This window comes from Ensifer sp. ENS11, from assembly GCF_014851895.1.
Taxonomy (GTDB): domain Bacteria; phylum Pseudomonadota; class Alphaproteobacteria; order Rhizobiales; family Rhizobiaceae; genus Ensifer; species Ensifer canadensis.
In genome coordinates this window covers 115344-173014 of sequence record NZ_JACVAN010000013.1, presented here as the reverse complement: position 1 = coordinate 173014, position 57671 = coordinate 115344, and the positions used below count along the sequence as shown (strand labels likewise).

51 protein-coding genes and 4 pseudogenes (2 of these 55 cut by a window edge) are annotated in these 57671 nt (G+C 58.2%); 16 read left to right on the top strand and 39 right to left on the bottom strand.

The window, feature by feature from the left end:
• The 4 genes and pseudogenes from IB264_RS22950 to IB264_RS22935 form a co-directional block, all read right to left on the bottom strand.
• Positions 1–1085, bottom strand: a pseudogene (locus IB264_RS22950) (IS66 family transposase); it reaches 513 nt to the left of the window's first position.
• 74 nt (positions 1086–1159) lie between these two features.
• Entirely contained in the window at positions 1160–1504 is a 345-nt protein-coding gene (gene tnpB, locus IB264_RS22945; protein ID WP_037098231.1) for an IS66 family insertion sequence element accessory protein TnpB, read from the bottom strand.
• The gene (locus IB264_RS22940) at positions 1501–1887 is read right to left on the bottom strand and encodes a transposase (protein WP_025428956.1); all 387 of its coding nucleotides are present in this window, start codon (positions 1885–1887) and stop codon (positions 1501–1503) included. Before IB264_RS22940 ends, tnpB begins: the two co-directional genes overlap by 4 nt.
• A 630-nt stretch (positions 1888–2517) precedes the next feature.
• Complete coding sequence (locus IB264_RS22935; RefSeq protein WP_025431359.1) at positions 2518–3285, bottom strand: metallophosphoesterase; 768 nt, start codon at positions 3283–3285, stop codon at positions 2518–2520.
• A gap of 201 nt (positions 3286–3486) precedes the next feature.
• Between IB264_RS22935 and IB264_RS35635 the strand changes: the two genes are divergently transcribed.
• Positions 3487–3909: an Lrp/AsnC family transcriptional regulator gene (locus IB264_RS35635; protein WP_128090434.1), complete on the top strand. Its 423-nt coding sequence runs from the start codon at positions 3487–3489 to the stop codon at positions 3907–3909.
• Positions 3910–4297: 388 nt separating this feature from the next.
• Here the strand turns inward: IB264_RS35635 and IB264_RS22925 are convergent, their stop codons facing one another.
• The 12 genes from IB264_RS22925 to IB264_RS22870 all read right to left on the bottom strand — a co-directional run bounded on the left by IB264_RS22925 (position 4298) and on the right by IB264_RS22870 (position 17135).
• Positions 4298–5110, bottom strand: a complete 813-nt coding sequence (locus IB264_RS22925) for a TIM barrel protein (protein ID WP_309141668.1) — start codon at positions 5108–5110, stop codon at positions 4298–4300.
• Positions 5107–5916 (bottom strand): 5-deoxy-glucuronate isomerase, encoded by an 810-nt coding sequence (gene iolB, locus IB264_RS22920; RefSeq protein WP_025431357.1) that lies wholly within the window; start codon positions 5914–5916, stop codon positions 5107–5109. The genes IB264_RS22925 and iolB overlap by 4 nt, the downstream gene beginning before the upstream one ends.
• 11 nt (positions 5917–5927) lie before the next feature.
• Positions 5928–7766 carry a 3D-(3,5/4)-trihydroxycyclohexane-1,2-dione acylhydrolase (decyclizing) gene (iolD, locus tag IB264_RS22915; RefSeq protein WP_192434201.1) on the bottom strand — a complete coding sequence of 613 codons (1839 nt, stop codon included), beginning with the start codon at positions 7764–7766 and terminating at the stop codon, positions 5928–5930.
• The gene (iolC, locus tag IB264_RS22910) at positions 7763–9685 is read right to left on the bottom strand and encodes a 5-dehydro-2-deoxygluconokinase (RefSeq protein WP_192434199.1); all 1923 of its coding nucleotides are present in this window, start codon (positions 9683–9685) and stop codon (positions 7763–7765) included. The genes iolD and iolC overlap by 4 nt, the downstream gene beginning before the upstream one ends.
• A gap of 15 nt (positions 9686–9700) precedes the next feature.
• Positions 9701–10630 (bottom strand): TIM barrel protein, encoded by a 930-nt coding sequence (locus tag IB264_RS22905; protein WP_192434197.1) that lies wholly within the window; start codon positions 10628–10630, stop codon positions 9701–9703.
• Entirely contained in the window at positions 10630–10923 is a 294-nt protein-coding gene (locus IB264_RS22900; protein WP_025431353.1) for a putative quinol monooxygenase, read from the bottom strand. Before IB264_RS22900 ends, IB264_RS22905 begins: the two co-directional genes overlap by 1 nt.
• The gene (locus IB264_RS22895; protein WP_025431352.1) at positions 10920–11861 is read right to left on the bottom strand and encodes a sugar phosphate isomerase/epimerase; all 942 of its coding nucleotides are present in this window, start codon (positions 11859–11861) and stop codon (positions 10920–10922) included. The genes IB264_RS22900 and IB264_RS22895 overlap by 4 nt, the downstream gene beginning before the upstream one ends.
• A gap of 75 nt (positions 11862–11936) precedes the next feature.
• Entirely contained in the window at positions 11937–13109 is a 1173-nt protein-coding gene (locus tag IB264_RS22890) for a Gfo/Idh/MocA family protein (protein WP_192434194.1), read from the bottom strand.
• A gap of 171 nt (positions 13110–13280) precedes the next feature.
• Positions 13281–14183 (bottom strand): sugar phosphate isomerase/epimerase family protein, encoded by a 903-nt coding sequence (locus IB264_RS22885; RefSeq protein ID WP_192434192.1) that lies wholly within the window; start codon positions 14181–14183, stop codon positions 13281–13283.
• Positions 14184–14203: 20 nt separating this feature from the next.
• Positions 14204–15025 (bottom strand): ATP-binding cassette domain-containing protein, encoded by an 822-nt coding sequence (locus tag IB264_RS22880; RefSeq protein ID WP_192434190.1) that lies wholly within the window; start codon positions 15023–15025, stop codon positions 14204–14206.
• Entirely contained in the window at positions 15022–16041 is a 1020-nt protein-coding gene (locus IB264_RS22875) for an ABC transporter permease (protein WP_192434188.1), read from the bottom strand. Before IB264_RS22875 ends, IB264_RS22880 begins: the two co-directional genes overlap by 4 nt.
• Positions 16042–16160: 119 nt before the next feature.
• Positions 16161–17135, bottom strand: coding sequence for a substrate-binding domain-containing protein (locus tag IB264_RS22870; RefSeq protein WP_025431347.1), 975 nt, complete (start codon positions 17133–17135; stop codon positions 16161–16163).
• 148 nt (positions 17136–17283) lie between these two features.
• On the opposite strand from IB264_RS22870, the gene IB264_RS22865 reads away from it, so the two are divergent.
• From IB264_RS22865 to IB264_RS22845, 5 genes and pseudogenes are all read left to right on the top strand, one after another.
• Positions 17284–18324, top strand: a complete 1041-nt coding sequence (locus IB264_RS22865; protein ID WP_025431346.1) for a LacI family DNA-binding transcriptional regulator — start codon at positions 17284–17286, stop codon at positions 18322–18324.
• 135 nt (positions 18325–18459) lie between these two features.
• Positions 18460–18567: pseudogene (locus IB264_RS22860) on the top strand (adenosine-specific kinase); the annotation flags it as partial.
• Positions 18555–18771 (top strand): annotated as a pseudogene (locus tag IB264_RS22855) (L-idonate 5-dehydrogenase); the annotation flags it as partial. The pseudogenes IB264_RS22860 and IB264_RS22855, both read left to right, overlap by 13 nt.
• Positions 18772–18804: 33 nt before the next feature.
• A complete protein-coding gene (locus tag IB264_RS22850; RefSeq protein ID WP_025431345.1) occupies positions 18805–19560 on the top strand; it encodes an SDR family oxidoreductase in 756 nt (251 codons plus the stop codon).
• A 272-nt stretch (positions 19561–19832) separates the two neighbouring features.
• Positions 19833–20783, top strand: a complete 951-nt coding sequence (locus IB264_RS22845; protein WP_025431344.1) for an alpha/beta hydrolase — start codon at positions 19833–19835, stop codon at positions 20781–20783.
• Between the two features lie 213 nt (positions 20784–20996).
• Here the strand turns inward: IB264_RS22845 and IB264_RS22840 are convergent, their stop codons facing one another.
• The 5 genes from IB264_RS22840 to IB264_RS22820 form a co-directional block, all read right to left on the bottom strand.
• On the bottom strand, positions 20997–22139 hold the full coding sequence (locus tag IB264_RS22840) for a glycosyltransferase family 4 protein (protein WP_084814587.1): 1143 nt from the start codon (positions 22137–22139) through the stop codon (positions 20997–20999).
• 379 nt (positions 22140–22518) lie between these two features.
• Entirely contained in the window at positions 22519–23679 is a 1161-nt protein-coding gene (locus tag IB264_RS22835) for a DegT/DnrJ/EryC1/StrS family aminotransferase (protein ID WP_084814588.1), read from the bottom strand.
• Positions 23680–23703: 24 nt separating this feature from the next.
• Entirely contained in the window at positions 23704–24438 is a 735-nt protein-coding gene (locus IB264_RS22830) for a PIG-L deacetylase family protein (RefSeq protein ID WP_192434186.1), read from the bottom strand.
• Positions 24435–25127, bottom strand: coding sequence for a sugar transferase (locus IB264_RS22825; protein ID WP_246811812.1), 693 nt, complete (start codon positions 25125–25127; stop codon positions 24435–24437). Before IB264_RS22825 ends, IB264_RS22830 begins: the two co-directional genes overlap by 4 nt.
• A 55-nt stretch (positions 25128–25182) precedes the next feature.
• Positions 25183–26430, bottom strand: coding sequence for a polysaccharide biosynthesis/export family protein (locus IB264_RS22820; protein ID WP_192434184.1), 1248 nt, complete (start codon positions 26428–26430; stop codon positions 25183–25185).
• A 246-nt stretch (positions 26431–26676) separates the two neighbouring features.
• Between IB264_RS22820 and IB264_RS22815 the strand changes: the two genes are divergently transcribed.
• The gene (locus tag IB264_RS22815) at positions 26677–28017 is read left to right on the top strand and encodes a lipopolysaccharide biosynthesis protein (protein ID WP_375154982.1); all 1341 of its coding nucleotides are present in this window, start codon (positions 26677–26679) and stop codon (positions 28015–28017) included.
• Between the two features lie 10 nt (positions 28018–28027).
• Here IB264_RS22815 and IB264_RS22810 read toward each other — a convergent pair whose 3' ends face one another.
• Positions 28028–29446: a polysaccharide lyase family 1 protein gene (locus tag IB264_RS22810; protein ID WP_025431338.1), complete on the bottom strand. Its 1419-nt coding sequence runs from the start codon at positions 29444–29446 to the stop codon at positions 28028–28030.
• Positions 29447–29636: 190 nt separating this feature from the next.
• Here IB264_RS22810 and IB264_RS22805 point away from each other — a divergent pair.
• Positions 29637–29780 (top strand): annotated as a pseudogene (locus IB264_RS22805) (transposase); the annotation flags it as partial.
• 72 nt (positions 29781–29852) lie between these two features.
• Here IB264_RS22805 and IB264_RS22800 read toward each other — a convergent pair.
• Both IB264_RS22800 and IB264_RS22795 read right to left on the bottom strand, forming a co-directional pair.
• The gene (locus IB264_RS22800) at positions 29853–30827 is read right to left on the bottom strand and encodes a sulfotransferase (protein ID WP_192434182.1); all 975 of its coding nucleotides are present in this window, start codon (positions 30825–30827) and stop codon (positions 29853–29855) included.
• Positions 30805–31950: a glycosyltransferase family 4 protein gene (locus IB264_RS22795; RefSeq protein ID WP_084814591.1), complete on the bottom strand. Its 1146-nt coding sequence runs from the start codon at positions 31948–31950 to the stop codon at positions 30805–30807. Before IB264_RS22795 ends, IB264_RS22800 begins: the two co-directional genes overlap by 23 nt.
• A gap of 48 nt (positions 31951–31998) precedes the next feature.
• Between IB264_RS22795 and IB264_RS22790 the strand changes: the two genes are divergently transcribed.
• The gene (locus IB264_RS22790; protein ID WP_158071701.1) at positions 31999–32163 is read left to right on the top strand and encodes a hypothetical protein; all 165 of its coding nucleotides are present in this window, start codon (positions 31999–32001) and stop codon (positions 32161–32163) included.
• A 104-nt stretch (positions 32164–32267) separates the two neighbouring features.
• On the opposite strand, the gene IB264_RS22785 is transcribed toward IB264_RS22790, so the two are convergent.
• The 8 genes from IB264_RS22785 to IB264_RS22750 form a co-directional block, all read right to left on the bottom strand.
• The gene (locus tag IB264_RS22785) at positions 32268–34100 is read right to left on the bottom strand and encodes a carbamoyltransferase (RefSeq protein ID WP_084814592.1); all 1833 of its coding nucleotides are present in this window, start codon (positions 34098–34100) and stop codon (positions 32268–32270) included.
• A gap of 14 nt (positions 34101–34114) precedes the next feature.
• Positions 34115–34264: a DUF5989 family protein gene (locus tag IB264_RS22780; RefSeq protein ID WP_107027808.1), complete on the bottom strand. Its 150-nt coding sequence runs from the start codon at positions 34262–34264 to the stop codon at positions 34115–34117.
• A gap of 47 nt (positions 34265–34311) precedes the next feature.
• Positions 34312–34743 carry a hypothetical protein gene (locus IB264_RS22775; RefSeq protein WP_084814593.1) on the bottom strand — a complete coding sequence of 144 codons (432 nt, stop codon included), beginning with the start codon at positions 34741–34743 and terminating at the stop codon, positions 34312–34314.
• A gap of 158 nt (positions 34744–34901) precedes the next feature.
• Positions 34902–36233: a GDSL-type esterase/lipase family protein gene (locus tag IB264_RS22770; RefSeq protein ID WP_084814594.1), complete on the bottom strand. Its 1332-nt coding sequence runs from the start codon at positions 36231–36233 to the stop codon at positions 34902–34904.
• 67 nt (positions 36234–36300) lie between these two features.
• Positions 36301–36990, bottom strand: a complete 690-nt coding sequence (locus IB264_RS22765; protein ID WP_246811810.1) for a response regulator transcription factor — start codon at positions 36988–36990, stop codon at positions 36301–36303.
• On the bottom strand, positions 36951–38735 hold the full coding sequence (locus tag IB264_RS22760; protein WP_309141667.1) for a sensor histidine kinase: 1785 nt from the start codon (positions 38733–38735) through the stop codon (positions 36951–36953). The genes IB264_RS22765 and IB264_RS22760 overlap by 40 nt, the downstream gene beginning before the upstream one ends.
• Positions 38736–39073: 338 nt before the next feature.
• On the bottom strand, positions 39074–39499 hold the full coding sequence (locus IB264_RS22755; protein ID WP_192434180.1) for a hypothetical protein: 426 nt from the start codon (positions 39497–39499) through the stop codon (positions 39074–39076).
• Positions 39500–39830: 331 nt separating this feature from the next.
• A complete protein-coding gene (locus tag IB264_RS22750) occupies positions 39831–40127 on the bottom strand; it encodes a hypothetical protein (protein ID WP_128090437.1) in 297 nt (98 codons plus the stop codon).
• A gap of 207 nt (positions 40128–40334) precedes the next feature.
• On the opposite strand from IB264_RS22750, the gene IB264_RS22745 reads away from it, so the two are divergent.
• On the top strand, positions 40335–41207 hold the full coding sequence (locus IB264_RS22745) for a glycosyltransferase family 4 protein (RefSeq protein WP_192434178.1): 873 nt from the start codon (positions 40335–40337) through the stop codon (positions 41205–41207).
• 22 nt (positions 41208–41229) lie between these two features.
• Positions 41230–42084, top strand: a complete 855-nt coding sequence (locus tag IB264_RS22740) for a sulfotransferase (protein WP_192434175.1) — start codon at positions 41230–41232, stop codon at positions 42082–42084.
• Between the two features lie 79 nt (positions 42085–42163).
• Here the strand turns inward: IB264_RS22740 and IB264_RS22735 are convergent, their stop codons facing one another.
• Positions 42164–44437 (bottom strand): exopolysaccharide transport family protein, encoded by a 2274-nt coding sequence (locus IB264_RS22735; protein ID WP_192434173.1) that lies wholly within the window; start codon positions 44435–44437, stop codon positions 42164–42166.
• A gap of 208 nt (positions 44438–44645) precedes the next feature.
• Between IB264_RS22735 and IB264_RS22730 the strand changes: the two genes are divergently transcribed.
• The 5 genes from IB264_RS22730 (at position 44646) to cysQ (ending at position 50793) form a co-directional block, all read left to right on the top strand.
• Positions 44646–45977 carry an O-antigen ligase family protein gene (locus tag IB264_RS22730; protein ID WP_192434171.1) on the top strand — a complete coding sequence of 444 codons (1332 nt, stop codon included), beginning with the start codon at positions 44646–44648 and terminating at the stop codon, positions 45975–45977.
• An 85-nt stretch (positions 45978–46062) separates the two neighbouring features.
• Positions 46063–47025, top strand: a complete 963-nt coding sequence (locus tag IB264_RS22725) for a class I SAM-dependent methyltransferase (protein ID WP_192434169.1) — start codon at positions 46063–46065, stop codon at positions 47023–47025.
• Positions 47026–47198: 173 nt separating this feature from the next.
• Positions 47199–48098: a sulfate adenylyltransferase subunit CysD gene (cysD, locus tag IB264_RS22720; protein ID WP_192434167.1), complete on the top strand. Its 900-nt coding sequence runs from the start codon at positions 47199–47201 to the stop codon at positions 48096–48098.
• The gene (gene cysN / locus IB264_RS22715) at positions 48098–49993 is read left to right on the top strand and encodes a sulfate adenylyltransferase subunit CysN (protein WP_192434165.1); all 1896 of its coding nucleotides are present in this window, start codon (positions 48098–48100) and stop codon (positions 49991–49993) included. Before cysD ends, cysN begins: the two co-directional genes overlap by 1 nt.
• Entirely contained in the window at positions 49990–50793 is an 804-nt protein-coding gene (gene cysQ, locus IB264_RS22710) for a 3'(2'),5'-bisphosphate nucleotidase CysQ (RefSeq protein WP_084814603.1), read from the top strand. The genes cysN and cysQ overlap by 4 nt, the downstream gene beginning before the upstream one ends.
• On the opposite strand, the gene IB264_RS22705 is transcribed toward cysQ, so the two are convergent.
• The 6 genes from IB264_RS22705 to IB264_RS22680 all read right to left on the bottom strand — a co-directional run.
• Positions 50748–51995 (bottom strand): glycosyltransferase family 4 protein, encoded by a 1248-nt coding sequence (locus IB264_RS22705; RefSeq protein ID WP_025431321.1) that lies wholly within the window; start codon positions 51993–51995, stop codon positions 50748–50750. The two genes, cysQ and IB264_RS22705, sit on opposite strands and share 46 nt — an antisense overlap.
• A gap of 5 nt (positions 51996–52000) precedes the next feature.
• Positions 52001–53200 carry a glycosyltransferase gene (locus IB264_RS22700; RefSeq protein ID WP_051509359.1) on the bottom strand — a complete coding sequence of 400 codons (1200 nt, stop codon included), beginning with the start codon at positions 53198–53200 and terminating at the stop codon, positions 52001–52003.
• A 32-nt stretch (positions 53201–53232) separates the two neighbouring features.
• On the bottom strand, positions 53233–55425 hold the full coding sequence (locus tag IB264_RS22695; protein ID WP_192434164.1) for a nucleoside-diphosphate sugar epimerase/dehydratase: 2193 nt from the start codon (positions 55423–55425) through the stop codon (positions 53233–53235).
• A gap of 349 nt (positions 55426–55774) precedes the next feature.
• Positions 55775–56461: an HAD family hydrolase gene (locus tag IB264_RS22690; protein WP_041693174.1), complete on the bottom strand. Its 687-nt coding sequence runs from the start codon at positions 56459–56461 to the stop codon at positions 55775–55777.
• A 4-nt stretch (positions 56462–56465) separates the two neighbouring features.
• Positions 56466–57437 carry an ATP-grasp domain-containing protein gene (locus IB264_RS22685; protein WP_025431317.1) on the bottom strand — a complete coding sequence of 324 codons (972 nt, stop codon included), beginning with the start codon at positions 57435–57437 and terminating at the stop codon, positions 56466–56468.
• Between the two features lie 49 nt (positions 57438–57486).
• A protein-coding gene (locus IB264_RS22680; protein WP_025431316.1) for a methionyl-tRNA formyltransferase crosses the window boundary here: on the bottom strand, positions 57487–57671 show its 3' portion. 727 nt of this gene lie beyond the right edge of the window; only the last 185 of its 912 coding nucleotides appear in the window; its start codon lies off the right edge, out of view — the gene reads right to left on this strand; it ends in the stop codon at positions 57487–57489.

The following is a 57671-nucleotide window of genomic DNA, read 5'->3' as shown; positions in this document are numbered from 1 at the left end:
ACCGATATGCAGTTCGTAGAATTTGCGCCTGACATGCGCCCAGCACCCGGCCAACGTGATGGTTTCGTTGCTGCCGGCCTTGACCTGCTCTTTGACCATGCTCGTATAGGCGCCGTGCCCATCAACCTGGAGAATGCCGTTGAAGCCGCTCAGGTGACGGGCCACACAGCGCCCACCTCTGCTGTCTTCAAATCTATAGGCGACCATTGGTGGCCCTGATCCCCCGAACGGCCGATCATCACGTGCATAGGCCCACAGCCATGCCGTCATTGTTTTTCCCGAACCAGGCACCAGGGTCGGCAATGTCGTTTCGTCGGCAAAGACCCTTTCACCTGCCTTGATTTTCTCCAGGATGTAATCGGCCAGGATCTTGAGCTCGAAGCCGAGATGTCCCATCCATTGAGCCATCAAGGAGCGGCTCAGCGTCACGCTATCGCGCAGGTAGATTGTTTCCTGACGGTAGAGCGGAAGGCCGTCGGCATATTTGGACACGGCGATGTAAGCCAGGAGCCGTTCGCTCGGCAGCCCGGCTTCGATGAATGGCCAGGCGCTAGAGCCTGCAGCACACCGTCACGCCCTCTGAATGCGTATTTCGGCCGGCGGGTAACGATGACCCTAAACTTCGGTGGGATGACATCGAGCCGCTCGGATCGGTCTTCGCCAATCAAAACCTTTTCCAGACCTCGGCATTCTTCGGGGATTTCAGGCTCGATGACCTCCTCGATGCGCTCGAGATGGGCGGCAAAGCCCTTGCGCGGGCGTGCTTCCCGCTTCTGCTTGTCTTTCCGTGACTGGTCGAGCTCGCTGTCGATCGCTGCCAGGCCGGTCTCGACTTCCTCGAACGCAAAGTCGATCTGATCGTCGTTGATCCCCAGTCGCAGCCGTTCCGAGCGCGTGCCTTTCTGAGCCCGCTCAAGCACTTTCACAATCGCAGTGAGAGTGGCTATCCGCTCGTCCGTATCCTTCTTGAGCGCCTCAAGCCGGGTGATCTCCGCTCGGGCAGCGGCGCCTTCTGCGCTCATGGCGACGATCATCGCCTTGAGTGCATCAACGTCGTCAGGAAGGTCCGAAGCAGAGAACGTCATTGCAGGAAGTAGATCACAAATAATGATCTTTTCCTAGCGTTTACAGTAACATGCGTGGGATTTCTTGGAGGGGTTCAGCCCGTCGAAAGCGGCCTCCTGATTGTCGCCGGGCGGATCTTTTTCCAATCCATTCCGGCCAGTAGGGCCATGAGCTGGGCATGATCCAGACGGATGCGCGCCGCCGTCGCTGCCGGCCAGCAAAAGCCGTTTCCTTCGATAACTTTCGAATAGAGACAGACCCCGCTGCCATCCCACCACACGATCCGGACACGGTCCTTCCGCTTGGAACGGAACACGTAAAGGGCGCTATTGAAAGGATCGAGACCGCCATCCCTGACCAAAGCCATCAACGAGGCCGCCCCCTTGCGAAAGTCGACCGGCTGGCAGGAGACGTAAACGACAACGCCAGACGCAATCATGCCTTGCGCACCGCCCGTAGGATCTTGGCAAGATGATCCGGCTCGATATCTCCGGCCACGCGCACCACGACGTCACCCATGACGATCTCCACCGGTGAACTTGCAACAGCTTCGACGCGCGCGAAACTAACCCTTTCATTAGCCTCTTTCGAAAGGGGCACCACCGATCCCGAGGCCAATGCCTTGCGACGCCAGCCGTAAAGCTGCGAGGGATCTAGCCCCTCAGCGCGGGCGATCGCTGATACATTCGCCCCCGGCAGCATTGTCTCCGCAATCAGCCGTGCCTTCTCAGCATCCGGCCAATCTCGTGGCGTGCGCCTCGTCCGTATTGGTGTCGCCGTCAGAACCTCAAAGGCACGAGCCTGATTCACACTGTCGCTCATAGGTTTCTCCGCATGATTCATGCCGAAAATGAGCGATCTTTCGATACCGCGCTACGTGGGATGGCCTACCCGCTTACCAACAAACGGGGCGAAATGCGATGCGCAACACCTCTGATTGACCGTCCCTGCCCGCGAACCCATGCCAAGCATAGAATGTTGGTCACTCACTCACTCAGCTACAAAGCCGAAACCGCACTCTTTGGAACTTTTCTGAATCGCGATCCGAAACTGAGCAGATGTAAAACGAACTCCAACTTTTCCCAGACGGACCGATAGTATCCGCAACGAGAACCCTGGTTCTTCCGCAACTCGCGAAATCGGGAGTTTTCAACGCTTTGGGGCCTGCTTTTATGGCGGATTATTTTAAGGCGGCATTGGCTCTGGCTTCGCTGTAAAGCCCGACTTAGTGCACCTGATGGAAGACGTTGGGACCCGGACGCTGGCTGACTGCCGCCGGCACGAGCGCTAAGCCGGATCATAAAGCGCATGGGAACGGTTCATTTAGGACGTCTGAAAAAGCTCGATGCGGCCGCTGAGCGGACGTCTCCCGTCCTTATCGCCGCCATGCGAACCTTGGAAAAGGATAATAATACCAAATCTGTCATGAATGTCGCGATAAAGCACCAAGCCTTAAATCTCCAAAGTGAAGGCCGGATCGAAGTTCGTCCCCTCGCCCGGATATCCTCGCGGGTTCGAGACGACCTGGCAGCGTCCGATGGCATAGTCGTTCCGGTGATGGACATGACCATGAATCCACAGCGCCGGCTCCACGCCAACAATGAGCTTCTCGAGATCAGACGCATAGCAGGGAGAGAGCGGGTCGTTCCGAAACTCCGGTGAGATAGAGAGCGCCGATGGAGCATGATGCGTGACGACCACGGTCTTTCCTATCCGCGCACTCTCCATTTCGGACGCGAGAAACGCTCGCGTTTCCATATGTTTCCGGTAGGCGTGGATCGGCTTGAATCTTTGGAATGGGACCTTCGCGAACTTGACCTTTCGAAAATCGTTCATGCCGGACTGGGCTGCCGTCATTGCAATTTGCGGATCGCCGCCGAGGATACGGAAGTCGGTCCACAAGGTGCCGCCGATGAACCGAACGCCCGAGATATCGACCGCGTCATTTTCGAGAAAGTGAAGGTTGGGATGGCGGCTGGCGACTTCGCGAGCATCCCTGAGACCTTCGTGGATCGAAGCTCCGTAAAACTCGTGATTGCCGGCGACAAAGACAATTGGAAGCGAAGGATCGATATTATGGGCCAGCCATTCGATGCTCGGGACAACGCCGCGCGTCAGTAAGTCGCCGGGACAAACCAGCACATCGGCGTCGAGATCAGCCGGTTGTGCGAAGCGGGCTCCGAACTCGAGATGCAGGTCGGAGATGACCCAAATCTTCATGCTTAGTACTCCGTCTACAATTGCGGCTCGTTTTTGGACCTGAGACCTGCACGCAGGCCTCGCGGACTTCTTCCGCGCTGAGTTCGAGGTTTTGCGATAAACGGGCGGCTAGGAGTTTCAACGCGCGCCTGCTTTTCAGCAGAATTACTGTGGCGCGTTTATATTCGGTATCCAGCAGTTGGCGAACCGCTTTCCTGAGCAATGGGTCATTTAGGCGCAGACTTTCCATTGCCCGGCTCCCCGTTCCCATGTCCGTCAGCAACCCATCTCCAAAACCAAAGCTTCGGTCGCGAAGCCGGTTGCGACTACGAGATCGGCCGACGCGTCGTTATCCGAGGCTACAGGGTGCAAGTGGATACCGTCGCCGTCGGTCTGAACTTCTCAGCTATCGTCTTCGCAACTCTCCGGGCTGGGGACCGAGAGACTGTTTTGGCGTTTGAGGCTGCTACGCGTCTGATACCGGAGGTTGTTCAAGCCCAAAGGCTGTTTGGAGAGCCAGATTACATGCTCCACGTTGTAACCTATGACCTGGTAACGTTCCAAAAGCTCTACGACGACCGACTGTCGGGCATGCCAGGTGTCCAGCGTCTTGCATCGACGCTCGTAATAAGGACGTGGTGCTAAATCGTCCACTTCCACTGTTGTAACCTTGGCCCAGAGCAGCCTCGCGTATGACATTCGTTCAGGCAATTTACCTGAGTCGTGCGGTCGTCTGTTGGTAATTTCCATGCCCTTCAAGGCTGCGTATTTTCGAGTCCAATATTTACTGACAAGGTGCGAGCGGCGCACCGCTTACACGTCTAATGAGCATGGTGGCAACAAGAGTCGCCAAGTTTTGCGCGGGATATCGAGCCCGGTGTCGAGGGCGCTTATGCTGATATTTCGATACTATCTGGTAGCGGTCGCCCTGTGGCACGCCACTGGACGATCGCATCATGGGCAGCGTCCAGCAGCAGAGCAACTTCATCGGCCGAACGCCCTATGGAGCTAGTCAGGTATCCGGCGATTTCCTCTAGGTGGAAGCGAAGGAGGCCTCGATAAATTCGAACGATCGCCGTATGTCGTCTTCGAGGGTTGCGCTCTCTTGAACCCTCGGACTGGTGCATTCGAATGAAAATGGCCCCTGATACCCTGCCTCCAGAAAGGCGGAGATCTGATCGAGGGTTCCGCAGCGGTCGCCGCGATCAACAAGGATGCGGTGCGCGTCAAGCGTCTCGTCTAGTTTGCGCTGCGGATCGGATATTCCCGAAATGTGAACCGTCGCGGTATATTCAGGATAAATCCGTCCGCCACCAGCGATTACATGCTGGAAGGTGTCGTGCACGAGCTTGAACTTCGTTAGCCCGCCCACAGCTTCAATGGCTTCAACGAGTTCCACCTTTTCCTTTAGTGACGAGGATGCAAAGCCAATCGGCTCGATCAGAGCCAACAGGTTATGGCCGTCGAGCATCGGGAGAATCTCGCGCATGACTCTGCACAGAACTTTTTGCCGCGCACCGTCTTCAGTGTATTTTCCGTCGACACGCGGGATCAAGCTGAAGGTCTCCGCACCGCTTTCGGCGGCGGCATCGATAAGCGCTTCTATGGCATGCGCTCTTTCCGCCGACCAATCGTTGAAGGGATAGACCTCGCTGAGCCCCAAAAGCCTCAGGCCTCTCTCCCGGGCCATAGCTCCGGCTTCAGGAGGAGAAATCCCGTCGAAGAGGCCTCGACCAAGATCGTTGCGAGGTTCCACACCCACACAACCAAGCGTCTTGGCCAAGTCAAGGAACGCTTCATAAGACAGGTGCGGTGCAGTTTTCTGATTGAGCGCTCTTTTGATCACTTCGCATCGCGCTCCATGATCCACTCGACCTCTGGAGCGGGAACGAAGCGCCATTTGCGCAGCGGTCCGGCCATAACGTTGAGATAATACATTTCGAAGCCGTAGGGCGCGCCGCAAGGATGATGGCCGCGCGGAACGAGGACGACGTCGCCGTCCTTGACCGCCATCGTCTCGTCGAGCCGGCCGTCATCGGTGTAAACGCGCTGTATTCCGAACCCGGACGCGGGGTTGAGGCGGTGATAATAGGTTTCTTCGAGATAGGTGATCCGCGGAAAGTCGTCCTCATCGTGGCGGTGGCTTGGATAGGACGACCAGTGCCCGGCTGGCGTGAAGACTTCCGTCACGAGGAGGCTGTCGCAATAGTCCTCGTTCTCCATGGCGATGTTGTTTATGTGGCGGGTATTCGTGCCCTTGCCGCGCGCAGTCAGCGAGATTCCGTCCGGACCGATCCGGCGCGCGGAGTGGCCGCCTATGCCAGGTGCTGAACATATGGCGATGATACAATCGGTCTCAGCCGCGGCCTTCCACTCATTGCCGTTCGGCACATAAAGGCAATGCGGCGGCGTCTTCTCGAAGACGTTCATGCGGTCGCCGAGGAGACCCCAATCCTGCCCCGCCGCGGATAGCTTGGCTTTCCCTTCAACCATTACCAGGATGACCTCCCGGTCTGCCGTCTTACCGTCCGCTACCTCGCCCTGTCGCAGACGATAGAGCGAGAAACCGACGTATCGCCAACCTGCGGACTGCGGCGTGATCTCGTGGACCTTGCCATGGGTGCCGAATGGCTTTCGCAGAAGGTCAACCATGCCGGTGCTCCTTAGTTGAACGTCCGCTGATCGCGCGCATTCTGGTTATAGTGCTCACGCGCACGCTCAAGGCGTTCAGGACCGCCGGCCTGGGGCACCGCGACATCCCACCAGTGACCACCCGCCCCTGTGCCAGGAACGGCATCTGTATCGATCACAATCACCGTCGGTTTCGTACGCGAACGCGCTTCGACGATTTTCCTCTCGAGGTCGGCAATGTCTGCTGCCTTTTCTGCGTGGGCACCCATCGAGCGGGCATGGCCGACGAAGTCCAGCTCAGGCATGTCTTCGATATTGCTGTCCTTGTACATGTTGTTGAATTCGGCTCCACCGCACTCGATCTGTAGGCGATTGATGCAGCCGTAACCACGATTGTCGGTCAGGACCACCGTGAACGGGACACGACGCATGACGGCCGTGGCCAGTTCCGAATTCGCCATCATGTAGGAACCGTCGCCAACGAAGCAGATAACCTCCTTGTTCGGAGCAGCCAGCTTGATACCCATGGCGCCGGCCACCTCGTAGCCCATGCAGGAATAGCCGTATTCCATATGGTAGCCGTCCTTCGCGGACTGCCAGAGAACCTGCAGGGCACCAGGCATCGTGCCGGCAGCGCACATGACCACGGTTTCGTCGGTAGCAACCCTTTGGACGGCGCCGATCACCTGCGCATCGGTTGGAAGATGGTTCGTTCCACCGGTTGCGGGCGCCGCCGTGACGGTCTTGACAGATTCATGCCAACGGCTGCGAGAGCCGGCGTCGAACTCCCGCGCTCTGTGATCTCCAAGAAGAGCGGAGAGTTTCTCCAGCGTGACGCGCGCATCACCGACGACAGGAGCCGCACTGTGCTTCGTCGCATCGTAACCGTGAAGGTTGATCGAGATGAGCTTTCGTCCGTTGTTCTTGAAAAGCGCCCAGGATCCGGTGGTGAAATCCTGAAAGCGCGTGCCAACACCAATCACGAGATCCGCGTTTCCGCATAGACGGTTGGCGCATTCCGAGCCGGTAACCCCCGGAGATCCGAAGTTGAACTCATCGGTCCAGGCGTTACCGCCCTTCCCCGCTTGCGTTTCGACGAAAGGAATATTGTGCTGTCTGGCGAAGGCCGCCAGCGTATCGTCTGCATCCGAATAAAGAACGCCGCCACCAGAGATGATCACCGGGTTCTTGGCGGCACGGATTAAGGTTGCGACGTCCTCAACCTCGCGCGGATCGGGCTCGGGACGGCGGATGCGCCAGACCTTCGGCTCGAAGAAATTTTCCGGATAGTCGAAGGCATCTGCCTGTACGTCCTGGCAGAACGCGAGGCAAACGGGACCGCAGTTTGCAGGATCGGTCATGACAGAAAGCGCCCGTGGAAGCGCAGTCAGAAGATGTTCCGGTCGAGCAATACGATCGAAATATCTGACGACGGGCTTGAAGGCATCGTTAGCGCTGATCGTGCCGTCGTCGAAGTCCTCGATCTGCTGGAGGACAGGGTCCGGCCGGCGATTTGCAAAGACATCACCGGGAATGAACAACACCGGCAGACGGTTGACATGCGCAAGCGCGGCCGCCGTCACCAGGTTGGTGGCTCCCGGTCCGATGGACGAGGTCACAGCATGGGCGCGCTTTCGCCGCTTGGTCTTGGCGTAAGCGATGGCAGCATGCGCCATTGTCTGCTCGTTCTGGCCACGCCATGTCGGCAGGGCATCCCCAATGCCATGCAGGGCTTCGCCGAGACCTGCCACGTTTCCGTGGCCGAAGATTGCCCAAACGCCTTCAATGAAGCGCTCGCCGTCTTCTGTCATCTGCACCGAAAGCCACTTTACGAGCGCCTGTGCTGCCGTAAGCTTGATTGTCTTTGTCATGCTGCCTTCTCCCGCGCGGCTAACCGCGCCTTATCCCAGATCGACGCCAGGCGCCCATAACGCTTCGCCATCTCCTCGACGGCGGCCGCGTCTTCGATCTCGTCCTTCATCCAGGCGCGCGCGACATCGCCAAAGATGGTTCGCCCGACGGCAAATCCACGCACAAGCTCGAAACTCGCCGCCACCTCAAAACTCGCAACGAGCTCCGCCTCTGGAGCATCAAGGCCAAGCACGACAATTCCGCGGGTGTATCGGTCATTCTGTTCGATTGCGGCTATCGTATTTGACCATGCCGCAGACGTTGTCATCGGCTCAAGTTTCCACCAGTCAGGGAAAACGCCGATGTCGTAGAACTGCTGGATGAGTATAGCGGTCGTCTCGTCGTTGACCGGCCCGACCTTTGACGGGATAATTTCCAGCAGGAACTCCAAATTGTTGCGCCGTGAGGCCTCGAACAATCGTTTGACGGTTGCTTCCTGGTCGGCGCGCGTCTGGGCATCGTCATCAGGATGGCAGAAGCACAATACCTTCACAACATTGTCGCGTGCCCATTCGCTTAAGCCGCCGTAATCGCTGCCGAGCTCGGGCTCCAGCGTCAGTGGGCGGGACCCAGGCCATTCACAGGGCCGCCCAATCCAAAGGCCGCTTCCCGAGGCCGCGTGCAGGGCCTTTTTGCCGATGCGGTTATCGCAAAGGATGCCATAGCCGAGCCGGCCAGCCTGGACTTGAAGCGCGGCCTGAAGGCAGAGCTCCTTGAAGGCGCCGCCTCGTTCCAATGTGTAGCCTGGGATTTGCTCGAGCTGGATTCGATGGTCGAAGGCGAATACCCGGTAGTCCCGCCAGTCTTCGCCGTGATTGCGATGGCGATTGGTGGACCAATGGATTTGCTCGACGGTCGTATCGTTGCGCAGATCTGCTCGCCGGATACCTCGTTGCAGGAAAAACTCCAGCTCCGTCAATGACGGATAGGCGGGTGTGCAGCCGTGCCGCGAGACAGCAAACGCGCCGCATGCATTGGCGTATTTGAGAGAAGTCGACCAGCCTTCCCCATCGAGCCAGCCCTTCAATAGGCCGGAGAAGAAGCCGTCGCCAGCGCCAAGGACGTTGAAGACCTCGATCGGGAAACCTTCCCCCGAGATTCCATCGTCCAGACTGTTAGGGATGTCGCCCTCAAAAGCGACAGCCCCTTTGGCGCCTCGCTTCAGGACAAGTGTGGCAGACGCCACCGCACGGACTGCCCTCAGGGCCGCGACAGTGTCGGTCGCCCCACCCGCGATATGGAATTCCTCTTCGGTACCAACAATCAAATCGAAGAAATGCAATGTCGACTGAAGTTTTTCGGTGACCTCACGGCTGGCGACAAAACGACTTTCACCGTCACCATGACCCGCCACGCCCCACAGATTGGGCCGGTAGTCGATATCGAGCGCGGTCTTGGCACCGCTATCTCGCGCGAAGCCGAGCGCCTTGAGAACAGCAGCCTCGGTGCGAGGATTCGACAAATGCGTACCTGTTACGACGACAGCGCGTGCCGAGGCTATGTAGTCCTGCCGGATGTCGCTTTCGCAAAGCGCCATGTCCGCGCAATTTTCGCGGTAGAAGATCAGGGGAAACGTGTCTTCGTCGCGTATGCCGAGCAAGACGAGTGCGGTCAAACACTCCGGATCGGTGACGACGCCAGCAACATCCACACCTTCACGTACCAATTGTTCACGGATGAAGCGACCCATGTGCTCGTTGCCGACACGCGTGATCAACCCGGATTTCAGGCCGAGCCTGGCTGCTCCGCAGGCAATGTTCGTGGGGGAGCCGCCGATGTATTTATTGAACGAGCCCATGTCTTCCAGTCGGCCACCCACCTGGAGACCGTAAAGATCGACAGAGGAACGGCCAATCGTAATAACGTCGAGTGGTTTCATTTCGGATCTCCCTCCTCAGAATCCGGCGCGCGCCAGGAAGGCCCGGCTGGCTGCCAGATCATCGAGAATGCTGGCCATATTGCGCGGATCGCGCTCTTGTTCGATGGTGATGTAGCCGCCGTAACCGAGTTCGGTCAGAAGCGCGCGGACGGACTGGTAGTCGATCGATCCGCGACCTATCGGGCACATGACGCCCTTGGCACAGGCATCGAAGAAGCGGATGTGCTCTTTCATAACCTCCGCATAGACCTTGGTGTGGATGTCCTTGAAATGGATGTAATCGACGCGATCCCAGTAGTGCCGAAGCGTGGTGACAGGATCCATGTCGGAATAGGCCATATGGCCGGTGTCCAGGCAGAGTCCTGCGAGATCGGCAGGGATGTCGTCTACAACTCGCCGCAGCTCATCGGCGAACTCAATATATCCACCCGCATGAGGATGGATGGTTGCACGCACGCCGTATTTGTCCCGCGCGAGCGTCGCGACGGCACGGATATTGTCGATCATGCCCTGCCATGCGCCTTCGCCGAGACGGGGTGCCCGATCAGAATGGCCCGCCGCATAGTCGCGCTCATCATGCCCCCAATCCATCACGGTGAGATAGGGCGCCGCATAGCGTTGACCGGAATGCGTTTCAGGCTTCGGTAACTGGGTGATCAGCGCGCAGATTTCGTCCGTCTGGCGCAGAAGATTGTCTCGGTTCGACGGGGAGACAAGGTCGTCGAAAATTGTACCGGCGACGATCTTTAAGTCGCGTTTGTCGAGCGCTTTGGAAACCTGCCCGAGATCCAACGGCAAGTAACCATAGGGTCCGAGCTCCAACCCGCCGAAACCGGCCGCCTTCGCCTCGTCGAGCACCTTTTCCCAGGCAGGAAGATGCGGATTATTGACATCATCGACCCCCCAGCAGCAGGGCGCAGTTGTTATAGTGATAGAATTGCGCATCAGGTGTTCGCCATGATTGTCTCGAAGGTAAATGAACGGTGGAATGGTTCGTAAGACTCGAGGAAGCGCTGCGTATGCTCCCTTAGCAGGTGTTCCGCATAAGCCTGCTCATCTCTCCAGCACTCGATAAAGACCAGCCGGTTCGGATTGTCCGTGCAGGTAAAGCAGTCAAAGGAAAGACAACCGTTTTCAGCTCTCGTCGCTGATTGTGCCGCCGGGGCGCGGGCGAGAATTTCATCCCGCGTCCCCGGAGCAAGCTCGATCGTGACGATGAACTTGTACGGTCCTGTCATCGGCTGATCGTGGCCTGAAGCGCGTCGATGGACGATTGGATGCCGGCATCCGTCGACATGGTGAAATCTTCCATTTCGAGGCTTACCCACCCGTTGTAGCCAACCATGCGAACAACGGAGAAGAATTCCTTCCACCATTGCAGATCATGTCCGGCTCCGACGGCGACATAGTTCCACGTGCGGTTGGCCACGTCCGTGACATCCTTGAGTTCCAAGAGGCCGTTGACGTCGGCAAGCCCGCGCTCGATGCGCGTGTCCTTGCCGTGGCAATGATGGATCGCGCTTCCGAGCGCGCGCGCCGAGACGATCGGGTCGGCGCCCTTCCAGAAGAGATGGCTGGGATCGAGATTCATGCCGACGGTAGGGCCGACCTCGTTGCGCAGACGGAACAGCGTCTCCGGATTCCAGACGAGCATCGCCGAGAAATTCTCCAGGGCGTACTTTTCCACGCCGACTTCCTTGGCGAGCTTCACAAGGTCGTGCCAGAGCGGAAAGGCACGGTCTTCCCACTGGTAGCGATCGCGCTCTGGCATCTCATCGGGCCAGCTCTTAGTATAAACCAGCCAGTTCGGAACCATGTCGCCAGGAGCGGCTTCCGGCAGGCCGGACATTGTGACGATGGTCTTGACGCCGATCTCACCAGCAAGTCGGATCGTCTGCTCCATCTCCTTGCGGTGACGCTTACCCATATCGCCGGGGTCCAGCGGATTCGCCGAGCAATTCAGCGCGGCAATCTCAAGGCCGCGTGCCTCGATTTCCTTCAGCTTGGACTTGAGCAGGCCCTCGTCGGCGAGCAGCTCGTCGGCGCGGAAATGGGGCGCGCGAGACCAGCCGCCGCCGGTCATTTCGATGCCTTCAACGCCAAGCTTTACGCATTTGTCGAGCATGTCTGTAAAGGACAGGTCGCCCATCACGTCGGTGCATATAGAAAGTTTCATGATTTCTGGCCTTCGAGTGTTCAAGAAAATTGGGGACGCGTCCGGGAGGAAGTGCGACGCGCCCCCGAGGTGGAACTATTTGAAGTCGACCCAGGCGGCGCCGGCATCCGCCGAGCGGACGCAATTTTCCAGCCAGCGCACGCCTTCGGTTCCGGCCTTGATGCCCGGGTAGCGATGGGCCTTCAGGAAAGCCTCGTCGCCGCGGTTCTTCGCGTCGATGGCCTGAGCGATCCAGAGATAGATGTTCGACCAGCTGTCCCCGAGACCCTCCGTATGCAAGGCGCCCATACGGTCGGCTGCGAGGCTCTCAGCTTCGAGATAGGGCATGCCGTGATGCAGGATGCGGTTGGGCTCACCCTGAATGTCATAGAGCAGCTGGTCAGGATGTGAGTCGGACCATTCGATCGAGGCCTTGGAGCCGACGAACCGGTAACGTTGCGACCCCATGTTGCCGGCATTGACGGATGACACCCAAAGACGTCCGCGTGCACCATTGTCGTAGTGCATCAGAACCGTCGCATGATCTTCCAGCGGTGCCCGGCTTGGGATGAAGGCCTTGCGATCGCAAAGTAGCTTCTCGATCTTGAGATCCGGCAGCACGACTTCGGAAAGATAGTAGAGATGCGTTCCGATATCGCCGAGAACAAAGGTCGGGCCGGCCGTCTTGGGATTGGTTCGCCACTTCACGGCTTCCGGTGCGCCGACGTCGTCACCCGCATTGAAGCCATGCGTATATTGAAGATCGACGATGCGGATGTCGCCCAGCATGCCCTTGGCGACCATCGCCGCCATCTGATGCACCAGCGGATGTCCCGTGAAGCCGTAGGTCACGCCAACGATCAAGCCTCTCTCGTTGGCCAGCTTCTCGATTTGCTCGCATTCAGCGACCGTAAAGAACAACGGCTTTTCGCAAATGACGTGGATGCCGGCTTCGAGGCAAGCCTTGGTGATTTCGTAATGCGTGAAGTTCGGGGTCGCTATTGAAACGACCTCGACGCCATCTTCGCGTGCCGTCTCCTTCGCTATCAGTTCCTTGTAGTCAGCGTAGCACCGGTCCGCCTTTACGCCTAGGTTGACGCCAAAATCACGGCCCCGAGCGGCTTCGAGGTCAAAAGCGCCGGCTACCAGTCGATAGGTGCCGTCACGCAGTGCGCCGGTGCGGTGTTTGTAGCCCACTTGTCCGGTACGGCCGCCACCGACCATACCCCAGCGCAACGGCCGTTCAGTCTTCTTTTCACCATTGATCATTTCATATCTCCTCGGCCCGATGCCGGTTTTCATGGCACAGCTTCGCCGTCCGGCGGTTGGGAGCCGGCACTGCTGCAAATCTCTCGTCAAATTGTGTGCGCTTTCGCGCGTTTGCTATTTGGCTGAGCACCCGCTTTCGAAGAAGTGAGGGTGCAGACCTTTTAGCTCCGACTACGGCTTCCGATATTTCTCAACGTAGTTCTGCATCTCGTTGCACATGAACCGTCCGGATTCATCCGCCCTGTCCTCCCACGCGAACACACAGGAGGTCATGATGCCGTCGAAGCCGATTTCCGCGAGCGTGCCGAAGAAATCGTCCCAAGGCACCTCGCCCTGGCCGATGTTGAGATGCTGGTGCACCCGCGCCTGGGTGCCGGGCGGATTGAGGATGTAGCGAAGGCCCGAGCTTGCCTTGTGATTGAAGGTGTCGCCGACATGCACATGCGCAAGCACATCCTTCGCTTCCCTCAGCATCGCCTTGGTATCGTCACCGAAATAGAAGGTGTGCGGTGCGCAGTAGAGGAACTTGACGTTCTTCGAGTTGACCGTGCGGATGATATCAAGCGCCGGCTGAAGCGTCTCGCACCAGTCTTCCGGATGCGGCTCGACATTGAGCTGGATGCCTTCGCGTTCGAAGATCGGCACCAGTTCTTCCATGGAACGCCACCATGCGTCCTCGCAGGCTTCGATCATCGAACCGGTGTGGCAGCAGTAGCATGACCCCTTGTCGGGATGCGGTCCGCGACCGAATTCGGAATTCATGGTGTCGACTTCCATCTCCACCGCGATCTCGATAGCGCGCTTCCAGTGTTTGACGGCGGCCTGCCGCTCGTTCTCATCGTTGGAAGCCCAGCGATACATCGGCAGGATTGACGCAATCCCGACATCAGCATCCTTCAATGCCTTCTTGAAGGACTTTATCCGTTCAGGAAACACGCGCGGCGCCTTGAACCATTCAAGGAAATCTGCTCGTGGAGATAGCTCTATCCACTCGTATCCAAGCTCACGAACTTTCGCCGGCAAGTCCTCCAGCGACAGATGTCGATGCATGAAAGGGTCAAGTGCAATTTTCATGGGTCTTCCTCCCTGTTTGATCAGTTGGCCGTCACCGGTGGAGGATGACCCTCATGTGCCGCCATATAGTTTTCGACTTCGGCACCCAGGTTCGCCAGCGCCTCGCCACCTGCCATGAGGTCGGTGATCTCTTCGCGCGTCTTCTCTCCCTTTTGGAAGTTCGCCGCGACCGCTCCACGGATGAGGACAGCAAAGTGGTCACCGACGGCCATGGCATGCGTCACCTGGTGTGTGATGAAAATCACGGCAATGCCGCGCTTTTTCGCTTCCAGGACGATACGCAGGACGTGGGAAGCCTGCTTGACGCCGAGGGCTGCTGTCGGTTCGTCCAGGATCAAGACGCGCGCGCCGAAGTGGACTGCGCGGGCGATGGCCAGCGACTGACGCTCCCCGCCAGACAATCCGCCGATCAGCCGATCGCCGTCATCGATGCGCGTTATGCCGAATTCCTGTACAGCCTTAACCGCAATTGCGTTGGCCTTTTTACGATCGTATATTTTGAAGGGCCAGAAGCCCTTTGTGGGCTCTGCTCCGATGAAAAAAGAGCGACCAATGCTCATCAGGGGAAAGGTTCCGCCGAACTGGTGGACAGTCGAGATGCCCATCTGTTGGGCGTCACGCGGCCCTTGGAAGTCGACCGGCTTTCCATCCATCAGAACCTCGCCGGTATTGGGTTTGTAAACACCTGCCAGCGTCTTGATGAGGGTGGATTTGCCAGCACCGTTGTCGCCAAGGAGGCATAGAACCTCACCTGCATGGACCTTAAGCGAGATGTCATGGAGGACGTCGATTGGACCAAAAGACTTGTTGACGTTCCTGAGCTCAAGAATTGGAATGCTCATTGTTGGCCTCCCTTCTTCTTCTTCGGTGAATAGGTCAGTGCCATGATGCGGAACGTGTTGTTCATCAACACGGCCAGCAGCAGCATGACGCCGATAATCAAGCTCGACCAATTACGATCAAAAGTCGTGAAATAGATCCCCTGGTTGACGATCGCGAATGTGACCGTGCCGAGGAAAATCCCGACGATCGAACCAAAGCCACCCGTTAGCAGAACTCCGCCAACCACAACCGCGATGATGGAATTGAAGATAAAGGTCATGCCCGCAGATACCTGCGCAACATTGAAGAGGATGGCCTGACACATTCCGATGAAGGCTGCGCTTACCGATGAAAGCACAAAAAGTGTCACTGTAAGCTTGTCCGTCGGAATACCGGCGTTCCGTGCGCTGACGCGGTCGCCGCCCATGGCGAAAACCCAGTTCCCGAAAGGCGAAAAGTGGACGTAGAAGATGTAAAATGCCGTCAGCGCGATCCACCAGAAAATAGTCACCTGGAAGCTGCCGCCGACAAAGGAGCCGAAGATCGATTTTGCGATTGCGCCGGACTCAGCTGGACCGAGTGCTACGCTTGTTGTCCCCGTCAGCAGCACGGAAAAGCCCAAAATCAAGCCCTGTACGGCAAACAGTGTGCCTAATGTCACGATGAGCGATGGCACAGCAGTCCGAATGACGAGAAAGCCGTTGATCAGGCCAATCACCAAGCCGAGGCTCAACGCCCCCACAATGCCCAGCCAGATCGGCATGTCGTAGTGACCGGAGATAATCGCCACCGTGAGCGCGCCCGCAGGGATCATCGCACCGATGGAAATATCAAGTTCGCCGGAAATCATCAGCAACCCGACAGGGAATGCAATGATACCAAGGTTAGCCGCAACATTGAGCCAGCTTGCAGCACCGGCAGGCTTCAGGAACTCGATGCTTCCGAAGACTACGAAGAAGATGAGCACGAAAACCAGGCCGAGAACGGCGCCGGATTCGGGGCGTCGTATAAGATCGCCCAAGAACAAGTTTTTCACGTAATTCACTCCCAGAGTTGGCGGCAGGCTGAACGAGCTGATCGAGACCAGCGCTAGCGAATGCACCCGCCGATCCGCCGACAACGCGTCAGGGATCGACGTGAAACATTAATTCGCGGTCAGCGCGCGCCTTTCGAGACGCCGGTCAACGTTGCGTCGATGTTGGACTTATCGACGATGCTCGGACCGGTGAGCACTGGGGACGTCGGAAGATCAGTTCCGAAGTCTATTGCAGAAGCCAAGAGCGTTACGGCTAGGAGCGACTGGAGGTAGGGCTGTTGGTCGATTGCGAAACCTTGCGTACCGCCCTTGATGCGATCGAGGCCCGACTGGTTAAGATCGAAGGTTCCGAGAAGCGCGGTTTCGGTCTTTCCGGCTTGTTGAATACCGATCGCGGCCGAGTCGGCGTCGCCAGCCGAGATCGTGATGACGCTGTCGATCGTGGCGTCTTGAAGGAGCGTCGCCTTGATGGCTTCGGCCACAGCGGTGGCGTCGCCGAAGCTCGTTGCCGGCAATGGCAGTTGCTTGCCGACACCGCCTGCTTTGGTAATACCGTCGATGACGCCCTTGCAGCGCGCCTCGAGATTGGCGGCTCCCGGTACCGTGTTCACGCAGAGCACGTTCTTTTTGCCATTCTTGAAGAAGTATTCGCCGCCAGCGACGCCCGCGAGATATTCATCGGAGCCGACATAGTTGATGGCACCGAGTTCCTTGGCCTTGTCGATCCCACCGGCATTCATCAAGATGACCTTGATGCCGGCCGCGACCGCTTCCTTGATTGCCGGATCCTCGCCCTCGGGAACCCAGTTCGGAATGACCAGACCATCGGCCTTCTGGCTGATTGCCGTCTGAATGAGCTGCACGACGTCAGGAGCGAAGTTGTCGTAAGTCTGAAGACGCAGGTAGTTTACCTTGCCGCCGTTGGCCTCGACGACCAGCCGCGCATCATCAACGCCCTTCTTGATGAGATTCCAGAATGCGTCGTCGTTCTTGCCGCCAACCACGGCAATATTGGCTGCCATAGCCGATGGCACAGTGAATGCAACGACCGCGGTTGCGAGCAACCCTGCGCAAAATCGCTTAATTCCCTTCATAACTTCTCCTCCCGTTTCCCGTCGTCCCGAAGGACTGAATGCGTTTGATCTATAGCCCGCGAGATGCCAAAATGAAATTGCATTGACATGTCGAAGTATATAATGTTCCAAAACATTCCATTCACGGATGACACATGCGAGGACGCAGATGAACAGACCGACAATATCTGATCTGGCGAATACCGCCGGTGTCAGCCTTTCAACGGTCAATAGGCTTCTGCACGGAACAGGGACCGTGCGGGATGATACGGTCGACCGAATCCTCCAGGCCGCGGACAAGATTGGATTTTACGGCTTAGGCGCGTTGCGACAGCGCAAACAAGATAACCTGCCTCATCGCCGGTTCAGTTTTCTCATGCAGCAGTCGCACAGACCGCTTTATCAGTTATGGGCCGAGGGGCTTAAAGCGGCAGCCCAGAGAAGGATCGACGCCGTCATCGAACCGGAGGTCATATTTGAAGACGATTTATCTCCGGAAGCGGTCTCTGCGAACCTGCTGCAGATTGGTCAGACTGCAGATGCCGTCGCAATCATAACAGCGGATCACCCCCTGGTAAGCCAGGCAATTGACGAGTTGCGTGGCAAGGGTGTTCCCGTGGTTGCATATGTTACCGATTTGTCGGCCGCGAGCCGCGCTGGCTTTGTCGGCACCGACAATTGGAAAAGAGGAAGGACAGCTGCCTGGTTTATCAGCCAGACGGCCGATGAGCCCGGAAAGGTGTTTCCTCTGGTTGGTAGCAACCGCTACCAGTGCCAGGACATCGCTGATGCCAGTTTTCGGTCATATATGCGAGAGAACGCTCCGGCTTTTCAGGTCAGCGACACGCTTCTTACACACGAGGTGCCTGAAAACGCCTATGAGATCGTACGGGGTTTGATTGCGCAGGAACCTGAGATCAAGGGCATTTTCGTCAACGGCGGCGGTATTTCGGGCGTGTTGCGCGCCATGCGCGAGCTCCCGCCAGAGCGGCAGGGCAAGATTCGCATCGTCTGCAGCGACGTGGGACCCGAAACACGCAAAGGGTTGAGCGAAGGCCTGATCACAGCGTCGTTGTGCCATCCCCTCGACAAGATGCCGGGGGAACTCATCGATGTCATGCTGCGATTGATCGAGCGCCGGGACACGCCCTCCATCGAACAGCGCATCGTCCCGTTCGACATCCTTACGCCGGAGAGCATATGGACGTAGTCAACGAATGCCATTCACAAGCGTGAACAGCCCGCACCAGCGTGACTCGATACTGGCCTGCTTCGAGCTCCATCCGAACCGAGATCGAAGCCGGAATGACCTCGACGCAGAAGCTCAGCCTCATTGGTCTCACCGCAGGTGATCGTCGCGCAAACTGAGCTGGGCCGCGGCGTGCTCGGCGTGGTGGATGGAGGCTCCACACCGCTGGGTGTCGAAACCGACGCAGACATAGCATTCCGATGATGACGATCACGGCGAAGGAACTGGACCTGTGGGGCTCCTTCCGGTTCCGAGGAATTCGCCGTTGCCGTGAAGCTGATGCAGGGTGGCCTGATTGACGTCAAGTCGTTGATCACCCACACACTGGCGCTGTCGGATGCACTCAAGGCCTTCGAGATTGCCTCCGACAAGGGGCAATCGATGAAAGCGCAGATCGAGTTTAGCTGATATGCGAAGCGACAGACCGCTTCGGGAGGAAACATGAGCATCCAACTCTTCGACCTGTCAGGCAAACGCGCCCTCGTCACGGGCTCCTCGCAGGGCATCGGCTTTGCGCTTGCGCGGGGCCTGGCCGAGGCAGGCGCCGAGGTCATCCTCAATGGGCGCGACGAGGAAAAGCTGAAGGCGGCCGCCAAAAGCCTCGGGGCAAGGCATACACTTGCCTTCGACGCCACGGATCATGATGCGGTGCGGGTGGCCATTGACACCTTCGAGGCGGAAGTCGGCGCAATCGACATCCTCGTCAACAATGCCGGAATGCAGCACCGCACGCCGCTGGAAGACTTTCCGGCTGATGCCTTCGAGCGGCTCTTGAAGACCAATGTTTCGACCGTCTTCAACGTCGGTCAGGCGGTTGCCCGCCACATGATAAAGCGCGGTTCCGGCAAGATCATCAACATCGCCAGCGTGCAGACAGCGCTCGCTCGCCCTGGCATTGCACCCTATACGGCCACCAAGGGCGCGGTCGGTAACCTGACCAAAGGCATGGCGACCGACTGGGCGAAGTACGGTCTGCAATGCAACGCGATCGCACCGGGCTATTTCGACACGCCGCTGAACGCCGCACTCGTCGCTGATCCGACCTTTTCCGCCTGGCTGGAAAAGCGCACGCCCGCCGGCCGCTGGGGTAAGGTCGAAGAACTCGTCGGCGCCTGCATCTTCTTGTCTTCGGACGCCTCCTCCTTTGTCAACGGACACGTGCTCTATGTCGACGGCGGTATCACGGCTTCACTCTGAGGCGCGCCGCCGCTTCCTTCTCATTTGTCATCTCGAAGCTTACGTCTGAGACGGCGGTTTGGGGTTCCTGTTGCCTTGCATATGTCCACGGCAGCCGCGTAACTCCGGTGTACCGCTGTTTTGGTGCCTCTTTTTTGATCGGTCCGATTTATCGAGCGCATGAAGCCCCGTGGATTGAGTTTTCAAAGAGTTCAAATATTCTATGGCGCGCCCGACAAGAAAAAGTGTTTCAAAATTAGAAGTATACTGCGTCCAACTTAGGGATTGACTGCATGCTCATCTATTCCGACGAGAATATTGAAGTACTTCACCGCGCGGGATCATCGCCTTATCTTCTTGTCACCTTTAATGAGATGGACATGCAGGCCAACGGCAGTCGGTTCTGGGCGCAACGGTTTTGCGAAAAAGCCGACATTGCCGCGCTCGGCTTCATCAGCCGGCGGCCTAATTGGTTTCCGGCAGCGAGCATCGTTAAGGCGGTCGACGCGGCGCAACCCATTTTGCGTGCCGCGCCGGAGCGTGTCCTCTACGGTCATTCACAGGGCGGCTATGCGGCGCTGCGTTATCGTCGGCGCTTCGATGCGACCGTCGCCATCGCCTTCTGCCCGCAAGCCTCGATTGACCCGAATGCAGTACCGTTCGATCGCCGGTTCACGCGACATTTCTCGCCCAAGCTCCACACCAATATGGGGATCGCCCCCGACCAAGCGGCCGGCCGGGGCTATGTCTTTTTCGATCCGTTCCATTCGGTCGATCGCCGGCACGCGGAGCAGATCGCGGCGCTCCAAGCAGAGACGCGGCTCGTTCCGGTCCATATGACCGGACATGGCACCGTCCGTGCCTTCATTGGAACAGCGCGGGCTCTTTCGCTCATCGACGCTTGCCGAGCGGACAACGTCACGGGCCTACGGGAACTTGCCCGCGTGGTTCGTGTCGCCGCACCCATGAGGCCCTACCAAATCGCGGTCTCGGCAATCGCTCGCCATCCCGCTTGCGCCGACCGGTTGCAGGCTCGCTTTGGCGAGGGTTTCTCGCCCGTGGAGCGCGTTAATTTCCTTTATCATCGGGCCAACCGTCACATCCGCGACAGTAAACTCGCTACCGCGCGGGAAATGCTTGCCGAGGCCGTGGCACTTCAGCCGGCCAATCTCGGTTTTGTTCGCCGGCTCGAGGAGCTTGATAGCCGTATAGCCCGAGCTCGCGACGTGGCAATTTCTGGATGAGGTGCATTTATGAGTTCATCCTTACAAAAGATCGGCATCGCCTATGACGATGGCGACAAGGAAGCCGCAAAGACTGGCCGTTGCCGAACCAAATAGGCTTGAAGCGGCCGTGCTTGCAGCGTTTTGTCGCTAGTCAGTTCATTGCCGCCTTCGGGCGGCTATTCCTTTGGAGAGATCCTGCTGCGGCTGAACTTTTGATCGAATTTGGCGGCGTTAGACCACCACACGTGCCGCGGCGGCCACCGCGTCCCACTCCGCCAGAACCCGTTCCTGGGTGAACCGGCGCGCGCTTTGTTCCGCGCTGCGTCCAAGGTGGTATCGCAGCAGCGGATCCCGCAGGATCCTTCCAAGGGCCGTCGCCAGGGCGTCGATATCTTCCCGTGCGACCAGGATTCCATCTTCGCCATCGCGGATCATTTCCTCGGGCCCCCATTGGCACCGAAACGACACGGTGGGAATTCCGGCGGCCATCGCCTCCAGCAGCACGATCCCCCATCCCTCATAGCGAGACGAGAGCACGAACACGTCGGCCGTCTCCACCCATTCTCCTGGCCGCTTCGTGACGCCAGGCATGCTCACCCGGTCGGCAAGACCAAGCCGGTTCCTTTGCGCCTCAAGGTTTGCCCGCTCCTCCCCTTCCCCCCAAATGCGCAAATGCCATTCCGGCAAATCCGGCGCGATTTTGGCGAATGCCTCGAGCAGCAGGTCGAAGCCTTTTTGGTGGGTCAGGCGTCCGACGGCAGTCAACGTGTTATCCTGTCGTCTCCTGTTCCAACCCGGCGGCAGATCGGATGCATTAGGAACGACCCAGCCACGCTTGCGCATGATGGGTGGAAAGGTTTCGAGCGCCCCGCGCGTCATCGTGACCAAGCCGAAGGCGCGCGGGTAGAGCCATCGCTGCAATCGCTTCCAGCCGCGTCCAACGGGCTGCAGTTCGGGATTGTTGCGCTCGGAAACGATGATCGGCACACCAAGCCGCCAGCCCGCGAGCAGTGTGAGAACGTTTGTTCGCGTGAGGAAACTGAGGATGAAGGTCGGGCGGGACGCTCGAAGCGCGGCTGTAAGCTTTCGCATCCTGCGAAACGCCATCAGACCGGAATGAAGGTTCGATCGAGGCCGCCCGGCCCCGCCGAGCCGCCAGATATCGATATGCGGATCGATCGGATAATATGCCTCCGAAGTCGGGGCCTCGAAAGTAATGATGGTTACCTCATGCCCTTGCCGTGACCAGTGATTTGCCACCAGGCTAACGACATGCTCGGTACCGCCGGCGCCGAGTGCCGGCACGACGATCGTGGTTCTGGTCGTTTTCCTGTCTGGATGGTCGTGCGCGCCACAATACGGGCTCGTTGCCATTCGTTGATGTTCCCCGTCGCGTTCCACACGTCCTCGGTCAAATAGATGATGGTTGGTACATTCCTGATCGCTGTTTCAGTATATTATGTTTTAACCGCTGCCGCGACGGCTTCAGCGCGCCGTCAGGGGATGCCGATGAGCAGTATTTTGCAGCGTGTCACGGGCGCATACGAAGCGTGTCCGGCTGACCTCTCATGCTGCGTTGGCGGACGCGTTACTCGTTTCCTCGCCGAAAATCCGGCAGAACCTGGTTTCGGTTCATTCTGTCCCGAGCAACAGCTACACCGTATCCTCGCACTTGCCGATCGCAGCTCTCGGCAAGTGCGAAGGAGCTGCTGGTCCATACAGGCCCCGACTTGCGCTCCAGCTGACCACGCGGTCACTTCGTAGCGCCCGCGACGACGTTCCTGACAACGTCGGCGATCGTCCTCATTGCCTGCGCGTCGAAACTGGGGTCCACCAGAAAGGCCAAGCTTGTTTCTCCGAGAGACCTGGCGACCGACAGTCGGTGCGCCGGCACCATGCCTAGGTTGATGAATGCCTGTTCCCGATAGATTTCCGAGCAACTGCCACTAAAACACGGCACGCCGCGGCCATTGATCTCCGTCACAAGCCGATCCCGGTTCCATCCGTCGCGCAGCATTTCTGGCTTCACGAAACTGTAGAAGCGATACCACGCATGGACGAACTCCGGCGGCGGCATGGGGGTGCGAAGCGCCGACAGGTCCTTGATGGCGTCGTGAAGGATCGCTGCGTTCACAGCACGGATATCGTGAGTGTCGGCAAGCGTGGCAAGCTGCGCCGTCCCGAGCACTGCCTGTATCGACGTCATGCGCCAGTTGGTGCCGATCGTCTCATGCAGCCAGCGGAACCCCGGGGGATGCTCCGTCTTGAACACGGCATCGTAGCTCTTGCCGTGGTCCTTGCGGCTCCAGGCGCGTTTCCACATGGCCTCGTCGTTTAAGGCGATCAGGCCACCTTCGCCGCCCGTCGTAATGATCTTGTCCTGGCAAAACGAAAATGCGGCGATCTCGCCGAACGTTCCGACGGGGTGGCCTGCTATGGAGGCTCCGTGCGCCTGGGCGCAGTCCTCGACGACCCAGAGATCGTTTTCGGCCGCCAGCGCCATGATTGCCGGCATGTCGCAGGGCCAGCCGGCGAGATGAACCGCTATGATGCCTCTGGTCTTTTTCGACAGGCAGCGGCCGATCGTCTCTACCGTGATGTTCTGGCTCTCCTCGTCGACATCGGCGAACACCGCCCTACCCCCGGCCATGACCACGCAGGATGCGGAAGCTATGAAGCTCCTGGGCGTAACGACGACCTCGTCGCCGGGCTGCAGGTCGAGTGCATGAAGTGCCAGGTCAAGCGCGACCGTTCCGTTTGCAAGCGCGATCGCATGTCGCATGTCCAGATAATGTTCATAGGCCGCTTCGAAGGCGCGAACGTGAGGTCCGGTCCAGGCGTTGACCTCGCCGGTTCGCAGCACGTTGCAGACGTCTGCGATCTGCTGTTCATCGTAGATGGGCCATCGATGCATCTGTCTCCCCCGAAATCCACCTTGTCATGAGCGCGTCTGTGGCAGCATCCAACGAACAAGGACGAACGCTTCGGCCGCTTCGCTCATCACCGTCGCACCGCGCAATTGCGCCAGCGCCGACAGCGTTCTCGTCGATCGCTCGTGTGGCGGCGAGCGGATTTGGGACGCAAAACACTGCACCGCTTCGAGTTTTCTTTCGAAATAGCTGGAGATGTCGACGAAGACGTTCGGCGTGAAGCCTGGAGTCAGATAGGGCGCGTTCCAGTTAGTCTCGGACAGTGTTTCGTAGGCCAGTATGCGATGAGGGAAGCTTTCCTGGTGCGGTCGACTTGCCACCAGCGCCGAAAGGAACGCCAGTTGATGATCCTTATGAATGTCGCCGGGAAATGGCAAAAGAACTGTCTCGGGAGATAGGAGACGAACGAGATCCGAGAGCGCGCTGTTGACGGCGGAATGCCCGGCCAGGTCGAGACCAGCCGCTTCGAAACCGAGCCAGAATGTTTCCTCCACGCCTAGCAATGCGTGGGCCTGATTGGCCTCCGTTCTGACTAGAGCGATGCTTTCCGAAGTGAAGGCGGGAGGCCGCCCCTCGGTTACGATCGCCACGAACACCCGCTCGCCTTCCGCGGTCAGTCGCGCGATCGTTCCGCCCGCCCCCAACACCTCGTCATCCGGGTGCGGGGCGATCACCAGGGTTCGGCCAAACGAGAGCGGAACAGGCAACGCGGGACCCTTCTTTGCCTTGGCGCGCTTGCTCATCGATGGCTTTCTCCTAGTGGTGCGAAAGGCGCAGCGGCGCCGTATCGTTCGGCGATATGACGCCGTGCCTCTGCCAGATGCCTGTCGTTCCGCTTCTCGCCGGCGAGCAGGGTGAGTACGGTCATGACGAGGATGCGCGTGTCGAGCCATCGATCAGCATGGTCGACATACCAGATGTCGAGCGCCAGTTTCTCCTCGTTCGACAGGAGCGTATTGCCGTTGACCTGCGCCCATCCGGTGATGCCGGGCAGTACCCGGCAACGGACCCGGCCGAGCTCACCGAATTCCGCGATGGTTGTGGGACCCAGCGGGCGCGGTCCGACGAAGGCCATCTCACCCCGCGCAACGGAGAGGAACTGCGGCAATTCGTCGAGGCGCGTGCGTCGCAGAAACCATGTCAGCCTCGTCGCGCGCAGATGGTCGGGCAATAGGTGTCCGTTCGCATCGCGACCTTCGCGCATGGTACGAAACTTGACGATGGAAAATGGCTTGGCTCCGAGACCGGCACGCAATTGTCGAAAGATGAGTGGCCAACCGAGTGTGGCGAACACAATCGCGGCCGCCAACAGCATCAACGGCAGGCAGAGGACAAGCAACACGCCGGCGATGAGAACGCTGTCTATCCGGCCATTTTCAGCTGGTACAGCTATAGGGCCCATATCGAGTGCATGTCGGCCATTCCGTCTCAATCCGCTCTCCGTCAGGTGTCTGTTCGGTCGGCAGCGCCGCCTTGACCGTGCTTGCTTACATGCCCGTTATTGCCACCACCAAGACGTCGCCGGGCAGCATTTCCGTTAAAGGGGAAGCCTCAATGCTCGCCGGCTTGCCGCCGACGGGGTTGCGGCGGATCTCGTAGGTGTAACTGATCTTGGATTTGTTCGCTTCATCCGCGCTCGCCGCTGCCATCAGCAGAATTTGCTCCTGGGCAGCGTGCCTGCTCGCGATCAGTTTCTTGATCTCCACGTCGCGCTCCTGCAGCTGCATGAGAATTTCCTTCTCGCGATCCGCCCCGAGCTTGGCGAACTGCAGCTTCATTTCGCTCAGCTCCCGCCGTGAACGGGCAAGCGTCGCGAAGGTCTCCAGCAACTGGGACTTTTCATTCGATGCGTTGTTCTTGGCCCGTGAAAGGTCGCTTTCGGTGTTGAGTTCACGCTTGCGTAGCGAGCTCACCCGCGCCAGGTCCTTTTCGTTGATGTCGACCACTTCCTTTTGTTGAACCACCAGCTGATCGAGGATGTCGATCGCGCCTTGCCCCTGGGTAATTCCTTCCGACAAAATGGCCGTCTGCGACTTGTTGGCGGCGAGATCGGCACTCAGGATCTTTTCCTCCACCTCGATAACCCCTTTGAGAGGTAGGTCGGTGAGGAATTCCTTGGCGACTTCCGGCACGTCCTTCAGGTCGATCTTCGCGCTGTTGTTCAGCTGCGCAACCAGGCGGGCAGCGTAAATCGCCTCATAGACGATCTGCGCGTCAGCTCCCTCAATCTCACCGCGAAGCCTTGCACGCGCCACGATCCGGTCGGATGGATTGACGGATGCGATCTGGGTGCCTCCAGCGAGACCCACGGCCTGCTCTACCGTCAGGCCGCTGTAGAAGGGGAAAGAACCGGGGGTTCGCACTTCGCCGAGAATGAAGATCGGACGAAACGTGGAGATGTTGAGCGAAAGCTTAGGATCAATCAGGATTTCCCGGGAACGGTACTCGGAGCGCAATTTTTCCAAGGCCGCCGTCACCGTCAACCCATCGATCTTGACGGATCCGATCAAAGGGAATTGGGCATCGCCGTCGCTCGAAATCGTTACCGTCACGGGAAGCTCGGCGTCGTCCAGGAAGTCGAAGGTGAGGATATCGCCGGTGGACAGCCGATAGTCCGCGGAAAGCCCTCCCCCCGCCGTCACACTAAGCAGAAAACACAGGATCGCTGCGAGAAGATATTTGGATATCCTTCTCGCAAGGCTCCGGTTGTCGAATGAACTCATGATTCCGGTCATGCGATTGCGCCTCTCAAAAGAAAAGACAACGCTCGGATATCGTATTGCCGGAGACTATATTCTGCCATTCGTCGAAGCGTCAAAGGATTTTGGTTGAAAATCAAAAGATGCGGTCACATTATAATACATATCCCGCGTGGGAGAGTAATTGCGATTTTTATTACCCTGATGGATTACCCCTAAAGAGTTACCGAGACTGTCCTTTTTCTCGCCGGCGCTCCCGGCATGTTCTTCTGGAACGCGTGCGTGACGATCCGCAAGAAACTACGACGCGCCATGAAGGCGTTCGGCGACATCGCGAGGCGGGAAAAGAGCCTGAAGGAGAGGCTGCAGGCGGTCGCTCATCTGATGGCCGGCAATTTCTTGGGCTCGATCATCGGGCTCGCCGGTTTTGCCTTGACCGCGCGCGCACTCGGTCCGACCGACTACGGCATCCTGGCGCTGTGCTTCGCCTTCATCAGGGCCGTTGAGCGGCTTGTCAGCTTTCAGTCCTGGCAGCCGCTCATTAAGTTTGGGAGCGAGGCCAAAGAGGCCGGGCGTAACGACGATCTGCGCGTCATCCTTAAGTTCGGGCTCCTGCTGGATGTCGCGGCCGCGATCGCCGGTTGCCTGATCGCAATCCTGCTGGTTCTTCTCGCCGCACCCTTCTTCGGCCTCTCGGAGCCGGTGAAAGGACTGGTACTCGTTTACTGCTTCGTCTTGCCTTTTCAGCTTTCGGGCATGCCGACCGCGGTCCTCAGGCTTTTCGGCAGGTTCACCTCCCTCGCCTACGGCCAGGTGATTTCGAGCCTCTTGCGCGTCATCCTCTGTTTTCTCGGCTACATCACCGGGGCTGGGCTGTTCGAATTCGCATTGATCTGGATGGCGGCGCAGATCCTGAGCGCCATCTCGCTCGTTGCATTTTCCCTGGTTGCCCTCAAGCGCGAAGGCTTGCTTCACGGGCTGGCGTCGGCGTCGATGGCACAACTTCGGACCCGATTCCCCGGCCTATGGAAATTCGCGATCTCGGCGAATGTCTCGCTGACCATTCGCGCAAGCGCCAACGAACTTGACACACTGCTGGTCGGCTACCTCGCTGACCCGGCTTCAGCAGGGCTGTTTCACATCGCCAAGCGCGTCGGTCGCCTGGCGCAACAGGCAGGCAGCCAGGTCCAGACGGTGCTCTATCCCGAACTCGCTCGCGCATGGGCCTCGGGCGCCAGCGCCGAATTCCGTCGCGCCGTATCCCAGACACAGTGGCTGCTCCTCGCATTCGGCGTCGCGATGATTGGTGCATTCTACGTCTCGATCGAGCCGCTGCTGAAATGGACAGCCGGACCGCAATTCGTCGGCGCTGCGCCACTGGTGATCGTCCAGTCGATTGCCGTGACACTAACCCTCGTCGGCGCCGTCTTCCGCTCAGCACTGCTGGCGATAGGAGAGGAACACCGGGTCCTCACCAGTGTGTTGATTTCGGTCGTGGGCTTTTACGTGACGGCGTTGATCTTCATTCCGCAGATTGGCGCCATGGGCGCCAATGTTGCCCATATCGTCATGGCAGTCTTGTGGCTGGCGATGATGTATGTGGCTTATCGTCGGCGCGTCTAGCCGAACATCTTCAGTCTGTGGGATAGCGCCCGGCGATGCGCTCTTCAGAAAGCCACTGCATGAAGTCGTCGAAGTTCGACCACCCGTTGCCGTCGCCGTCGACCCAAGCGTCGTTGCTGACCGCTGCGGCACCAAACTGCGGCTCGATCGCGTCGGCCATGCCGTCAACATCGGAATCGAGGTAAGGCTCGCCATTGGCAATTTCCGGCAGGGCACCCGGCGCGCTGACCATCTTGCCGCCGCCCTTCTGCCCGATGGGCCCGATTTCGGCGATCACCCGTGTGTCGACGCCATCACGCGGGAAGGCGCCCGCGGTCGCCGTGACGGAGGCATAGACCGCCTCGGCCGGCTCGGGATTGGCAATCGCCAACGGACAAGGCGGCTTGTCGACGACGAAGCCGAGCGTGTCGGGCGCGATCGCGACGATCGATTTTTTTCCAAAACTCCAGGTAACATTGCCGCTTTGGTAGAGCTTCGGGTTGTCGACACTGGCCGTGTCGTTCCAGTTCATCGCATAGGTGACTTCGTTGGTACTCGGGCCTGCCTTGAAATAGTTACCGACAAAGGAAATCGGCGTTCCCCCGGGAAATTGCGAGAATATTTCGCCCCACTCGGACGCTGCGTTAAAGAAGAGATTGTTGACGATCTCGATGCACGAGCCGCCATAGTGGTTATTGTCCGGGTTCCTGTCTCTATTGGAAACACAAGCATTTTTCCAGAAGCTGATGTTTTGTGGCCCCCGCGGATCTGAGCCGAGAAGCGCGCATTTGCTGTGCTTGTTCAGGCCTTCGGCAAACAGGGAGTTGGCAACGGTCAGATCCGTCGTGGTGGCATAGGCGTTGAAGTTCTCATCCGTTGCCCAGGACGTCGACACGTGATCGACATAAACCAGCCGACTGTTTTCGATCGTCACGCCATCGACATTCGGTATCGAATTGGCAAACTGCGGCCGCATCCGAATATGGCGAACGATGACGTTGACCGATCCGTTGACGACGAAGGGCGTGTGTAGCCCCTCGCTGTTTGTCTGGTCGATGGTCAGCAGGATGCCGCCACCCGGCGCCGTCTGGCCGAGAATGGACAGATTGGCGTTCTGGTCCCGCACCACCAATGAACTTTTGAGCTTAATGATTCCGCCAACCTTGAAAACGCAATTGCGCGGGCCGCTGAGATCGATGCAGGCGCGCAGGCTGCCGGGGCCAGCGTCGTTGAGGTTGGTGACCGGGATGATCGCCCCGCCCCTTCCTCCCGATGCCATCTTTCCGTAGCCCTCAGCACCCGGGAATGCCGGCTGTTCCTGTGCCAGGGACAGTCCCGGCGCCGACATCAGCGCCAGGCAAGCGCAAGCGACTGCGCTGCCCCACCAAAAGGAAGGCAGGCGAAACAACAAACAATTCGAACTCGAAACCGCCTTCGCTGCGTCTGTCATGTGAAATCTCCTGCTAGGGCTCCACATCGGTTCGTCGGGACAAGAAGGCTGGACGAACGATAATGGTTTTAACTCAAGTCATCGAAAGGCACCAGCCGCCCTCGAACTCGCTTTCGCCGCGTGCGAGGATTTCACGAATTTTTCCATGAACACTGGATGCGGTGCGTGTGTGCGCATTGCGCACCCGAATTATGTCCGCCGGCGCTTTTACGAGCTGGCGGCTGCCGGTTCTGCAGCGATCGCCAGCGAGGTACTGAATCGCATCGCCGAACTTTATCGCATCGAGGACGAGATACGCAGCCAGACGCAGGATGAGCATCGTGCCATGCGCCAGGGCCAGTAGAAGAGCCGCCCGTCCAACTCATGTATTTAGGGGCGGCATTCAATGTTGGGTCGCAAACGGTATTCAGACCGCATAGCCGAATTTTTCAAGATCCAAGCCGGTTAGCTCCATAACGCGGCAGTTGCTATCACGATAATGGCCGGCAACGAATGCGCGTATGTTTCGGTCAATTTTCCTGTTTAACCGCTCGTCAAATGATTGCGGAGTTAGGCGTTCGAAGACCGGCTTCAGTCGTGCGAAACGCCGCGCGAAGCGGGGGATTTGAACTATCCCGCCGCGGCTGAGCTCGTTGTTGCTCATGAGACGGTTTGCAAAGCGCTGAACGACCTGCATCGTAACTGGACGCCTGCTGTTGGTGACGACCTTTGCGATCGAGGCGGGAGGCGGCATCTCCATGAACTGGCTGATTTGCTCCACGAAGCCTTCCAAGTCCCGGACCATCATCTCGAAAGGTAGCACCAGGACGCGGTCAAAGAGCTCCTGGTAGTGCCGGATCAGTCGGTCGAACTCGTAGACTTCGAGACGGAACCCAGGCATGCGTCCTAATTGTGGTTCAGGCGTCTCAAGAAACCGGTGGAGCGAGAGATCCCCGCCGTCGGTAATGTACTGGCTATATATTGATCTGATCAGCGATACCTGCTCTCGCACCACGATCAGAATTCTTGCCGCGGGGAACGTACGCACGAGCCGGTCCGCAATCAGCATGCGATCATAACCGCCGCTTGGCGGATATCCGGAGAGCCGTTCGTGGCTAAGGACGAAGCGCAGGCGATTGTCGCGCGCGGTCCCTATATAGGGTAAGTAAAGGCTTCGGCACATAAAGGGGTCGAAGACGAAATTGTCGGGGAATGCGATGTCTTTCACAATGCGCGTTCTCGACCCGCCTATGTTGCTGGAGTAGCCATTGATGGGCTGGAAGCAATGGTCCTGCAGGTAGGTCGATCCGGTCTTGTGATAGCCGATATGGATAAGTATGTCGGCGAAATTTGCGTCCGCGGGTGCGGTTCCTCCGCTGTCATTCACCCGATCGAAGTTCATCTCGCCCCCTTCTCAGCGGGCGCCTTTGGCTCCGCCGGTTGGCTGCAGTCACCTGCCTGATGCAGGAATCCCATTTTGCCATGATGGTTTCGGTCGAAAAGCGGAGGACGGTTTGATAGCCGGCTTCGGCAAAGCTTCCGCGCAAGCTGTCGTCCAGCATCAAGAGCTTCAACGCGGCCGCTAAACTGTCGACGTCGTCGACGGGAACGAGAAGACCTGACACCCCGTCCTCAATGATCTCCGCCGGACCAAAGTCGCACCGAGTGGAAATAACCGCCAGCCCCGCCGCCATGGCCTCCATCAAAACGTTGGGAAATCCTTCATAACGCGAACTGAGGACGAATAGGGCCGCGTCATCAATCCAGGAGCCGGCCTTTGCCGTCACCCCGGCGAGCGAGATTCTGTCCTGCACATGCCGAGCCCGGATCCTCTCTTGCAATTGATGCCGGTCCGGACCTTCGCCGTAAATCGTCAGGCACCATTCGGGAACCTCCGCACATACTTTGGCAAACGCTTCAATAAGCGTATCAAAGCCCTTCTGATCCACAAGCCGCCCAACTGCCACGACACGTAAAGCTCTACGGGTAGGTTCAAGGACGCGGCTTCGCTCACAAGGATTGCCGATGACGACCGCCTTTGCCCTCAGTGATGTGGGCAGAGTTTTGGAGATGGCCTCTGTTTGCATGATCAAGCGGTGGGCTCGCCTCAGAACCAAGGGTTCGATCACGTTCCAGAGGAAATGCTTGGGTTGAGCATCGGGATTGTTGCGTTCTGAAACGAGCACTGGAATGCCTAGTCCGCGCGTGGAAAGCAGGGAGACAATGTTGACCTTCGTCAGAAAGGACAGCACGACGTCTGGGCGAAGCTTTCGAAGTTCTGCGCGCAGCCGCAAAATTCGTTTCACGGTTTTGATAGAGCTCTTTGAAAACGGACCCTCTCGGGCGTCCGGCAATCGGTGGACAATCACGCCGCTGGGCAAGGAAAAGTAAATGTCATCCTCATCGGAGCTGAAGGCGAAGACATGCACTTCATCGCCGCGCGCGTGGCGGTCTTTCACGATAAGGCTGACGACCCGTTCAGTTCCTCCGGCGCCGAGGCCTGCTTCAACTAGCGCAAGTCGCATGCTTCCTCACAATCGCACAGTGCTACTGTCGGTTTTGCGCGGCTGGGGATGATCGGCGCGTTCTTAATTTTCGACGTCAAATTAAAAGGCGAAAAGAAAACAGGCTCGAAACAAGCCTGGCTCAGTTCTGGCGGCACCATCGGGCATAGGGAAGATACCCGCTCCGGCCAGCTTGAACAAGGCTCTCCTAAAAAGCGCCGCTGGGCATCCTAGCCATGGAATTCTCTACCAGTGCCGCAGAAGCGAAGACGGGCGCGCGGCCCTATTTCATCCGAAGGCCTTATGCCTGTTTCAACGCGGCAACGTGAAGCAAGGTGTTAGTCTAGTTCAAAGTGCTCCTTGTAGTCCTGCTTGAGGCGGTCGGGCTGATCTTCCTTTCGAAGGACGCAGTTTCCAACGACAAGCCGTTCTATCTCGGTGCCCATGAAGCAGTGGAACGCGTCTTCTGGAGTACAGACGATCGGTTCGCCACGCACATTGAAGCTCGTATTGACTAGAACCGGGCAGCCGGTACGCGCCTTAAAGGCAGTCAGCAACTCCCAGTAACGGGGATTTGTCTCTCTATGCACGGTCTGCACTCGGGCCGAATAATCGACGTGAGTAACAGCCGGGATCTCCGATCGTGAGACGTTCAGGCGGTCGATGCCGAATAATTCCTGCTCATCAGTGTTCGGTTGATGTCTTCGACTTTCCAATACGTCGCCAACAAGCAACATGTAGGGACTGTCAACATCGATATCGAACCAGTCCGATACATCCTCGCGCCTGACGGAGGGCGCGAAGGGGCGAAAGCTCTCGCGATATTTAACCTTGAGATTCAGCGTTCTCTGCATGGTAGGCGACCGCGGATCGCCCAATATGGATCGCGCCCCGAGCGCTCGCGGCCCGAATTCCATGCGGCCTTGCATCCACCCCACAGCCTTCTCTTCAACGAGAGCATCGACGGTGCTCTCGGTAACCTCGCTGTCCGAAAGAACGCCGTAGACGGCTCCGGCGGTAGTAAGGCGCTGTTCGATCTCTTTTTGGCCGTAGGCGGGCCCAAGATATGCGCCCTCCATGCTATCGCGACCATTGACCTTCCGACCATTGCGGAGGAAGCCGTGCCAAACAGTAAGAGCCGCGCCAAGAGCACCTCCGGCGTCGCCGGCTGCCGGCTGGATCCAGATATTCTCGAATATGCCTGCCTTAAGGAGCTTACCGTTTGCGACGCAATTCAGCGCGACACCACCGGCAAGGCACAGGTTTCTTTCGCCCGTTTCAAGTTGTGCAAAGCGTGCGAGCCTCAGGACCACCTCTTCGGTCACTGCTTGGATGGACGCAGCCAGGTCCATTTCGCGCTGGGTTAAGGCGGATTCCGGTTTTCGTGGTTCGCCTCCAAAGAGACGATGGAAGGCCGGAGAAGTCATTGTAAGACCAGTGCAGTAGTCGAAATACTGTTGATCGAGGCGAAACGAGCCGTCCTCTTTCAAATCGATCAGATGATCTAGAATAGTTTGGGCAAAACGCGGCTGCCCGTAAGGTGCTAAGCCCATAAGTTTGTATTCGCCCGAGTTTACCTTGAATCCCGTGTAATAGGTGAAAGCGGAATAGAGTAGGCCCAGAGAATGGGGGAAGTGTATCTCCTTGAAAATGGTGAGGCGATCGTCGGTACCCTGCCCTATTGATGTGGTGCACCATTCGCCCACGCCGTCCATTGTCAACACGGCCGCATTCGAAAAAGGAGACGGAAAGTAAGAGCTGGCTGCATGCGCCATATGGTGCTCGGTGAACAGGAGCGAGCCTGTCCACTCTTTCGAGCCAGCCAGTTTTCCCAACTTCTGCCGCAGAATTTTCTTTTGAAACAATTTTTCCTTGATCCATATCGGCATCGCGGTCTTGAACGAGCGAAAGCCTCTTGGGATCGTTGTGAGATAAGTTTCAAGCAATCGCTCGAACTTCAAGAATGGCTTTTCATAAAAGACGACGTGGTCGATTTCGCTCATGCCGCAGCCTGCCTCGGCCAGGCAGTACTCAACCGCCCTCATTGGAAAGGCCGCATCGTGCTTCCTGCGGGTGAAGCGCTCTTCCTGTGCTGCAGCGACAATACGTCCGTCCTCGACTAGGGCCGCCGCACTGTCATGATAGAAGGCCGAGATTCCAAGAACTCGCACTCACCCTCTCCGCGTCAGAACAGTGTGTAGATAAAGGGAGCAACCGCGGTGCCCTGGGTCAGGACCAAGAGAGCTCCAAAGACGGCGACCATGATAAAGACGGGCAGCAGCCAAAACTTCTTGCGGACGCTCATATAGTGGAAAAGCTCGCGTACCATTTCCATGTTTTCGGTCCTTCATCGACGTTCGATCACAGTAAAAAACCGCGTCGTCAGAACTGATTTCGCATCGTGGACGGCTCGGCCTCTTCTAACGGATGGTTGACCCAATAGGTGACTGCCGTCCGGTCAAACCTCGGTGCGAGAGGATCGTGACCTCGCAGTCTCAGGAGCAACCCGATGGGCACGAACGTCGTCACATATATGAAGAGCATCACGACGGGATTGACGACCTTGAACAGGAGCAGGCCGAGCTTGCTCCAAATCTCATTGGGGATTGTGAGAGAGGCCGGGTAAATAAGAGCCAGCAAGACCAGAAGGCCGCCCACGCTCGCAAAGCCCAACATGACCGGTGTCATTGTTCCGGTGATTATCCATCTCGCCGTAACAAGACAAAGGAGAATACCGCCCACCGTGTAACCGAAATTACGATTCGATGGCCCTTCCGGAATATCCTCGAATAATTGCTCGTGCGATTCGCTCACTGTTTTTTGCCCAGAAAGTACGGAACAGAAGACGGTAACGGGCGTAGCTCGATTATGATTTCATACGTCTAGCGGGGATTCAACAGGTGCGCAAAGTCTCGGTCAATATGCCAATGGATATAGACGTCGCGCACATTGCTTCTCGCAGTATCGCGCAGTCACCTCATATTCGTTACCATCGTGGACGACCTATCGACGGTTTCCAAACGTCGGCTGATGACATCAGCGGCAAAGGCTGCCCCCTCGCGACTGAAATGGCTGTCCGGGGCATACATGCGCGCCGGGTCGGGTTGGCCCTCTAGCGCTTGGCGGAGATCAATGACCTCGATTCCTTCGGCCGCCGCGGCATCGGTCACGATTGTGCGGAGCTGATCGTATACGCGGTCTGTAGAAAATGGGCCGACGAAGCGGTCGACCCGCGGCACATATACAAGGGCGAATCTGCCGCCCCATGCGGCGGTTATTGTTTTAGCTCGGTGCAAGGCCTCCCTGAATTCCGGCATTTCACGAACAGCCTTCGGGTAAATCAATCCGAGCCGCGTAAAAGTTTGCTGCAGGGCCAGGAAGTTTCGAAGCATCGCTGTTCTTGTCAGTATATCAATGTAGTTGATGGGCTTGCTGTTGTTCCGGTTCAATATGACTCTGGCCTGAAGCGACGCCGGCTGCGCGGTTGTCTGTGTTCCAAAGTGGGCGGTTGGCGAAAGCGCATCGCGCAGCCAAGGTTTGCTGAGCTCGTTCTCGAAATTCTCCCAGTCGTTGCCCTCGAAGAAAACCATCGCCACGTGGCGTGGTCGAAAGAGTGGCCCAAAGCGGCCCAGCGTCGCGAGTTCGAGCAAAGGGCCATTGCCACGAATTCCCGCGCCTGCCGTAGAAAAACCGCTGGCCCTTAGACGCGACGCTAGATCCTGGCCTGGCGGCAGGCAGAATCCTTCGACGAAGGAATCACCCAAAAGCATCAGGTCCAATGGTTTGTCGTAAACATCGTCCGGATTGTTGAAGCCATAGCGGTCCGCAGTGTACCTTATGATTTGATTGTCAGGTGTGCACAGGACGACGCTGGTATTTGGGAAGCCCGACAAAAGTGCTGTCGATAGCTTTTGTGTTTGCAAAAAACGGTTCAGACTACCTAGCGCGAAGCCGCGAACGATGTTCTTGTCCTGCTCAACTGTTTCAGCCTGCGCAGGGTTGAGTTGACCCAGCATAGCCAGTCGCACCGAGATCGATTGGAAGGCGAGATACGCCTCAAATGCGAAAAGGGCCGCGAGTACGCTCAGTGCGTAAACGCCAACCGCCGTTGCAAAAGGCGGTTTCGCCAACAAGCCTATCGCAAGGAAGGCGATCCCGAGCAGCCCGGGGATGCCAACGTAGCGAATGAAATGCGGAACATCCGAGGCAAAATCCCGGAAATTTAGAAGCGCATATGCGGGGCTCACTAGAAGATAAACTGCAATGAGCACACAGATTAAGATGCCAAGGTTTCGCTTGATCACAACGTTTCTGCTTTCTCGCCTTTGCGCTTCAAGGGTCGCTTCATGCAAACCTCGCGCTTCACGTCTCCTAAAATCGGGTCTCATTCGTCAACCATTGCCGTTTCGCTAGGTTTGCGAGCTCCACGCGCGTTGAAATACCAAGTTTGCCATAGATGCTGTGCAGATGCAGTTTGACTGTGCCGGGAGAAATCCCAAGCTCGTCCCCTATCGCCCTGCTACGCAATCCATCGGCAGCAAGACGCGAAACCTCAACTTCACGCGGTGTCAATGCTTGCAGTAGGGAGTTGTATTGGAAGTCGCGTTCGCGGAGCCTGTCCAGCGCACAGACCAGGTTTCTGTCCGTAAAATATGTGCCGCCGGTGGCAACGGTCCGCAGACAGTTAAGAAATATGGACGGTGCCTGTTCCTTCAGTACAATGCCATTCACGCGATATTGCATTGCCATGGCAAGATCGTCGTCGCTGATATCCGCGGTAAGGACGACAATTGGCAGGTCCGGCCTACGGGTGCGGATGTAATGAATGAACTCGAGTCCGCTCATTCCGGGCATTCGCAGATCTACGACGACGAGATCAACCTGTTCCCGATCGATCGCCTCAATTGCGTCGAACGCAGTGCGACATGTCGCGACCACCCACGAATTTTCCTCGGTCTCGATCATGCGGCGCAATCCGTCCAGAACAATCAGGTGATCATCGACAATGACAACGCGCAGGCTCATTGGTGCACCGGCAATCTGATCAATATACGTGTCCATTGCGCGACCCTGTCGATCGAAAGCTCTCCACCACGCGCTGCGGCGCGTTCGCGAAGGCTGCGAGGTCCGGTCTTGGTATTCTTCAGCTCCGCATGATCAAACCGTCGTTCAAAGCCGAAGCCTGATCCATCATCATCCACCGTCAGCAAGATCGTACCGGCATCAAGCCGCAAGGTGATTTCAAGTGTTCGCGCGCCACCGTGACGCACCGCATTGGCAGTCGCTTCGGAAGCCATGCGTATGAGCTCGTAGACCATCGTGGCGGGAAGACGAAGATCTGTAGGGTTTAGAGCGAAACGAATATCAATCGACCATTGCTTGCGCAAACGCCGAGCCAGTGCCTCGAATTGCAGTGCTAAATGAGATTCGGCGAAGTTGCGGTATCCTTGGCCTGGTTCGAGCGCGCGGATGAAAGAGCGAAGTTCGCGCTGCTCATCGGCAAGCATGGCTTGGATCGCGGTCACACGCCCGTCGATCTGTTGATCCTCCCCGAGAGTGAACGAACGCAGGGACTGGAGTTGCAACGCCGTTCCGGCCAGAGCTTGAAGCACTCCGTCGTGAAGATCGCGACCAATCTTGATACGCTCCTCAACAGCCGCTGCATCGCTAAGCCTGCGCATCAAGATGGCCTGCTCGAACAATGCTTTGATCCTGTCGGCGATGACCTCTGCAATGGCCACGTCGTCAAGCGAAAGTGTCGGTGGATCCAAGAGAAAGATGCGTGCCTCAAGATCACCTACTCGAAATGGCGCCGAGACGGCAGAGGCTATCGAAAAATCGCCAGCGAGAGCATGAGAAACGGGAGACACTGCGTCAGCCCATTCGTCGAAATATCCCTCACCCCGGTGGATGAGGATTTGAGAATGGCTGGCGTCTGCGATTAGAAGGCTGGCGCGCTGCAATGGTTCGGCAACCCATGGCCAATAGGCGTCCGGCGGCAATTGCGTGACACTGCAAGCGCCATTCTCGCGAACTGCTACATAGGTCCATGGCTCGTCCGGGTCGCTCCAAATCAGGAGCGCGCGGGGCGAGCGCATCACGTGCGCTGCGTATTCAAGAGCGGCACCAGCGGGCCACTCAGGCCCTTCGGGTGTCGCAGGAGTTTTCTCCACCAGGCGCAGCATCTCCGCGCGAACCACTTCCTGGTGAGCCCCGAGCCAGACCAGTAGAACGCCGGCGACAGTCACGAATAGGATGTGTGAGACATCCGTCGTCACGTCAGCAGCGGTTCCGAACGCTACCAGGCAAACAGGAACTGCCATGCAGACGAGTGCGGTCCAAAACGCACCTCGCCAACGCCAATGCAGCGTTGCACTCAGGAGAACGAAGGGCATAAATATGAAGAATGGACTGGAAGCGCCGCCAGTTAGTAGCATGAAAACAACAAAGGTAACGACATCCACCACATGGCGTATCAGGGTGCCGCTAACACGCGAAATCTTGCTTCTCCAAACGTGGATCGCGCAGAGGATCGCGTATGAGAGGTAGATCGACAGAAATGGAAGCACAAACTGGGGAGGACGCGGCTGATGCATCGCATCGAGCCAGGCTATGGAAAGGCTTGCGATCACTGACATGATACGGCCAATAGCGATGACCTTATCCGCACGCGCACGGTGTGTGTTGATCCAGGTCGTTCGACCGCGCGCTGCGTCCGCGTCGTAGGTGTTGCTAAAACCTTGGGGTCGAAGAGGCGAGGCAATATTGCCCCTAGGTATGAAGTTTCGCCAGGCTTTCATACGCATGGCCCGTCTCCAGCGATGACCGAGCCGGGCCGCCTTACCCTCGCTCGTAAAGGCGCTCAGAATTAAGCTGTTGATTGCTATCTACTCTGTACGAGACCGGCGGTCGTTTCATCTCAGGCATATGGACTTGCTGCCTTCCACCCTGAAATGCTTAATTACGTCAGCATAACATACTAAAAAATGAACTTAAACCGAATGATCAATGGCTGGCATTGCTCGTGCCAACGACTGACTGGTCAAAGGGCTGGTGGGCCGTTTTTGCCAGCGCCTTCTTGCTCATTTGGGATTCAGGAGCGACTGATTATTGTCTTCGCACCACAGCGGAATTGGGGTCTGAGTCATGCCGCGGAATGATGAAAGCTGTGGTGGCGCCAATCAACGGTCTCCGGCGGGGGAATATGTTTGGGTGTAGGCCCTGTGTCATTCATCTGCGGGGGCAAATCTAAATGGACCAGCTTGAGCGCTGCGCCATAACTGGCGGCCAAGTTGTAGAGAGAATTGCTTGCGAAATATACGATCGAAGCGGAAGTTACCGCTTCGCGCACCCGCTGCTCGTCGCCAATTTTTACGTAAAGCACGCCTGGAATCGACAGTGGCATTGTCTTGACGACCGGATCGAGAACCAAATTAACGGCCTGGTACGTCACGTTGTTCAGGACAAATACGACCAGACCATATTGGCTTGACCGATAGCCAGCTTCGATCAATTCGGCAGGAACCCGCCCGTTCGATGGCATGATTTCGATGACGCTGCAACCTAACATGGTCAACTCCAGCCCAATCATTCCGACCCGGCAATACCGCCGTACGCAGAACAGGCATCGCACAGCAAACCACCCATCGGATTATCCGCCAGCCATTCAACAAAAGACTGTAACTCGTTCCCCGATGGCGGAGTATATGTCCTTGGATATATCGGAGGAAATTTCCAATGCGAACGGAATGCGCGGTCGTTGGCGCGGCCGGGCAAGTGAGGGAAGGATACAGCAGCGCTTGTCGGTTGTGTTTGCCGCAGAAGTCAAGTTGCAACCGCGCCTAACGACCGAGCTCAGCAAGGTTTCGCCCGCTGCCCTGACCCGCACATCCGCGTTGCTCTCACGTTTCAAAATTTTCCGGATCGATGAGCGGATTGTAGCAGCCGCCGATCAAGAGCCGGCAGTTCGGATTGTAATGGATCATCGTGAGAAGCCGCGTTAGATTAGCGAAACCGCAGAAAGGACCGTGGCTCCCAGGGAGAGGCGATCCGGGGAGAAGAATATCCTGAGCGACGTTGACCGTCTCGTAGTGGCCTATCCATTTGTGGGAGATGAAGTCGGCGGCAGCCACATCTCCGCCATTGGTTTGATCCGCGCGCTCGATCAATCGAAATATAAACCACTTGTCATTCTGCATCGGCCCGGAAAGACACTTGAAGCTTATCTCACGGAACGGCGAGTGCCTTTCGTCAAGTCGCCCGAGGTTGCGGTGATGTCGCCCCGCCATTCATATGGCGTGGTTGGCAAGCTCTCGCTCGGTTTTGCATTTGCGCGAACCACGGCGCTGTTAAGGTCATTCCTTCGTGAACATCACGTTGATATCGTACATACAAACGACGGCCAGATGCACGCGACCTGGGCCCTGGCCACTCGCCTTTCCGGCGCGCGGCTGCTTTGGCATCATCGCGGCGATCCCGATGCCTTCGGCGTTAACGTCATGGCGCCTCTATTGGCAAATCACATCGTTACGGTCTCGCGCTACGTGCAGCCGACGCGGCCGATCCTGCCGGTTTCCCATAAGCTGAGCGTACTGCACAGCCCCTTCGATCATCCAACCCTTTTGCCCGATCGGGAAGACTGCAGGCGCGAATTCGTCAGAGAATTCGACCTGCCCGAGGAAACGCGCTTCGTCGGCTATGTCGGTGGATTGATCGACAGGAAGCGCCCGGTCAGGTTTGTCGAGGTCATCCACGCTTTCCTCCAGCGCTTTCCGGATTTCCCGCTGGTTGGCCTCGTCTTCGGTATCCCATCGCCAGACCTTCCAAACCCGGAACCGGCGATGCGCGCGCGCGCGCTTGAACTTGGAGTCGAGCGACGTATCAAGATGATGGGCTTTCGCGCGCCGGTCGAGCCTTGCATGAGCGCGCTCGACGCATTGCTGGTGCCGGCCATCAACGAACCATTCGGGCGGACGTTGATTGAAGCCATGTTGCTCGAGACCCCGGTGATTGCGACCCGCCACGGCGGCAACATCGAGGCAATCGTCGACGGTGTGACGGGTTTTCTCGTGGAGCCTGAAAAGCCGGAGGCCTTCGTCGATCCGCTGGCGAGACTGCTGATGAACACCGGGGAACATCGCCGCATCAGTTCGGCGGCTCGTGAGAACGCTTTGACGAAATACGGCACCGAGGCTCATGTCGAAGGCATCAGCCTGCTTTATGAACGTATCGTTGGACGCGAGTACCGGAGCTTTGGAGTAAGAACGACAGCACCCTGAGTTTGGCCTTGAGGAGCAGACGATGGAAATGCACGATATCAACTTCCTGATCATTGGCGCGACGAAGAGCGCCACCACCTGGTTGCAACAATCGCTGCAATTGGATCCACGTGTCCATATGCCGGATCCGGAGATCCATTATTTCAGCCGGTACCACGACCGTGGAGATCGCTGGTATCTGGAGAATTTCAAGCCGGCCAGCGAAGGACTTGTCATCGGTGAAAAGTCGAACTCCTACCTTGATACCCCCGCCGTGGCGGCACGTATTCACCAAAGTCTGCCGGACGCCCTGCTGGTGGCTCAGCTGAGAAATCCCGTCGAGCGGGCCTATTCCGACTACTGCATGCTCCATCGCCGAGGAGAGGCGACCGCCGACATCGAGCGCTATCTCGATCCACGCCAGGGTGCCGGCGGCAGGTTTCTGGAAGGTGGGCTATATTTCCAACAGCTGCGCCGGTTTCTCGATCTCTTCCCACGGGAAAGGATGCTCGTTCTCTTTTACGAGGACCTCAAAATCGATGCCGCCAGTCAGGTCCAGGACCTGCGGCGCTTTCTCGGCCTTGATGAAAACCCTTCGTTTGAGCCGGTCGCTCAGAGGGTAAAGGACAAGACCAAGCCGTTGGTCGACGCCAGATTGCGACAGATACTCAAGCCACTTAAGCCGATTGTTGCACCCTTGCGTGACACCAAAGGCTTCGAGTTCTTGAGATCAATCGTCTCCGCCGAGTTCAAGTATGTGCCGCTTAACAATGAGTTGGCCGCACGAATGATTGAGTACTATGAGGCCGAAACCGATCGGCTCGCAGGTTTGCTTGGCCGTGACTTGAGCCACTGGTTGAAAGCTCCGTTGGCTGATTGCAAGCGCCAATCGGTGTAGGCTGTCGGCGCCTACCGCGGTCACCAGCAATTTGGTAGCAAGGATTGCTTCTCCATCAGGCCATGGCACAAACACGGGGCTAGGAGCGGCGGATCTGCAGACCCAGGTTGCCCGTTCTTCTCCAGGAGCCAAGCCTGTTCTTGAGCCAGTCAAGCAGGGTTCTCCATATCGGTTTTTGCCGATAGATGCCGGCGAAATTGAGGATGCTTCCGATGATCCTCGCGCGGCTGGTTGTCAGTCGCTCAACGAGGTCCAGGAGGTTCTTCTCGTAGGTCCGCTCCGCCGCCGCAACCACAAACACCGCATCGACATGACTTGCGAGCCAGATCGCATCGTCATCATTATCGGCTGCAGGCGTATCGACGACGATAAGATCGAAGTGCCTGCGCAGTTCTCCAAAAATGCGCTCCTGATCCTGGAGCGTCAGACGCGAGGTGAGAACATGAACAAAAGGAAAGTCAGGCGCTTGCGCGCTAATTGAGGTCAGATCCGTGGCGCCATCGGCTACGAGATCGAGATTGAATGGCCTTTGCGGCGCTCCAATCATCGTGGTCGCCCCCGTAGGGCCGGGGTCCATGTCCAGGATAACGGAACGCAATCCGTTCAGAGCGGCAACGGTCGCCATGCCCACGGCACACGTTGTCTTGCCTTCGTTGGCTGAAGGAGAGCAGAACATGACGACTTTGGATGCGTCCTGGCTCTTCCAGCCGAGACATAGAGAGCGCATTGAGCGTGCGAATGGTGAGCGTGGGTCGGCGAGAATGGAGCGATAAAGCGTTTGATCCTGTTTCAACGTCGCCGTTAGATCGGGGATCGAGAGATAGGTCGGCTGGTTGACGATCGCTTCGAGCGTGCGGGCCGTCCGAACGCGTCCGTCGGCTGCCTCGACCGCCATCGCGCCAACCAGGCCCAGCAGCAACGAAGCCAAGCCGCCGATGGGAATGAGCAAGCCGGGCTGGGGAAACGACGGATCGATCGGAACTTCGGCGAACGATGCAATACGGGCCGTGGCCTTGATCTCATCCTTCTCCGGATCGAGCGTGCCGAGCCTCAGGACCACTGCATCATAGCGCTTCTGCTCGGTCAGCAGGTCACGCTCCAATTCGCGACGGCGAATTTCATCAAGATTTCGGTCCTGCATTTGTTTCTGCAGCCGACCGACTTCCTCCTGGAATTTCTGAACCCTGACGGTTGCGACTTTCGCGTCGTTTTCCAGCTCTTGGAGGATGCGGTTGATTTCACCTTCGATCACTTGGCGATTGGACGCAAGTTCCGCATCGATCTCGACTACCTGGGGGTGGTTCTTGCCAAATTTTGAGGCCAGTTGGGCCCGGCCGCGTTCCAGCTTTCCTTGTTCGGTTCGCAGCGAGCTGAGCAGTTCTGACGTCATAACGCGGCCGGCGGAGTCGATGCCGGTCATTGAAAAAACGTTCTTGGCCTCATTGTACTTCGCCCATGCACCGGCTTCGTCGACCCTCGCCAGGGTGAACTGCTGATTGAGCTGTTCGGTGCGGGCACGCAGAACATCGTCGCGCGGATCGAACGTCAGGTCGCTGCGCATTGTGAAGTCGGCGATCTCGCGTTCCTTCTTGGCTATCGACTGCACCAGATCTTTGGCTTGGGTGCGAAGGGTATCGACAGTCGCATGCGCTGCAAGCTCTTTCATCTGGGTTGACCAAACCACGTAGTCCGCCGCTACGCCATTGGCGATCTCGGCCGCATAAAGCGCCGAGGGATGCTGAACGTAAATCGTCATGGCAAGGCTTTCGCCCTTTCGATCGGCAGAGATGGCAGCGGCGAGTTTTGTGATGACCCGATCACGGTTGACTGGGTCGAGCGTGGTGGGCCGCTGAACATTCTGGCCCGCCGTGACGCGCCGCGGACCTGCCTGTGCTTTGCGTGGAGACCACCGCCACCCCCAAAACGACGATGCGTCTTGCTGGATGTCCGGTGACAAATTGGCATTGAAGTATGGGTCTTGCATCAAATTCAGATCGTCAACCACAAAGCCCAGGAATTCGCGAGACTTGATGAGATCCATTTCGGTCTCCATCGCGGACTTGTCACGCTCCTGCTTCTGCAACTCGATGACGGCTTCATACGGCCGGATATCGTTGCGGTCGAAGACGAGCGTCGAGGAGGCCGTGTACATCTTCGTGAGCGACAGGGTGATGATGGTAGCAAGCAGGGTGCCCGTCAGGGCTGTAAACAAAATGAGCTTGGCGTGACGCCGGAAGAAGTCGACGATAGCCGCAAGTTCATAGGACGAGGTGTCGCGCGAGACCGCCGGTGCGGGACCAAGTCGGCGCCCAGTCTTCTCATCGGCTTCGAATTCTCGGTCATATTTCAGCATGATGGCCTATCTCGGTCCTCCGTTGGAGCCATCCGCGTCCACGTCGGTCGGTCAACAAGTGATCTTAGGCTTCACATTCTCGTATTTACTTGGGAGCAGTTTGGGATCAATGTCAAAAGGAATTTTAGCAGATTCAATTCAAGCATGTGCGTAGGTATGTGGCCTGTAGAATAACCAACTCATTTCCCATTGGTTGTGGTCGACGTCAATGACGGACATGACACGAACGACCGGTGTTCAGCCGATCTCGGCCGACCGACAGACCTTTTGGCAAAGGATTGAATACGCCTGTGCCGTCTGCGCCGTTTTCCTATCGGCGGTGAATTTCCTGCGCACGAACATGTTCTATTTCACTCTGAGCGACTTGTTGTTTTGCGTCGCCCTTGGGTTGCGCGCGCTTACCGGTGGGTTGCCGCTACGGCTTTGGGGGCGGGCATCGGCGACTGTGTGGCTTTGCGGTCTGCTGTTGCTATGCTCCGGACTGATGATCAGCAGCCTTCTGTCCACCGCCCCGACACGCGGTATCGTCATCGTCGGACAATATCTGTTCGCCTATCTGGTTATTGCCCTTGCCGTTTGCGGGCGCGATCTGCGCACCATGTGGACCTTCGCCAAGGTCTACGTACTCTCGATTTTCCTTATGTGCTTGCATGGGATCTACCTGATCGACATCGATGGCCAGAAGAACACCGCTTTCGTAAGCGGTAACGGCCGCCTGACGGGATTTGTCGAAAGGGAGAACGAATGCGCGGCAGTCATTGCGCTCGCGATGCCGATCCTGCTGTTGCTGGTTTCCAGGGGAAAGGTCGGCAAGGTCTATGCGACCGTCGTCGGGGCAACCATGGCCTATGGCATCTTGCTGACCGGTTCGAATACGGGCCTGGCCAGCTTCGCCTTCGCTCTCCTCGGTTTCCTGGTCCTGAGCGGCAGTTGGAAGTATGTCGTGGTCGGCCTTGCCTGTTTGACGCCCTTTGCTCTTTGGATTGTGCATTCCGGCCGCGACTACCTGCCGGTGGTCTTTCAAAGACGCGTGCTCGGCGCCTTGGAAACTGGCGATCTAAGCCACGCTGGAAGCTTCGACCATCGCCTCCAATTGATCCATGAGGCCCTCGGTCGAGTGCAGGACAACATGTGGATTGGGCTCGGCGCCGATCAATACCAAGTCACCAGCGCCGTGGAGCAGCCGGTGCATAACCTGTATCTTCTGTTAGCGACCGAAGGGGGGATCATTGCGGCCATAGGTTTTGGGGTTATGATTGCTGCCACGTTTCAACCGATTATGCGGACATTTCGCGTACCCGGAGGCGCAGCTTATGCCGCCTGCGCTTTTGTAAGCGTTTCTATGTTCGCATTGATGGCCAATGCGTTTCCTCACCTTTATGGGCGGTTCTGGACCGTCCCAGTAATCCTTACGCTAGGACTGGCAACAAGCTATTGTGGCGCGGTGGGGAACAGGAGCATCGGCAATGGAGCGCTACCACCTGTTCAAATATCGCGTGCCGGACGCCCGTCTAGATCAGGGTTAAGTCCTATTCGCTAGTTCGCGTGAGCGAAGTGTTTGGACGGACGCAAATTTCTGTCTCAACGCAAACTGTCGGATCCATTGCTAAACGCGAGGATGAGCGATGCTGGTCTCAACGGAAGAATGCCTTGAAGCATTGCGTTGCCCGCGCACCGGTTCGAAACTGGCGCGCGTTTCACCCGATGTGCTGAAAACGGTCTGTCCCGAGACGGCCGAGATGACTTATCGCGTGGTCGACGGCAAGCCGGTTATGATCGATTTTTCGGAATCCGTATTCAGCGAAGGCGATATCCTGCGTTCGAACGCGGCAAGCCCCATCGAGCGCAAACACTACGGCCGTTTGACGAGGTTCTTCAAGAAACTGCTCTCGCCGACAAAAAAGAGTACTGTCGCCAACGTCAATCGATTGGTGGACGACCTGCAGACGACCGCGGCGCGACCGGCCAAGCTTCTTGTCATCGGCGGCGGGAGCATTGGCCAGGGAATGGATCCGCTCTATGAGCATCGGGAGATCAGCGTCTACTCCTTCGACGTCTATGCCTCCCCGCTCACCCAGTTCATTGCCGACGCCCATCAGATACCATTGCCGGACGACTTTTTCGACGCAGTGGTCATCCAGGCCGTTCTTGAGCACGTCCTCCAACCTGCCCAGGTCGTGTCCGAGATCTGGCGCGTCCTGAGTGACAAGGGGCTCGTTTACGCAGAAACGCCCTTCATGCAGCAGGTGCACGAGGGAGCATTCGACTTCACCCGGTTCAGCGAAAGCGGCCATCGCTATCTGTTTCGCTGGTTCGAGACGATTTCATCCGGGGCCAATGGTGGCCCCGGCACGCAGTTCATGTGGTCAGTCGACTATCTCGTTCGCAGTGTCTTTCGGTCGGTGATGCTGGGCAAGCTTGCAAAGCTCGCCTTCTTCTGGACGCAGTATCTGGATGCGATCGTCCCCGCCCGCTTTGCGGAGGATGGCGCAAGCGGCGTGTATTTTTATGGTCGCAAGGCGCAGGCGCCGATTTCCCCGAAGGCCATTATCGCCCACTACCAGGGTGCGCAGGGGCGACACGCCTGACCGGACCTACCCATTTAGGCTAACCCGTTCTCGCTAATTGCCACCGGGGCGGCGCGGACCGTAAATTCGAACATCAATTACGAAACCTGTTTCGGGAAGCCGCTTTGCCGCTTTCCCGATAATGTTTGATTAGCGCCGATCGATTTCGCAACGCGACACAAAGGGGTTGTCGCATGGCTCTTTCGCATCTTGCCCGCCTTGAGGCCGAAGCCATCCACACCATGAGGGAGGTCGCGGCAACATCCGCCAACCCAGTGCTGCTTTATTCCGTCGGCAAGGATTCAAGCGTGCTGCTTCATTTGGCGATGAAGGCTTTCTTTCCTGCAAAACCACCGTTTCCGCTGCTTCACGTCGATACGACCTGGAAGTTCAAGGAAATGATCGCCTTCAGGGACCAAGTCGCACGAGACAACGATCTCAGGCTCATCGTTCACATCAACGAGGATGGTGTCGCCCAAGGCATTAGTCCTTTCGAGCACGGTTCGAACGTCCACACCCACCTCATGAAGACGGTGGCATTGCGCCAGGCGCTCGAGAAACATCACTTCGACGTGGCGATCGCGGGCGCGAGGCGCGATGAGGAAAAATCGAGGGCGAAGGAACGGATCTTTTCCCTGCGCACTGCCGGGCAGGCTTGGGATCCCAAGCGACAGAGACCGGAGATGTGGAAGACCTTCAATACCAGGCTCACGCCGGGAGAAACCATGCGGGTCTTCCCGCTCTCGAACTGGACTGAACTGGATGTCTGGCAATATGTCCTGCAGGAAAGCATCGCGGTGGTCCCGCTTTATTTCGCCGCCGAACGTCCGGTCGTCGAACGGGACGGCATGCTGATCATGGTTGATGATAACCGCATGCCGCTGCAGCCGGACGAGAGCGTCCGTCTGCGCCAAGTGCGTTTCCGCACCTTGGGTTGCTACCCGCTCACCGGCGCCATCCTGTCCACGGCGACGACCATTCCCGAGATCATCGAGGAGATGGTCTTCAGCCGCTCTTCCGAGCGGCGCAACCGGCTTGTCGATCGCGACGAAGCGTCCGGCATGGAAAGGAAGAAGCGGGAAGGATACTTCTGATGCACGGTCAACCTTCGGTGTTTTCGCCTGAAGTGGCGGGGCTCCTTGATGTCGAAGGCAGCAAGTCGCTCCTTCGTTTCATTACCTGCGGATCGGTCGATGACGGAAAATCCACCTTGATCGGCAGGCTGCTCTATGACGGCGGCTTGATCCTCGAGGATCAGGTCGCGGATCTTGGACGGGAGAGCGAACGGCAGGGAAAGGTCGATCACCTCGATTACTCGCTGCTGCTGGACGGGCTTGAGGCGGAACGAGAACAGGGCATCACCATAGATGTCGCCTACCGTTACTTCTCGACCGCCAAGCGCAAGTTCGTCGTCGCCGACACGCCCGGTCACGAGGAATATACCCGCAATATGGTGACCGGCGCATCGACGGCGGATCTGGCGATCATCCTGGTCGACAGCCAGCACGGCATGCTGCCGCAGACCTGCCGCCACACCTACCTCGCCTCGCTTCTTGGCATTCGCCATGTGGTCGTCGCGGTGAACAAGATCGATCTCGTCGGCTATCGCTCGAGCATATTTGAGGCGCTACAGACCCACTATCGCAAATTCGTGCTGACGCTCGGTTTTGAAACCGTGCAGGCCATTCCCGTATCAGCGCGTTATGGCGACAACGTCGCCTCCCGGTCAATGCACACGCCATGGTACCAGGGGCCGAGCCTGCTCGAATATCTCGAAACCGTCGATGTCGGCAAAGAGGTCGCCGAGCGCCCGTTCCGCTTTCCAATACAATGGGTCAATCGGCCCAATGCCGGGTTTCGCGGCTATGCTGGCGAGATTGCGTCCGGCAGGATAGCCGTCGGCGATTCGGTTACGGTCGCCAAGTCTGGACAGAAGACGGCGATCAAGTCCATCGTGACCTATGACGGAGAAGTCGCAAGCGCCGAGGCCGGCCAGGCCGTTACCCTGGTTTTAAGAGATGAGGTCGATGCCTCCCGCGGCAACATGCTGACGTCGCCATCAGCTCGGCCTTTCGTCGCCGACCAATTGCAGGCCCACGTTATCTGGTTCGACGCCAACCCTTTGCTTCCGGGCCGCAGCTATATCCTGAGGACCGAAACCGACAGCGTCAACGCGACGATCACCAAGCTCAAGCACCGCGTGAACGTCAACAGCTTTGCCCGGGAGGCAGCCAAGTCGCTGACGATGAACGAGATCGGCGTTTGCAATATCTCGACGCAGGCTCCGATCGCCTTCGACGCCTACAAGGACAACAAGACCACCGGCAATTTTGTCATCGTCGACCGCCTGACCAACGACACCGTTGGCGCCGGCATGATCGATTTCCCATTGAGGCGCGCGGCCAACGTCCACTGGCACGCCATGGACGTCAACAAGCAGGCGCGAAGTGCGCAGAAACAACAGACACCTGCCGTTCTGTGGTTCACGGGGCTTTCCGGGTCTGGCAAATCGACAATCGCCAACGCGCTCGAACGGATCCTCAATGCCCATGGCAGGCATACCTATCTTCTCGACGGCGACAATGTCAGGCACGGCCTGAACAGGGATTTGGGCTTTACCGACGAGGATCGGGTGGAAAACATCCGGCGCGTGGCCGAGGTGGCAAAATTGATGGCGGATGCCGGCCTGATCGTTCTGGTTTCCTTCATCTCGCCGTTCCGCGACGAGCGGCGCATGGCACGCGAACTGATGGCCGAAGGTGAATTCATCGAGATTTTCGTGGATACGCCGATCGAGGAATGTGCTCGCCGCGATCCCAAGGGGCTTTATGAAAAGGCCCGTGCCGGCAAGATCGCCAATTTCACCGGCATCTCCTCACCCTATGAAGAGCCGGAGCATCCGGAGCTGCGCCTTTCGACTATCGACAGCGAGCCGACGGATCTCGCCCTTCAGATCGAAGATTTTCTCACACGGCGACAGTTGCAATGAACGCGTTGTCCGAGCTTTTCGAGGAGACGGCACTAGCTGCGGGCACCGCCGTTCTCGATGTCTACCATGCCGGCGCACACGCCCTTGCCAAGGCCGATGGTTCGCCCGTTACCGAAGCCGATCTCAGGGCCGAGGCGGTGATATTCGAACGTCTCGCCAAGGTTTCGCCCGGCACCCCCATCGTCGGGGAGGAGGCGGCGGCTGCGGGCTGTGCTCCCTCGGTTGAGGAAGGCTCCTTTTATCTGGTCGACCCACTCGATGGCACCAAGGAGTTCATTGCTCGCCGTGACGATTTCACTGTGAATATTGCCCTTATCGAGAACGGCAAGCCGATTGCCGGGATCGTGTATGCCCCCGCCTTGCGACGAGCCTATGTCGCCGCCGGCGGCATCGCACAGCGCCTGGAGATCGATCGCTTCGGTCGCGTGTGCGAGCGACGCGAGATCCGCGCGCGCGGTCGTGAAACCGCGATCATCGCGGTCGCGAGCCGCAGCCATTCCTGCGCGGAAACGGAGAAGTTTCTCGCCCGGCACCATGTCCAGGAGTGCACCTCGGTTGGTTCATCGCTAAAATTCTGCCTGCTGGCGGAGGGCCAGGCCGATGTCTACCCGCGTTTTGGCCGGACGATGGAGTGGGATACTGCCGCCGGTGATGCGGTATTGGCTGCTGCCGGCGGAACGGTGCTGCGCCTGGACGGCTCGGTGCTGAGGTATGGCAAGTGCAGGCAGGCGAGCGATTGCGATTTCGCCAACCCTCACTTCGTCGCCTGGGCCGCAGCCCCGCCTGAAGGTTGGTGCTGACCATCATCGGTGCATGCGGTCGTCGCTTTGCCGTCTATTTGCATACGCGCAAGAAGCAGGCGGTTTACCAGCCTGACGTCGAACCGTTCTTCCGCCATCCGGCGCGAAGCGCGCCCCATGGCGGCAATCGCGGAACGCTTCTCAATGAAGCCTTCCATCGCTAAAACAAGCGACGAGACGCTGCGAGGCTCGATCAAAACGCCGTTGACACCTGGGTCCACCGTTTGCCTGCAGCCGGGTAGATCCGTCGTGATGATTGCGCGTCCGGTCGCCATGGCCTCCAGAATGCTTCTGGGGATGCCTTCCCGGTAGTAGGAGGGCAGCACGAACACGCTGCAGGCTGCAAGGTACGGACGCACATCGCGGGTGGTTCCCAGATACTGCACCACACCTTCCTGCACCCATCCAGCGACTTCTCCTTCGCTGATCGCTGTCGGGTTGGGATCATAGTGCCCCAGCAGTTGGAAGACGGCGTCGGGATGGCGCGCGCGGATTGTCCGCGCCGCAGCGACATATTCCGGGACGCCCTTGTCGCGCAGGAGCCGGGCGATCAGGAGAAAAACGGTCGGCTTTAGCGGTGGCGTCGATGCGTGGTAGTAATCAAGATCGACGCCCGACCCCGGCACTGTCGAGACAACAGAGGGGTCGTCGACCAGCCGGCGCTCTCTGATGTCGGCAAGATCCGCTTCGTTATAAACGAAGACGGCCCGTGCCTTCTTCATCGCGCATCGGTAGAGCCCGACGCACATCGAGCGCAGCGATCGGCGAACGGCGCTTTCGTCAGGCTCGACAGCGAACATATGGCCGAGTCCGGTGACGAGAAAGAACCTATGCGGCACCGCGCAGAGCCGCGCGGCAATGCCGCCGTAGATGATCGGCTTCATCGTATAGGGCAGGATCGCCGCCGGACGTTCCTTCAGGAAGTGACGGACCAGTGCGGCGAGCGTCACCAGGTCGGCAAAGGGGTTCAGTCCGGCCCTCGACATGGGGATCCGGATGAAACGCACACCAAGCGCATCCAGTTCTTCTTCCACGATCGGATCATGGTCGGGGGCCATTGCGTCGACATCAAACCCTGCCTTCACAAGATCCTTGATCAATTCGCGGCGAAAGTTCGTTAGCGACGAGGTCAAGCTCGCAATCAGGACTATCCTGGCGCGGGGTGCTTCTGCTTTGCCGGAAAAGGTTTTGGATGCCTTCATGACCGCTACCGCATACGGCGGGCTTCGTTGACCGGTGCCTGCCACCCTACTTGCCGCGCCGCTTTGGTGACTTGCTGGTCGAGGACCTCGTCGTAGAGCGAGAGGTGGCTGTCGACGTAGGATCTCAGCGAGAACCGCTCGACGACGCGCCTACGCGCGCGTTCTCCCAGTTGCCGCCGGGCGCTTTGCGACAGGCACAGGATCGACGCGGCTAGTTTTGCTAGGCCATCTGCGTTTTCCGGTTCAACGACCATCTGCCGGTCCCCCAGCAGCCATGCGCAGTCTCCGACATCGGTGGCGATCGCCGGCACGCCACTGGCCATTGCTTCAGCCACGACCAGTGGAAATGCTTCCCCCCAAGCCGACGACAGCATAAACAGGTCGAGGCCCGGCATTAGCCGGTCAATGTCCGCACGCGCGTTTGAGACGGTGATCATCGGTGTTATGCCGAGTTCGACCGCCAAACGTCGGACGATCCCATGTTCGTGGCCGTCACCGATCAGGATCCCGTGCGCATCAAGCCCCAGGCTGCGAAGCGTGGCGATTGCACGCACGAAGGTGCCATGGTCCTTCATCGGATGTGCGCGCGCGACATTGCCGACAAGAAAGCGTTCAGTGGGCACGCCGAGCGCGTCGCAGAGATACCGTCGGGCGTCAGGGCGTGGGCGAAACTGATCGCAATCGACGCCGTTTGGAATAATACGCCGCTTGTCCGGATCGAAACCCAGCGCTTCGTGCTGGTCGGCCGACACCCGCGAACAGTAGGAAATTGCGCTTGTGCGATGGGAAAGGGAAGCGCTCAGCCGGATCACGGCACGTGTCAGCAGTTTCTCTGAGGCAAGGTTGGCGATGGAGTGGTGAATGCTCCATATGGTGGGCTGTCGCTCGCCGAGCAGCGATCCGAGCGATGCGGCGACATTGCCGTGATACATCCATCCGTGAAGCAGCCTCGGACGAGACGATCTCACGATCGCACGCAGTCTGACCAAGGCACGCGGGCCTGGTCGTGACTGCTGCATCTGTAGTGTCGCGACATCGATGTTGGCCGCTTGCAAATCGCGCGCGATCGGGCCAGGCGTCATCAGCGAAAGCACGGCGGGGTCGTAACGCGTTTGGACGAGCTTTGCGCCAAAGCGCGCGAGCATGTATTCCGCACCGCCGACATTCAGCCCCGTGATGCAATGAAGTACGGGGATCCCTGCCATGCTCGGCTCCTTCCTTGCGCGTACACCAACACCTACTGCCGCGGCCTGCTGGTGGTTTGCGGCCGCACCGCCTTCTTGTTGCCGAACGCGATAACGCTAGCACTGCGACCGGTCGATCGGCGAGCCGCCCTGGCTGCCGAAATCATGTCTTGCGGGATTTCCGCGTTTGGCAACAATTGCGCGATCGCTGCCAGGACTGAACCCTCATCACATCGTTCGGCATCGCGCTGCATACGATTGAATGCGCTCTTCAACAGCGAAGAGGGCACGGGTTGAGGGACCGCTCCAAGCACGCCGGGGATGGCCGATGGGGTGCGCTTATCGGTCGGATCGAAGAGTTCCTCGAACAGCTTTTCACCCGGTCGGGATCCAACGATCTCGATCATGATGTCCTTGTCCGGCACGAAGCCTGCCAGGCGGATCATGCGTCGAGCGATGTCGATGATCTTCACGGGCTCACCCATGTCGAGCACAAAGATTTCGCCCTGGCCGATCTGCTTCTGGAAACCGTAAGCCGATGCCTGAAGCGTCAGCTCGACGGCCTCTCGGATGGTCATGAAGAAGCGCGTCATTCTCTCGTCGGTGACCGTCAACGGACCGCCCTTGGCCAACTGATGCTTGAAGAGCGGAATAAGCGATCCGCTTGATCCAAGCACGTTGCCGAAGCGAACTGTCATGAAGCGGGGTCCCTGCCCGCTGGTGGCGCCATCGAGATCGAGCGCCTGGCAATAGAGCTCGGCAAGCCGTTTCGTCATGCCCATTATGCTGGAGGAGTTCACCACCTTGTCGGTGGACACCTGCACCATGGCAAGCGCACCGAACCGCTTGGCCGCGTTCGCGACGTTCATGGTACCGATGACATTGGTCAGAACGCCTTCGCAGGGATTGATCTGCACCATGGGCACATGTTTCAGCGCGGCGGCGTGGAAGACCAGTTCCGGCAGGTGCGCTTCGAAGATCTCATTGACCCTCTGGCTGCGCCGAACGCTGCAAAGGCAGTTCGAATGACGGACATCCGGAAACTCTTCCTTCAGGCAGAGGTCGATCGAATAGAGATTGAATTCGGTATTGTCGACCAGAACGATCTCGGCCGGGCCGCAGGCGGCGATCTGGCGGGTGAGTTCGCTTCCGATCGACCCACCTGCACCGGTAATGAGAACCCGCCGACCGGCAATCAAGCGCCTGATGGCGTCCTTGTCGAGGGCGGCCTGCGGCCGTTCGAGCAGGTCAGTCATTTCGATCGATCGGAGCTCGTATGGGTTCTCGTTGCTGGTCTGCCTGAACTCCGTGGCACTTTGCAGCCGCGAGACTGCGATACCAAGGCGTTCGGCGGCCTGCAGCAACTCACCCGAAGCCGTCTCGTCAAAGGACGACAATGGTTCGGTGAAAACGATATGGCAGGGCTGCTTGCCCACGGCCCTGAGATCGGCGACGACCTGTTCCAGATCCTCGAGCCTGCCGGCGATCGGTACCCCATGCAGCATCAGGCCAACCTGAGATTCACTCGAGTCGAGGCAGGCGACCGGCACATAGGGCGCCGCCGGATCGCGAAACAAAGCGCGTAGATAGAGATCCGCGGCGTTGCCGGCTCCAACCAGAAGCAGGGGAACGCGGTGGCGATGGCCATCGGCGTCGGCCTTTTCCGAACGCTTGTTTTTGGAAGGCAGGAATTCGTCTGCGCGGAAGCTTAAGCGGGAGGTCGCAAGGAAGGCAATCAAAAGCAGCGATTGCAGCGGCACAACAGTTCGCGGCATATCGGTGAGGCGTGTCGAAAAGAACAAAAGGGCGATGAGCACGAGCGAGGTCAAGACCACCGCGCGGATGATAATCACGAGGTCGCTGATTGACCCGTATTTCCAGTTTCGACTGTAGAGACCCGAGAGCGGGAACATGGCCGCGCAGACCGCCAAATACTGCGCGGACGACCAGGCCAGTATCTGCATCGTATCGGGGCGATCGCTCAGGCCTCCAGGCCCGTACCGCAGGAACAGGGCGACGAAAAGCGCGACCGCCGCCGACGCCAGATCCACCGCATAGAGCGCAGAGTTCTTTCGTGCGCCACGAGCGGCTGATTTGAGTTTCCTGACGCCAATCTGCGCAAGTGTGATCGCGGCGTCCCGGGCCGTTGCCGGGAAAGCTGCGCTGTCTGCGATGGCTCGACGATTCAATACACGAAATGCCCACGCACCGTAAAACGCCTTAAAGGCGGTCGGAATGCGAAACATAACGCCCCTCCTTCGACATGGCTTCGCTAGCCGGTGGCCAGAATGGGCCGGGCGAGTAATACGACCGAAAGTATATGCGTTACTGCTGGTGGAGTTCCGTCAATTCCATAGCATAAAAAAGATATACGCTCTCGACCTGTTCGGTGTCGGAGCGTGTTGTACCTTTTCCCTATTTGCATTGAACTCTAGAGACCACTTTGATTTTGGAAAGTAAACTAACGTTGAAGGATTAATCCTTTGGGGCAATAAATGTAATCTACAACATCGATCGATTTTGATGGCGCGGGAATACGACGAAAAAGATCAAAGATTTAGGTTCGCAAGTGTCGAATCGCGATAGGTGAGAGGATTAGGGAAGGCGCTTGATCGCTAACTCAAGTTCGTCGAATGTAACGATTCGTGATTGTGCCTGGTGCATCGGCGTCGGCGCATCGCATCGGTGGATGCGATCGTCGCGCAGGATTTGAACGGTTTGCCAGCCCCTCGTTCGCGGCGTGACAAAATCCTTGATGGCATTGTCGGCAACATAGGTGAGTTGCGATGCCGTCAGATGCGACGCGGTCTCGACAGCTTCGAATGCTCTTGGATGCGGCTTGCGATAGGACATGCCCCAGGCATCCGTACACAGGACGAGGTCAGCTTTATGTTCGAGCCCAAGCGCCTTGATCTTCGAACACTGGGTCGAGACAGGTCCATCGGTGATGATGCCGATGAAGTCGTCGTCCCGGCGATGGGACAAAAAACGTACCGCGTCGGGGGCGAGCGAGATCGAGGGCTGATGCTCCCGGTAGATCGTCACCAGCTGCTCTACCAGAGAAGGGTCGGCACCGCCCTCCGTTTCCACAAGCGCAAGATCGAAAACCTGGCCCCTGACGCCCGTCGCGAAAAGGCGGGCACAGCGCGCGGCGAAATCGGTCTGTCCCGTTCTTTGCCGCCACCATGCCCCCACAGCCGCAAAGCCGCTGAATACGAAGTCGCGCTCGAGATAGAGTGTGTCATCGAGATCAAAGATGATCCCGCGAGCAAAGGAGCGCATTTGGTCACCCGTCAAAAAGAGCCTGATCATAGCGCAACATGAGTACTCCATCTCGCCAATCGTCGTTGGCGCTGACGGGAAGGCCGGCGACCTCCTCCAGCAGCCACTGCGCGAAACGGGCCCCGGCGCGATCGGCTAGCGGATAACCGCCTCCGAACCGCGCGTTGAGTTCGATTACCTGCAATCCGCGTGTTACATCGGCGATTGCCTGAAAGCAGAGGGCGCCGCGTGCGTCGGGCAGTGCCTCAGCCATCCCCCGCGCAAGCGCGGGAAGCTCCGCCAGGCGCACGGTTCGCCCCTTCTCGACTTCGCCCGCCCGCACCGAGAGCCGTTCGTGTGCGATGCATGATCGGGCGATGCCATCACGGTCGACGAACATGTTGATCGTGTATTCGGGGCCGGAGAGGTATTCCTGGACAATCATCGGTTCGGCGCAGTCTTTAGGAAGAGCGTTTGGGTCGTGGATCACACTGATGGAGCGACTGGCGCTGCCGGAGCGCGGTTTGACGAAGACCGGCCATGTCCAGTCGGCGGTCGTCTGACGGGCATTCTCCAGCGTATCTGTACGAGGCACGGCGAGGCCTGCCCGGTGGAACGTGTGCATCGTACGCAGCTTGTCCCTGGCGATTTCTACCACCAAGGGCGGGCTCACATGGATCCGTGTTCCCCTCTCGGCGAAGCGCTCGGCGTTAAGGGAAAACGGCAACAATTCGGGGTCGATTGTCGGCACCACGAGATCGACGTTTTCTGTTCGGCAGATGTCGGCGACGGCATCGATGAACGCTTCGTCGTCGCAACCGGGCACGGCGAATGCCCGATCGGCCGTGTGACAAGCGGCACTGAGCTCGGGCCTCCTGTCACACGCCATTACCCGGAGCGTCACATCAAGCCGCGCGGCCGCGGCGCGAAAGCACTGGATGAGTTCGACCCGCCGTCCGGCGGAAGAAAAGAGAACGCACAACTCCCGTCTGCTCATCGCCAAAGCCCTCCGTTGGCGCCTGTCGTACTGTCTTTATCCGCCCTGGCTAAAGTCGCGGGCGGCCATCCGTCAGCTTGCCATGCAACGCAGGCCGATCCCCCTGCCAGTCGATGACTTCGAGGCAATTGCCGTCTCCACACAAGACGAGGAAACCGGCCTTCGTATGCACCTGGACCTGGCCCGTCAGGCCGATATATTTGCCCGCATTCGGGTGCACGGTCGCGCGGGTGA

Excerpts from the sequence above, each read along its gene's own strand:
- tnpB (WP_037098231.1), bottom strand. The coding sequence starts at position 1,504 with ATGATTGCGTCTGGCGTTGTCGTTTACGTCTCCTGCCAGCCGGTCGAC.
- IB264_RS22940 (WP_025428956.1), bottom strand. The coding sequence starts at position 1,887 with ATGAGCGACAGTGTGAATCAGGCTCGTGCCTTTGAGGTTCTGACGGCG.
- IB264_RS22935 (WP_025431359.1), bottom strand. The coding sequence starts at position 3,285 with ATGAAGATTTGGGTCATCTCCGACCTGCATCTCGAGTTCGGAGCCCGC.
- IB264_RS35635 (WP_128090434.1), top strand. The coding sequence starts at position 3,487 with ATGGGTCATTTAGGCGCAGACTTTCCATTGCCCGGCTCCCCGTTCCCA.
- iolB (WP_025431357.1), bottom strand. The coding sequence starts at position 5,916 with ATGGTTGACCTTCTGCGAAAGCCATTCGGCACCCATGGCAAGGTCCAC.
- iolD (WP_192434201.1), bottom strand. The coding sequence starts at position 7,766 with ATGACAAAGACAATCAAGCTTACGGCAGCACAGGCGCTCGTAAAGTGG.
- iolC (WP_192434199.1), bottom strand. The coding sequence starts at position 9,685 with ATGAAACCACTCGACGTTATTACGATTGGCCGTTCCTCTGTCGATCTT.
- IB264_RS22905 (WP_192434197.1), bottom strand. The coding sequence starts at position 10,630 with ATGCGCAATTCTATCACTATAACAACTGCGCCCTGCTGCTGGGGGGTC.
- IB264_RS22900 (WP_025431353.1), bottom strand. The coding sequence starts at position 10,923 with ATGACAGGACCGTACAAGTTCATCGTCACGATCGAGCTTGCTCCGGGG.
- IB264_RS22895 (WP_025431352.1), bottom strand. The coding sequence starts at position 11,861 with ATGAAACTTTCTATATGCACCGACGTGATGGGCGACCTGTCCTTTACA.
- IB264_RS22890 (WP_192434194.1), bottom strand. The coding sequence starts at position 13,109 with ATGATCAATGGTGAAAAGAAGACTGAACGGCCGTTGCGCTGGGGTATG.
- IB264_RS22885 (WP_192434192.1), bottom strand. The coding sequence starts at position 14,183 with ATGAAAATTGCACTTGACCCTTTCATGCATCGACATCTGTCGCTGGAG.
- IB264_RS22880 (WP_192434190.1), bottom strand. The coding sequence starts at position 15,025 with ATGAGCATTCCAATTCTTGAGCTCAGGAACGTCAACAAGTCTTTTGGT.
- IB264_RS22870 (WP_025431347.1), bottom strand. The coding sequence starts at position 17,135 with ATGAAGGGAATTAAGCGATTTTGCGCAGGGTTGCTCGCAACCGCGGTC.
- IB264_RS22865 (WP_025431346.1), top strand. The coding sequence starts at position 17,284 with ATGAACAGACCGACAATATCTGATCTGGCGAATACCGCCGGTGTCAGC.
- IB264_RS22850 (WP_025431345.1), top strand. The coding sequence starts at position 18,805 with ATGAGCATCCAACTCTTCGACCTGTCAGGCAAACGCGCCCTCGTCACG.
- IB264_RS22845 (WP_025431344.1), top strand. The coding sequence starts at position 19,833 with ATGCTCATCTATTCCGACGAGAATATTGAAGTACTTCACCGCGCGGGA.
- IB264_RS22840 (WP_084814587.1), bottom strand. The coding sequence starts at position 22,139 with ATGGCAACGAGCCCGTATTGTGGCGCGCACGACCATCCAGACAGGAAA.
- IB264_RS22835 (WP_084814588.1), bottom strand. The coding sequence starts at position 23,679 with ATGCATCGATGGCCCATCTACGATGAACAGCAGATCGCAGACGTCTGC.
- IB264_RS22830 (WP_192434186.1), bottom strand. The coding sequence starts at position 24,438 with ATGAGCAAGCGCGCCAAGGCAAAGAAGGGTCCCGCGTTGCCTGTTCCG.
- IB264_RS22820 (WP_192434184.1), bottom strand. The coding sequence starts at position 26,430 with ATGACCGGAATCATGAGTTCATTCGACAACCGGAGCCTTGCGAGAAGG.
- IB264_RS22810 (WP_025431338.1), bottom strand. The coding sequence starts at position 29,446 with ATGACAGACGCAGCGAAGGCGGTTTCGAGTTCGAATTGTTTGTTGTTT.
- IB264_RS22800 (WP_192434182.1), bottom strand. The coding sequence starts at position 30,827 with ATGAACTTCGATCGGGTGAATGACAGCGGAGGAACCGCACCCGCGGAC.
- IB264_RS22795 (WP_084814591.1), bottom strand. The coding sequence starts at position 31,950 with ATGCGACTTGCGCTAGTTGAAGCAGGCCTCGGCGCCGGAGGAACTGAA.
- IB264_RS22790 (WP_158071701.1), top strand. The coding sequence starts at position 31,999 with ATGATCGGCGCGTTCTTAATTTTCGACGTCAAATTAAAAGGCGAAAAG.
- IB264_RS22780 (WP_107027808.1), bottom strand. The coding sequence starts at position 34,264 with ATGGAAATGGTACGCGAGCTTTTCCACTATATGAGCGTCCGCAAGAAG.
- IB264_RS22765 (WP_246811810.1), bottom strand. The coding sequence starts at position 36,990 with ATGGACACGTATATTGATCAGATTGCCGGTGCACCAATGAGCCTGCGC.
- IB264_RS22760 (WP_309141667.1), bottom strand. The coding sequence starts at position 38,735 with ATGCGTATGAAAGCCTGGCGAAACTTCATACCTAGGGGCAATATTGCC.
- IB264_RS22755 (WP_192434180.1), bottom strand. The coding sequence starts at position 39,499 with ATGTTAGGTTGCAGCGTCATCGAAATCATGCCATCGAACGGGCGGGTT.
- IB264_RS22750 (WP_128090437.1), bottom strand. The coding sequence starts at position 40,127 with ATGCAGAATGACAAGTGGTTTATATTTCGATTGATCGAGCGCGCGGAT.
- IB264_RS22745 (WP_192434178.1), top strand. The coding sequence starts at position 40,335 with ATGCACGCGACCTGGGCCCTGGCCACTCGCCTTTCCGGCGCGCGGCTG.
- IB264_RS22740 (WP_192434175.1), top strand. The coding sequence starts at position 41,230 with ATGGAAATGCACGATATCAACTTCCTGATCATTGGCGCGACGAAGAGC.
- IB264_RS22735 (WP_192434173.1), bottom strand. The coding sequence starts at position 44,437 with ATGCTGAAATATGACCGAGAATTCGAAGCCGATGAGAAGACTGGGCGC.
- IB264_RS22730 (WP_192434171.1), top strand. The coding sequence starts at position 44,646 with ATGACGGACATGACACGAACGACCGGTGTTCAGCCGATCTCGGCCGAC.
- IB264_RS22725 (WP_192434169.1), top strand. The coding sequence starts at position 46,063 with ATGCTGGTCTCAACGGAAGAATGCCTTGAAGCATTGCGTTGCCCGCGC.
- cysD (WP_192434167.1), top strand. The coding sequence starts at position 47,199 with ATGGCTCTTTCGCATCTTGCCCGCCTTGAGGCCGAAGCCATCCACACC.
- cysN (WP_192434165.1), top strand. The coding sequence starts at position 48,098 with ATGCACGGTCAACCTTCGGTGTTTTCGCCTGAAGTGGCGGGGCTCCTT.
- cysQ (WP_084814603.1), top strand. The coding sequence starts at position 49,990 with ATGAACGCGTTGTCCGAGCTTTTCGAGGAGACGGCACTAGCTGCGGGC.
- IB264_RS22705 (WP_025431321.1), bottom strand. The coding sequence starts at position 51,995 with ATGAAGGCATCCAAAACCTTTTCCGGCAAAGCAGAAGCACCCCGCGCC.
- IB264_RS22700 (WP_051509359.1), bottom strand. The coding sequence starts at position 53,200 with ATGGCAGGGATCCCCGTACTTCATTGCATCACGGGGCTGAATGTCGGC.
- IB264_RS22695 (WP_192434164.1), bottom strand. The coding sequence starts at position 55,425 with ATGTTTCGCATTCCGACCGCCTTTAAGGCGTTTTACGGTGCGTGGGCA.
- IB264_RS22690 (WP_041693174.1), bottom strand. The coding sequence starts at position 56,461 with ATGCGCTCCTTTGCTCGCGGGATCATCTTTGATCTCGATGACACACTC.
- IB264_RS22685 (WP_025431317.1), bottom strand. The coding sequence starts at position 57,437 with ATGAGCAGACGGGAGTTGTGCGTTCTCTTTTCTTCCGCCGGACGGCGG.